At 67.7% G+C, this 57183-nt stretch carries 55 protein-coding genes (1 of these 55 cut by a window edge); 24 read left to right on the top strand and 31 right to left on the bottom strand.

Features of this window, described 5'->3' with window-relative positions:
* Window positions 1-414 precede the first annotated feature (414 nt).
* Window positions 415-717 (bottom strand): hypothetical protein, encoded by a 303-nt coding sequence (locus tag NN4_RS04505; RefSeq protein WP_246180700.1) that lies wholly within the window; start codon window positions 715-717, stop codon window positions 415-417.
* A gap of 335 nt (window positions 718-1052) precedes the next feature.
* Between NN4_RS04505 and NN4_RS04500 the strand changes: the two genes are divergently transcribed.
* Complete coding sequence (locus tag NN4_RS04500; protein ID WP_147128673.1) at window positions 1053-1373, top strand: hypothetical protein; 321 nt, start codon at window positions 1053-1055, stop codon at window positions 1371-1373.
* A gap of 18 nt (window positions 1374-1391) precedes the next feature.
* Here NN4_RS04500 and NN4_RS04495 read toward each other — a convergent pair whose 3' ends face one another.
* The 4 genes from NN4_RS04495 to NN4_RS04480 form a co-directional block, all read right to left on the bottom strand.
* Window positions 1392-2177, bottom strand: coding sequence for an RNA polymerase sigma factor SigF (locus NN4_RS04495; protein ID WP_147128672.1), 786 nt, complete (start codon window positions 2175-2177; stop codon window positions 1392-1394).
* A complete protein-coding gene (locus tag NN4_RS04490) occupies window positions 2167-2598 on the bottom strand; it encodes an ATP-binding protein (RefSeq protein ID WP_186818260.1) in 432 nt (143 codons plus the stop codon). The genes NN4_RS04495 and NN4_RS04490 overlap by 11 nt, the downstream gene beginning before the upstream one ends.
* A 173-nt stretch (window positions 2599-2771) precedes the next feature.
* Window positions 2772-3446, bottom strand: coding sequence for a PAS and ANTAR domain-containing protein (locus NN4_RS04485; RefSeq protein WP_147128791.1), 675 nt, complete (start codon window positions 3444-3446; stop codon window positions 2772-2774).
* Window positions 3447-3544: 98 nt separating this feature from the next.
* Window positions 3545-3955, bottom strand: a complete 411-nt coding sequence (locus tag NN4_RS04480; protein ID WP_147128671.1) for an STAS domain-containing protein — start codon at window positions 3953-3955, stop codon at window positions 3545-3547.
* Window positions 3956-4430: 475 nt separating this feature from the next.
* Here NN4_RS04480 and NN4_RS04475 point away from each other — a divergent pair, with 475 nt between their 5' ends.
* Together NN4_RS04475 and NN4_RS04470 are read left to right on the top strand one after the other, a co-directional pair.
* Window positions 4431-4661 carry a DUF6480 family protein gene (locus NN4_RS04475; RefSeq protein ID WP_147128670.1) on the top strand — a complete coding sequence of 77 codons (231 nt, stop codon included), beginning with the start codon at window positions 4431-4433 and terminating at the stop codon, window positions 4659-4661.
* A 156-nt stretch (window positions 4662-4817) separates the two neighbouring features.
* On the top strand, window positions 4818-6029 hold the full coding sequence (locus NN4_RS04470; protein ID WP_147128669.1) for a glycosyltransferase: 1212 nt from the start codon (window positions 4818-4820) through the stop codon (window positions 6027-6029).
* A 6-nt stretch (window positions 6030-6035) separates the two neighbouring features.
* On the opposite strand, the gene NN4_RS04465 is transcribed toward NN4_RS04470, so the two are convergent.
* Window positions 6036-6581, bottom strand: coding sequence for a DUF6328 family protein (locus NN4_RS04465; protein ID WP_147128668.1), 546 nt, complete (start codon window positions 6579-6581; stop codon window positions 6036-6038).
* A gap of 229 nt (window positions 6582-6810) precedes the next feature.
* Here NN4_RS04465 and NN4_RS04460 point away from each other — a divergent pair, with 229 nt between their 5' ends.
* From NN4_RS04460 to NN4_RS44765, 6 genes are all read left to right on the top strand, one after another.
* Window positions 6811-7848 (top strand): glycosyltransferase, encoded by a 1038-nt coding sequence (locus NN4_RS04460; RefSeq protein WP_147128667.1) that lies wholly within the window; start codon window positions 6811-6813, stop codon window positions 7846-7848.
* Window positions 7845-8819, top strand: a complete 975-nt coding sequence (locus NN4_RS04455) for a glycosyltransferase family 9 protein (RefSeq protein ID WP_147128666.1) — start codon at window positions 7845-7847, stop codon at window positions 8817-8819. Before NN4_RS04460 ends, NN4_RS04455 begins: the two co-directional genes overlap by 4 nt.
* 67 nt (window positions 8820-8886) lie before the next feature.
* Window positions 8887-9228 (top strand): hypothetical protein, encoded by a 342-nt coding sequence (locus NN4_RS04450; RefSeq protein ID WP_186818259.1) that lies wholly within the window; start codon window positions 8887-8889, stop codon window positions 9226-9228.
* Window positions 9229-9301: 73 nt separating this feature from the next.
* Complete coding sequence (locus NN4_RS04445) at window positions 9302-9760, top strand: hypothetical protein (protein WP_135231720.1); 459 nt, start codon at window positions 9302-9304, stop codon at window positions 9758-9760.
* 2 nt (window positions 9761-9762) lie between these two features.
* A complete protein-coding gene (locus tag NN4_RS04440) occupies window positions 9763-10083 on the top strand; it encodes a hypothetical protein (protein ID WP_107657608.1) in 321 nt (106 codons plus the stop codon).
* A gap of 54 nt (window positions 10084-10137) precedes the next feature.
* On the top strand, window positions 10138-10305 hold the full coding sequence (locus NN4_RS44765) for a hypothetical protein (RefSeq protein WP_186818258.1): 168 nt from the start codon (window positions 10138-10140) through the stop codon (window positions 10303-10305).
* Here NN4_RS44765 and NN4_RS04435 read toward each other — a convergent pair.
* Window positions 10292-11368: a DmpA family aminopeptidase gene (locus tag NN4_RS04435; protein ID WP_147128665.1), complete on the bottom strand. Its 1077-nt coding sequence runs from the start codon at window positions 11366-11368 to the stop codon at window positions 10292-10294. The genes NN4_RS44765 and NN4_RS04435 overlap by 14 nt on opposite strands.
* A gap of 103 nt (window positions 11369-11471) precedes the next feature.
* Between NN4_RS04435 and NN4_RS04430 the strand changes: the two genes are divergently transcribed.
* Window positions 11472-12974, top strand: a complete 1503-nt coding sequence (locus NN4_RS04430) for an FAD-dependent oxidoreductase (protein WP_147128664.1) — start codon at window positions 11472-11474, stop codon at window positions 12972-12974.
* 196 nt (window positions 12975-13170) lie between these two features.
* Here the strand turns inward: NN4_RS04430 and NN4_RS04425 are convergent, their stop codons facing one another.
* Window positions 13171-13698 (bottom strand): AAA family ATPase, encoded by a 528-nt coding sequence (locus tag NN4_RS04425; RefSeq protein ID WP_240772253.1) that lies wholly within the window; start codon window positions 13696-13698, stop codon window positions 13171-13173.
* An 84-nt stretch (window positions 13699-13782) separates the two neighbouring features.
* Between NN4_RS04425 and NN4_RS04420 the strand changes: the two genes are divergently transcribed.
* Window positions 13783-14238 carry an NUDIX domain-containing protein gene (locus NN4_RS04420; protein ID WP_147128663.1) on the top strand — a complete coding sequence of 152 codons (456 nt, stop codon included), beginning with the start codon at window positions 13783-13785 and terminating at the stop codon, window positions 14236-14238.
* A 5-nt stretch (window positions 14239-14243) separates the two neighbouring features.
* Here NN4_RS04420 and NN4_RS04415 read toward each other — a convergent pair whose 3' ends face one another.
* The 7 genes from NN4_RS04415 to NN4_RS04380 all read right to left on the bottom strand — a co-directional run bounded on the left by NN4_RS04415 (window position 14244) and on the right by NN4_RS04380 (window position 23249).
* Window positions 14244-15008: an SDR family oxidoreductase gene (locus NN4_RS04415; protein ID WP_107657613.1), complete on the bottom strand. Its 765-nt coding sequence runs from the start codon at window positions 15006-15008 to the stop codon at window positions 14244-14246.
* Window positions 15009-15132: 124 nt separating this feature from the next.
* On the bottom strand, window positions 15133-17028 hold the full coding sequence (locus tag NN4_RS04410; protein ID WP_147128662.1) for a CocE/NonD family hydrolase: 1896 nt from the start codon (window positions 17026-17028) through the stop codon (window positions 15133-15135).
* A gap of 18 nt (window positions 17029-17046) precedes the next feature.
* Window positions 17047-17910, bottom strand: a complete 864-nt coding sequence (locus NN4_RS04405; protein WP_147128661.1) for an SDR family oxidoreductase — start codon at window positions 17908-17910, stop codon at window positions 17047-17049.
* Between the two features lie 89 nt (window positions 17911-17999).
* Window positions 18000-18884 carry a double zinc ribbon and FHA domain-containing protein gene (locus tag NN4_RS45975; RefSeq protein ID WP_246180699.1) on the bottom strand — a complete coding sequence of 295 codons (885 nt, stop codon included), beginning with the start codon at window positions 18882-18884 and terminating at the stop codon, window positions 18000-18002.
* Complete coding sequence (locus NN4_RS04390; RefSeq protein WP_147128660.1) at window positions 18884-20170, bottom strand: vWA domain-containing protein; 1287 nt, start codon at window positions 20168-20170, stop codon at window positions 18884-18886. Before NN4_RS04390 ends, NN4_RS45975 begins: the two co-directional genes overlap by 1 nt.
* Window positions 20167-21213, bottom strand: a complete 1047-nt coding sequence (locus NN4_RS04385) for a PP2C family protein-serine/threonine phosphatase (RefSeq protein WP_246180698.1) — start codon at window positions 21211-21213, stop codon at window positions 20167-20169. The genes NN4_RS04390 and NN4_RS04385 overlap by 4 nt, the downstream gene beginning before the upstream one ends.
* Entirely contained in the window at window positions 21210-23249 is a 2040-nt protein-coding gene (locus tag NN4_RS04380) for a serine/threonine-protein kinase (protein ID WP_503826337.1), read from the bottom strand. The genes NN4_RS04385 and NN4_RS04380 overlap by 4 nt, the downstream gene beginning before the upstream one ends.
* On the opposite strand from NN4_RS04380, the gene NN4_RS47165 reads away from it, so the two are divergent.
* Window positions 23221-23391, top strand: coding sequence for a hypothetical protein (locus NN4_RS47165; RefSeq protein WP_503826338.1), 171 nt, complete (start codon window positions 23221-23223; stop codon window positions 23389-23391). The genes NN4_RS04380 and NN4_RS47165 overlap by 29 nt on opposite strands.
* 493 nt (window positions 23392-23884) lie before the next feature.
* Here the strand turns inward: NN4_RS47165 and NN4_RS04375 are convergent, their stop codons facing one another.
* The 6 genes from NN4_RS04375 to NN4_RS04345 all read right to left on the bottom strand — a co-directional run bounded on the left by NN4_RS04375 (window position 23885) and on the right by NN4_RS04345 (window position 31179).
* Complete coding sequence (locus NN4_RS04375) at window positions 23885-25069, bottom strand: hypothetical protein (protein WP_147128659.1); 1185 nt, start codon at window positions 25067-25069, stop codon at window positions 23885-23887.
* Window positions 25066-26037: a glutamate ABC transporter substrate-binding protein gene (locus NN4_RS04370; protein ID WP_147128658.1), complete on the bottom strand. Its 972-nt coding sequence runs from the start codon at window positions 26035-26037 to the stop codon at window positions 25066-25068. The genes NN4_RS04375 and NN4_RS04370 overlap by 4 nt, the downstream gene beginning before the upstream one ends.
* A complete protein-coding gene (locus NN4_RS04365; protein WP_246180696.1) occupies window positions 26034-27284 on the bottom strand; it encodes a GlnX family signal transduction membrane protein in 1251 nt (416 codons plus the stop codon). The genes NN4_RS04370 and NN4_RS04365 overlap by 4 nt, the downstream gene beginning before the upstream one ends.
* Before the next feature lie 103 nt (window positions 27285-27387).
* Window positions 27388-28806 (bottom strand): MFS transporter, encoded by a 1419-nt coding sequence (locus tag NN4_RS04360; RefSeq protein ID WP_147128657.1) that lies wholly within the window; start codon window positions 28804-28806, stop codon window positions 27388-27390.
* 116 nt (window positions 28807-28922) lie between these two features.
* The gene (locus NN4_RS04355) at window positions 28923-29966 is read right to left on the bottom strand and encodes an AraC family transcriptional regulator (protein ID WP_147128656.1); all 1044 of its coding nucleotides are present in this window, start codon (window positions 29964-29966) and stop codon (window positions 28923-28925) included.
* 571 nt (window positions 29967-30537) lie between these two features.
* The gene (locus NN4_RS04345) at window positions 30538-31179 is read right to left on the bottom strand and encodes a hypothetical protein (RefSeq protein WP_147128655.1); all 642 of its coding nucleotides are present in this window, start codon (window positions 31177-31179) and stop codon (window positions 30538-30540) included.
* 90 nt (window positions 31180-31269) lie between these two features.
* Between NN4_RS04345 and NN4_RS04340 the strand changes: the two genes are divergently transcribed.
* On the top strand, window positions 31270-32037 hold the full coding sequence (locus tag NN4_RS04340; protein ID WP_147128654.1) for a TetR/AcrR family transcriptional regulator: 768 nt from the start codon (window positions 31270-31272) through the stop codon (window positions 32035-32037).
* Window positions 32038-32100: 63 nt separating this feature from the next.
* On the opposite strand, the gene NN4_RS04335 is transcribed toward NN4_RS04340, so the two are convergent.
* Both NN4_RS04335 and NN4_RS04330 read right to left on the bottom strand, forming a co-directional pair.
* Window positions 32101-32748, bottom strand: a complete 648-nt coding sequence (locus tag NN4_RS04335) for a pentapeptide repeat-containing protein (protein WP_147128653.1) — start codon at window positions 32746-32748, stop codon at window positions 32101-32103.
* Between the two features lie 197 nt (window positions 32749-32945).
* A complete protein-coding gene (locus NN4_RS04330) occupies window positions 32946-33350 on the bottom strand; it encodes a nitroreductase/quinone reductase family protein (RefSeq protein WP_186818257.1) in 405 nt (134 codons plus the stop codon).
* A gap of 85 nt (window positions 33351-33435) precedes the next feature.
* Between NN4_RS04330 and NN4_RS04325 the strand changes: the two genes are divergently transcribed.
* Both NN4_RS04325 and NN4_RS04320 read left to right on the top strand, forming a co-directional pair.
* Entirely contained in the window at window positions 33436-34026 is a 591-nt protein-coding gene (locus NN4_RS04325) for a TetR/AcrR family transcriptional regulator (RefSeq protein WP_147128652.1), read from the top strand.
* Window positions 34027-34131: 105 nt separating this feature from the next.
* Entirely contained in the window at window positions 34132-35298 is a 1167-nt protein-coding gene (locus NN4_RS04320; protein WP_147128651.1) for a serine hydrolase domain-containing protein, read from the top strand.
* 293 nt (window positions 35299-35591) lie between these two features.
* Here the strand turns inward: NN4_RS04320 and NN4_RS04315 are convergent, their stop codons facing one another.
* The 4 genes from NN4_RS04315 to NN4_RS04300 all read right to left on the bottom strand — a co-directional run bounded on the left by NN4_RS04315 (window position 35592) and on the right by NN4_RS04300 (window position 42125).
* Complete coding sequence (locus NN4_RS04315) at window positions 35592-38774, bottom strand: acetyl-CoA carboxylase family protein (RefSeq protein WP_147128650.1); 3183 nt, start codon at window positions 38772-38774, stop codon at window positions 35592-35594.
* A 92-nt stretch (window positions 38775-38866) separates the two neighbouring features.
* Window positions 38867-39616: an alpha/beta fold hydrolase gene (locus NN4_RS04310; RefSeq protein WP_186818256.1), complete on the bottom strand. Its 750-nt coding sequence runs from the start codon at window positions 39614-39616 to the stop codon at window positions 38867-38869.
* A 196-nt stretch (window positions 39617-39812) separates the two neighbouring features.
* Window positions 39813-40403 (bottom strand): hypothetical protein, encoded by a 591-nt coding sequence (locus NN4_RS04305; protein ID WP_147128648.1) that lies wholly within the window; start codon window positions 40401-40403, stop codon window positions 39813-39815.
* A gap of 204 nt (window positions 40404-40607) precedes the next feature.
* The gene (locus NN4_RS04300; protein ID WP_147128647.1) at window positions 40608-42125 is read right to left on the bottom strand and encodes a flavin-containing monooxygenase; all 1518 of its coding nucleotides are present in this window, start codon (window positions 42123-42125) and stop codon (window positions 40608-40610) included.
* Between the two features lie 239 nt (window positions 42126-42364).
* Here NN4_RS04300 and NN4_RS04295 point away from each other — a divergent pair, with 239 nt between their 5' ends.
* The 7 genes from NN4_RS04295 (at window position 42365) to NN4_RS04265 (ending at window position 49747) form a co-directional block, all read left to right on the top strand.
* Entirely contained in the window at window positions 42365-43183 is an 819-nt protein-coding gene (locus NN4_RS04295) for an ABC transporter permease (protein WP_246180695.1), read from the top strand.
* Entirely contained in the window at window positions 43156-43914 is a 759-nt protein-coding gene (locus NN4_RS04290; protein ID WP_246180694.1) for an ABC transporter ATP-binding protein, read from the top strand. Before NN4_RS04295 ends, NN4_RS04290 begins: the two co-directional genes overlap by 28 nt.
* Window positions 43911-44912, top strand: a complete 1002-nt coding sequence (locus NN4_RS04285; protein ID WP_147128646.1) for an ABC transporter substrate-binding protein — start codon at window positions 43911-43913, stop codon at window positions 44910-44912. The genes NN4_RS04290 and NN4_RS04285 overlap by 4 nt, the downstream gene beginning before the upstream one ends.
* A gap of 12 nt (window positions 44913-44924) precedes the next feature.
* Window positions 44925-46070: an LLM class flavin-dependent oxidoreductase gene (locus tag NN4_RS04280; RefSeq protein WP_147128645.1), complete on the top strand. Its 1146-nt coding sequence runs from the start codon at window positions 44925-44927 to the stop codon at window positions 46068-46070.
* A gap of 257 nt (window positions 46071-46327) precedes the next feature.
* On the top strand, window positions 46328-47728 hold the full coding sequence (locus NN4_RS04275) for an APC family permease (RefSeq protein WP_147128644.1): 1401 nt from the start codon (window positions 46328-46330) through the stop codon (window positions 47726-47728).
* 324 nt (window positions 47729-48052) lie between these two features.
* Complete coding sequence (locus NN4_RS04270; protein WP_147128643.1) at window positions 48053-48463, top strand: YybH family protein; 411 nt, start codon at window positions 48053-48055, stop codon at window positions 48461-48463.
* Window positions 48464-48637: 174 nt separating this feature from the next.
* Entirely contained in the window at window positions 48638-49747 is a 1110-nt protein-coding gene (locus NN4_RS04265; RefSeq protein WP_308633299.1) for a hypothetical protein, read from the top strand.
* A gap of 807 nt (window positions 49748-50554) precedes the next feature.
* On the opposite strand, the gene NN4_RS04260 is transcribed toward NN4_RS04265, so the two are convergent.
* Complete coding sequence (locus NN4_RS04260) at window positions 50555-50890, bottom strand: hypothetical protein (protein WP_107660617.1); 336 nt, start codon at window positions 50888-50890, stop codon at window positions 50555-50557.
* 280 nt (window positions 50891-51170) lie between these two features.
* On the opposite strand from NN4_RS04260, the gene NN4_RS04255 reads away from it, so the two are divergent.
* Together NN4_RS04255 and NN4_RS04250 are read left to right on the top strand one after the other, a co-directional pair.
* A complete protein-coding gene (locus NN4_RS04255; protein ID WP_040731279.1) occupies window positions 51171-51506 on the top strand; it encodes an RNA polymerase-binding protein RbpA in 336 nt (111 codons plus the stop codon).
* Between the two features lie 1223 nt (window positions 51507-52729).
* Window positions 52730-53659 carry an alpha/beta fold hydrolase gene (locus NN4_RS04250; protein ID WP_186818255.1) on the top strand — a complete coding sequence of 310 codons (930 nt, stop codon included), beginning with the start codon at window positions 52730-52732 and terminating at the stop codon, window positions 53657-53659.
* Window positions 53660-54108: 449 nt separating this feature from the next.
* On the opposite strand, the gene NN4_RS04245 is transcribed toward NN4_RS04250, so the two are convergent.
* The 3 genes from NN4_RS04245 to NN4_RS04235 form a co-directional block, all read right to left on the bottom strand.
* The gene (locus NN4_RS04245; protein WP_107660618.1) at window positions 54109-54891 is read right to left on the bottom strand and encodes an ABC transporter permease; all 783 of its coding nucleotides are present in this window, start codon (window positions 54889-54891) and stop codon (window positions 54109-54111) included.
* 62 nt (window positions 54892-54953) lie between these two features.
* On the bottom strand, window positions 54954-55949 hold the full coding sequence (locus NN4_RS04240) for an ATP-binding cassette domain-containing protein (protein WP_147128641.1): 996 nt from the start codon (window positions 55947-55949) through the stop codon (window positions 54954-54956).
* Window positions 55950-56058: 109 nt separating this feature from the next.
* Window positions 56059-57183 carry the 3' portion of a non-ribosomal peptide synthetase gene (locus tag NN4_RS04235; RefSeq protein WP_147128640.1) on the bottom strand. It continues 12696 nt past the right edge of the window, so the window shows 1125 of its 13821 coding nt (coding positions 12697-13821); its start codon lies off the right edge, out of view; the stop codon is at window positions 56059-56061.

The raw sequence follows: 57183 nt of genomic DNA, 5'->3' as shown, positions 1-57183 counted from the left end.
CGTGACCGCGAAAGCGGCTGCGCCCGTTGTTCGCTCGCTACGCTCGCTCAAATACCTATCCTTTGCAGACACGCGGACACGCGTCGGCTGGTGCGGAAATTCGCATCCCCAGACCAACGCGACATTCCGCTGTTCGAGCCACCTTGCCGACCTTCCGAGTACCCGAACCGACCGTTCGGTAAACGTCGACTGGACGCTCGATCAGTAGCCATCGAGCCCCACCGGGGACGGTGCGACTCACGCTGCCGTGACCCCTTCGGGCCCGTTGATCAGCGTCTGACTAGTTATCCACCATGGTCGGAATCGCGCCGTTACGCAACCGTTACGTGACTCCCGACACATTCCCGCTACCAGCTATTCACCCGTATCACCGCAAGGGTGTATCAGGGGCGATATCTGCTTGTCGGCCCGAACTCAGCGATCCTCGCGAGTCGGGCGTTCCAGGCGGTTGAAATTGCTCGGTGACCCGTCCGCGCGCCGATCCTGATAGCGAAAATGTAGGTGTCGCTCATCGAAGGTGGCGAACCATTCGTCCCAATTCACCGGCCGCAGCACCGCTCCGCCGTACCCGGGGAAATCGAAGCGCAGCACCCTGAGCTGACCGTTGTCCTCACTACCCGGCATGGTGGCCGGGCGCGCACCGCGCCGCTCGGCCCACTGCCGGATGATGTCGTGATTTCTGGTGACGCGCGTGCGCTCCACATTTCCGAAGCGCATGCGATCCATCCGCTCGGGCGACTGGATTTCCTGCGAGTATTTCGGCGACCTCGAGCTCCCCGATCCGGCGTACGGAATCCGGGTGCCTAGTCGGTGTTCGTTCATAAACGAGCTCCCTGAGCCATCGGCATCGTATGTCCGGCTCCCTTTCAGGTACCCGACCTCCGCTTCGGGCAAACCGGCTGTAGCGCACTCCACTGTCGAACCGGGCACATTCGGCCCGAAAAGCACTGACCGACAGCGCGTCTGTGAGCCGAGTCACCCGCAACGAGGTGGCGATCGCGGCTGATTCAGCCGGGTGCGGCTGGGTAACGCCGAACGAAGGAGGCCTACAGATGACCAGTCCCGTATCTCCCGAACCCAGTCCGGTACCCCCGACCCCCAACCCAGATCCCGTCCCGCCGACGCCGAATCCCGATCCGGTGCCGCCCAGCCCGAACCCGAACCCCGACCCGGTCCCGCCGGTTCCCGGCCCCGATCCGGCCCCCGCGCCGCCGGACCCGGTCCCGCCGGTGCCCGGCCCCGACCCGGCACCGTCCCCGCCGGACCCCGGTCGCCCCGATCCACTCCCACCGGTCCCGGACCCCGGTTCGCCGTTCCCGCCCACCGACCCGGTGCCGCCGCCGACCGACCCGGTCCCGCCGAATCCCCTCTGAGCGGGGGTAATTCGACGATCAGTCGCGTAATGCCTGATCGCGCAACTGATTCAGTGTTTTCGACAGAATCCGCGAGACGTGCATCTGGGAAACCCCGAGCACGTCCGCGATCTGCGACTGCGTCTTGGACTCGAAGAACCGCATGATCAGCACCTGACGTTCCCGCTCGGGCAGCTCCTCGATCAGTGGCCGGACGGCGAGGTAGTCCTCCACCAAATGGTAGGAGGGCTCTTCCGCGCCAAGGCTTTCCAGCAGCGGCAACGGCGCGTTCTCGATATCGTCGCCGGCCACCGCGTCGATGGACGAGGACTGATACGCGTTGCCGGCGATCAGCGCCTGGGTGACCTCGACGATGTCGACGTCCAGCTCGTCGGCGATCTCGCGGGCGCGCGGTATCCGGCCGAGCCGCTGCGACAGCGCCTCCACGGTGGCACCGATGCTGAGCTGAATCTCCTTGGTGCGCCGCGGTACGCGCACCGCCCAGGTGTTGTCCCGGAAATGCCTGCGCACCTCGCCCATGATGGTGGGCACCGCGAAGGCCAGAAACGACGAGCCGCGGGTGACATCGAACCGGTCCGTCGCCTGCACCAAGCCGAGCCGGGCGACTTGCAGCAGATCATCGAAATTCTCTCCGCGCCCGGCGAATTTACGCGCGATGTGCTCGGCGAGCGGCAGGCAGCGGCCGATCAGTTCTTCGCGCATCGTCTCTCGACGCGGGTCCCCTTGGTCCAGTGCGGCGATCTTCTCGAACAGCGGCTCGATGTTGTCGTAGCTGTCACCGCGTGATCTCGATTCACCCGCCATCCGATGCCCCTCGTATCCAACTGAAGTCGACCACAGTGGGATACCCGGATAGGACGCCGTCGAACGGCGCTTGCGCGGCGGCGATCGAGTGGGTCAGCGTGCGCACGATGTGCCAGCCGAACCCTGCCTGCCCCACCACCGACTCCGAGGTGGCCACCGAGGCGACGTGGACGAACATTTGCCTGCTGTCATAGGTGAAGTCGCAGTCCAAGGTGGATCCGGGGACCGCGTCCAGGATCAGCGAGGTGGCGACCTCGTCGAGCGCGAGGCGGATGTCGGTGACCTCGTCGAGGGCGAAGTCGGCGATGAGGGCGACGGTCTCGGCGAGCGCGCGCAACATCGTCAACTGTTCCAGCTGCGCGGGGATTCGAACGCCGACCGTTGTTGTTTCCGTTGAGGATCGGGAAGTCGATTCCCCCATGCCCATCACCACCTTGCTCTCGCCGCCGAACCCGGTGCCGTCGGTGACCGTCCATCCGAGTTATTCCGGGCCGCCCGCACCCAGCGCCGCGACAGGCATCAAGTTCGAGGCCGCAGCGCTCCTCATCGCTTCGGTCGTACCCGCCGCGGCGCACCCGAAACGTGCGCGCAGGCTCAGTCGGCGTCGATGCGCTCGTGTGCGGTCAACAGGAGATGGTCGAATCGGGTGCGCAGGCCCGCGGTCGCGGCGGTCAGCGTGGTGAGGTCGGCGACCAAGCGCGAAGCCAGGGTGCGCAGCTTGATGTTGGTCTCCTGCGAGCGCCAGCTGAGCACCCGGAACGCCTGCTCGGAGCTGACGCCGTAGACCAGCATCACCGCGCCCTTGGCCTGTTCGATCACCGCACGGGAGGCCCACAGTTCGGGCAGCGCGTCGTCGAGAGCTTCTTGCCGATGGTGCTCGAGGGTGTCGGTCACGTCGATGTAGTAACCGGCGGTGCCCGCAACCTGGCCGTCGTCGTCGAAGAGATGGTCGGCGACGACGATGATGTGGTGGACGCCGCCCGCGGTGTCGATGATCCGGTGCCTGCTGGAGAACGGTTCGCCGTGCTCGATGGATTTGGCCAGCGCGTTGGCGACCTGGGCGCGATCGTCGGGGTGTTTATGGGTCAGCAGCAAATCGGTGGTCGGTACCACGGTCCCCGGAGAATAGCCGTGCATCGCGGCCACCTCGTCCGACCATTCCCACCGCTGATCGGCGAACCAAAAGCGAAAACTGCCGACACTCTGCGGTGTCCCCAACCCGATCACCCGGTCCAGCGCGAGCGAATCCTCGGGCTGGACCGGCCCCATTTCAGTCACAGCGCAAGTATCCGTCGTCGGCGTACGCCACGCGAACAGATCCGGCGTCGCCACGCCGGAATCGGTGCTGCTCCTGCGTCGGTCGTTCCTCACGCGTCCAGTGCGGCGCGCATCGACGAATAATGATTGAACAGCGGCCGGACGCCGGAGACCTCGAGCGACCGCTCGATCGCATGCCGACCGGCGACGATGCGGACATCGGTGCCTTCGCACGCGGCCCGCTGCCGGACCGAGCCGAGGGTGCTCGCGGCCCGGAGACTGAGGAACCTGGCTGCGCGTAGATCGATCACCACGACGTGGCAGTTCGAACGAACGGCCTGTTCGACCGTGGCGAAGAACTGGGGGCAGGCCGCCGCGTCCAATTCGCCTTCGGCGCGGACCACCACGCATTCATGGCGGCGGTCAACGCGCTGTGCCCAGGTGTGATTGTCGTGGCTCGGCCCTGAACCATTCCGGTGCACGCCCTCTGCGTGCGCATGCAGAGCGGAACTAACGGACATAACTGAACCTCCCGTATAAGGGGGGAATTCCAGTTCCACGCAACACGTCCGGTCGAGGAAAGCGATAGGGGCGAACAACTGTCGCAACTTTGCGAAAGGTCGTCGCGACGATCCCATCGACCGGATTTCGGCGGGTGTGGTGCGCCAGGCGTCGAACCGGGGTCGGCTGTAGTCTCAACCTTCCTCTAGTGTCGCACGGTCCGTTGCCGATGTCACAAATTCAGACACCACCGCAGGTCCACGGGGCACCGGCGCGATGGCCCGCAGCGGATCTCTCGGTGATCGTCTGCCCGTAATTCGTACGGGCAAACTACCCGGATTGACGGTGTGGCGAGCGGGTAGGCCCTGCATATGGAAATACTGGTGATCATCGGAATCGCGGTACTCGTCGGCGCCGTAGTCCTGTCGCGTAAATCGAAAGGCCGACGACCGAACGCCCCGGAATCGCCGGGAAACGACGGGAAGTAGGCGCGTGATGGCCGCTATGGACCCCGACCCGGCAAGCACCCCCGATCTGGAGCGCGGCGGCGGCGTACCGCCGGGCTCCACTCCGCCGGAGACCGCGCAGACCTCCGGCCTGTCCGCGCCCGAGCCGTCGACCAGCCATCATTTCCCCGGCACCGGCGTCGTCGCCATCATCGTGACGATCGTGCTGGTGGTCCTGTTCACCGCGGCGGCACTCGGCATCATCGTGTCGATGATCTGACTCAGTCGCGTATCACTCAGCGGGGTCAGGGGTTTCGTTCCCGCGCCGACGGGCATATCTGTGACATAGCCGAATTCCACACATGTCACGCGATGCCTGGTCGCGGGCACCGCGCAGCGCCGCCTTGTGCCCGTCGTGGTGAGAACGGAGCACATCGTGAAAATTGCCATGGTTTCCGAGAATGCCAGCCCACTCAGCGCAACCGCGGTGACCGGCCAGCATATTCACGTCGCGGAATTGGCGGCGGCCTACGCGCGGCGCGGACACGAGGTCACCGTCTATACCCGCCGCGATGATCCGAATCTGTTGCCGGAGTTGGTCACCGACGCAGGTTACCGCGTCGTATACGTGAACGCCGGCCCGGCCGAACCGCTGCCCAGAGACCAAAGTCTGCCGCACCTCGGCGATTTCGGCACTTTCCTCCAGCGGCAGTGGGGTCTGGACACCCCCGACATCGTGCACGCCCACTTCTGGATGTCCGGCCTCGCCGCGGAATTGGCTGCACGCGCGCACGGGATTCCGGTGGTGGTCACCTTCCACGCACTCGGTACCGTGCGGCGCCGCCATCAGGGTCTGGCCGACACCAGCCCGCGCTCGCGCATCCGCTTCGAGCGCCTGATCGCCGGGCGCGCAGCCCATATCGTGGCGACCTGCTCCGACGAGGTGATGGAGCTGACCAGGATGGGCATCCCGCGGTTCCGTATCTCGGTCGTGCCGAGCGGCGTGGATCTGTCCGCCTTCACCCCGGAGGGCCCGGTCGCCGAACGCGGGCAACGCCACCGCATGCACCGCGTGCTGTCGGTCGGACGGCTGGTGCCGCGCAAGGGATTCGACGTCGCGATCAAGGCGCTCCAGGAGCTGCCGGACACCGAGCTGGTGATCGCGGGCGGACCGGTCGGTGACGACGTCGAGGACGACAGCGAGGGCAGGCGACTGCGCAGACTGGCGATGGAATACGGTGTGCAGGACCGGCTTCGGATGCTCGGCCAGCTCCGCCGCAGCGAGCTGCCCCGCTGGTATCGGTCCGCCGATGTGGTGCTGAGCACCCCGTGGTACGAACCGTTCGGCATGGTGGCGCTGGAGGCGATGGCCTGCCGGAAACCGGTGGTGGCCACCGCTGTCGGCGGTCAGCTCGACACCGTCGTGGACGGGGTGACCGGCAGGCTCGTCGCGCCGCCGGATCCGCTCACCGTGGCCAGGGCGGTCCGCCAGCTGCTCGAAGACAGGACCCTGCGCGACACCTGGGGTGCGGCCGGATACCAGCGCGCCGCGAGTCGCTATGCCTGGGATCAGGTCGCCCTCGAAACGCTGACCGCCTACCACCGGGCAGCGCCCGCGCACGCCGGAGAAGTCGTCTCGGCCCGCTGAATGCCGTCAGCCCGCTTCGTCGTCGGGCCTGCTGGTCCTGCGCCAGCACAAAGGCGCGATCAACCACGCCACCAGGAACAGCGCCGCGACGACCACGCCCGCGACCACCCCGTCGGCCGTCCCGGTGACCATGGTGACCACCAGCACCGTCGCCCCGATCAGCGCGACGCCGAGCAGCCCGACGCCTGCCATGGCGCAGCGATGCGCCGCGGCGACCACGTTGCCGAGCCGGTGGCGCCGGAACAGGATTCGGTGCCAGGAAACCGGCGCGACCAGGAACACCGTCGCCCCGATCGCGGCAAGCAAGGTCATCAGGTAGAGCACTCGAAGTCCATGCGACAACGTCGCGAACGCGGGCTGGAACGGCACGATCAACAGGGCCGAGATCAGGAACTGGACACCGGTTTGCACCACCCGCAGTTCCTGGATCAGATTGCTCCAATTGCGGTCCAGTCGTTCGATTTCGGTCTCGCCACGGACGGTGCGATTCCAGTCGGAGTCACTGCTCGGCACGGACGGCCCGCGCTTACTCGACTCTCCGGTAGCGTCCATCACCGGTCATCTCCTACTCACCCCGTCCCAGTTGTCCACGGGCTGTTTCCGCAGGTATGGGGGTACCCGGTCTGCCGAGGGTTAACCAGCCGGCCGTCAGGTACCACGCAACACGCCAGACCGAGCGAAAGCCGCAGGGCTCTTGGAAAACGCAATCCTGCCGTCAACTTCGTCGGCAGTCGATGGAGAGCGTGCGTTTCGGAAACCCGGACGCGGGCACCCGAGCCATATGGAAGCTCCGACGACTGAAACGAACGGGGCGGCCGAACCGCTGAACGTTCTTGTCTGGCATGTGCACGGCCCCTGGCTGAACTCGTTTGTCCAGGGCAAGCATCGGTACCTGGTGCCGTATGACGGCCGCGACGGCGCGCCGGGAAGCGAATGGGCGCGCGGGCTGTGCGGTCGCCCCTGGCCCAGCGCCCGCGAGATCGCACCGGCCGATCTCGCCGGCGAGAACATCGATGTCGTTGTTCTGCAACGCCCCAGGGAACTCGACCTGGTCTCGGAATGGCTGGGCAGATCACCCGGCGCCGACCTGCCCGCGGTCTACGTCGAGCACGAAACTCCGCGCGAGCATGCGGCGCTCACCCGGCATCCGCTGGCCGACCGCACCGATATACCGCTGGTCCACGTCACCCCCTTCAACCGGCTGATGTGGGACAACGGCCGGTGTCCCACCATCGTCATCCCGCACGGCGTGCGCGACCCCGGCCTGCTGTACACAGGTGAATTACCCAGGGCCGCAACGATTATTAACGACCCGATCTCGCGCTGGCGGATCACCGGCACCGACCTGCTCGCCCCGCTCTCGCTGGCCGCGCCGATCGACGTGTTCGGCACCGGCACCGAAGACCTGCCCAACGCACTGCAGGTACCAGCCGAACGAGTGTGCGGCGCAGGCGATTTCACCCAGGACCGGTTACACTCCGAGCTGGCGCGCCGCCGGGTGTTCGTGCATACGCCGCGCTGGACCTCGCTGGGCTTGTCGGTGATCGAGGCGATGTACCTCGGGATGCCGATCGTCGCGCTCGGCACGACCGAGGCCTCCGCGTCGATCCCCGCCGACGCGGGCGTTGTCTCCACCGAGCCGGACATCCTGGCCGAGGCGATCAGGCAATTCCTGCACGAGCCGGTGTTCGCCGAGCTGACCGGTAAGGCCGCACGGCATTGGGCGCAGGCCAATTTCGGTATCGACCAGTTCCTCGACCGCTGGGACGCGGTGCTCGCCGAGCGCACCGCCGCGCACCCGACGTTGCGGACGCGATGACCGGCCACGTCCTGGTGGCGCGGCTGGACAGCGCCGGTGATGTCCTGCTCGCCGGCCCCGCCGTGCGCGCGGTTGCCCGGGTCGCCGACACCGTGACCTTTCTCGCGGGCCCGCGCGGCAGCTCGGCCGCGGCGCTGCTGCCCGGCATCGATCGGGTCCTCCAGTTCGAGGCACCATGGCTCGACGCCGATCCCCCGCCGCTGACCCACGCGTCCGTGCGCGCTCTGATCGAATGCCTGCGCATGCTCGCGCCGGACGAAGCGATCATCAGTACCTCCCAGCATCAGTCGCCGCTACCGCTCGCCCTGATCCTGCGGATGGCGGGCGTGCCGCGGATCAGCGCGATCACCACCGACGAGGCCGGGTCGCTGCTCGACGTCCGGCATCGGGTGAAAGACGATATGCCGGAACAGATTCGGGCCCTGTCGCTGGCCGTCGCCGCAGGCTATCCACCCGTCGGCCATCGGCTGCGGGTCCGCGACGATCTGCCCGAGGTCGACGAATTGACCGGTGGCCCAGGCTATGTCGTGCTACATCCCGGTGCCACCGAACCCTCCCGCCGGATGTCGGCGACGCGCAGCAGGCAGGTGGCCGCGGCGCTGGTCGACGCGGGGCATCGCGTGGTGGTGACCGGCAGCGCGGCCGAGCGGGCGCTCACCGATGCCGTCGCCGACGGTCATGCGCGTGATCTCGGCGGTGCCACGGATCTGGCAGGTCTGGCCGCCGTGCTGCGCGATGCCGACGCGGTGGTCGCCCCGAACACCGGCGCCGCCCCGCTGGCCGCAGCCGTGGCCACGCCGGTCGTTTCCCTTTTTGCGCCGGTTGTCCCGGCGCGGCGCTGGGCGCCCTACGGCGTGCCCACCGTGGTGCTCGGCGATCAGTCCACGCCGTGCGGCAGGCACGGCCTCGACGCCATTCCGGACTTCGCGATCGTCTCCGCGACCGAGCAGGTGCTTCGCGCCGCCGATTGAGCCCCGCTCGTCCGGGTATGCGTTCGAATGCCCCCTCTGACGGTGGTTGGACCAGAAAGGACCCCCTATGCTTCCCGGACCGGACGAAACGACCACGGGTCACGGCGGTGCCGAGCACCACGGACGTCCCGACGACAATTTCCCGGATTACACCCGTACCTCGCGCGCCCACGTCGGTGAATCCATCGAGGACGCGCGCAATTGGCCGGGCATCATCCTGGTGGCGATCGGGCTGGTCGGCCTCGGGCTGACGCTGACCGCCGCGGGCTACGGCTTCGAGGGCTGGGCCATCATCGGCGCCATCGCCACCGTGGCGTGCATGGTGGCCGGCGTGCTCGTCATCGTGCTCGAGCACCGCCGCCTCAAGAATCGTGCGGGCATGGGCCTCACCGACCAGGCCGGCCATTGATTGGTCATATCGCACCCGGGTATTGCGCATCGTGACGCCGCCGACCGCGGCGACCTTCGTCTGAGGAGAAAACATGACCCGACATCGCCACCGGCCGATGCTGCGCGCACTGCTGCTCTCCGGTGCGCTCGCCGCGGCCCCACTGCTTGCCGCATGTTCGGACGACAACAAGGATCCGGCGGCCCCCGCCACCCCCGACAACACGGTCATGCTGACCATGCCGTCGACGACGGCGCAGGTGCCCGATCCCGACGATCAAGTGTCCGACGCGGCGGCAAAACAGCTCTGCGACATGATGCGACCCGATATCGACAAGTGGCGCACCGAAGGCGCGGCGCTGGGCCGGGTGGCCTTCAACGGCACCGTGCACAACTGGGCGGCCCGCAACGGCGGCCTCAACGACACCGTCCTCAAGGACCGTGGCGTCATCGACAAGATCACCACCCAGCACTGCCCCGACGTGCGCCAGCAGGCGCTCGAGGTACTCGATACGTCTGATCTCGCGGGCGCGCTCGCCGGATTCGGAGGCTGATGATGAGCAGAACCACCACCTCGCTCTGCGTGTTCGCGCTGGCCACGGCCTTCTTCGTGGGTGGCTGCGGTGACGAGCCGGAGAAACTCGTCAACAAGGGCGGCGATACGCCGTGCAACGAGTTCACCGCGCAGGATCCGGACAAGCAGCGGATCACCGTCACCAAGTTCCTCGAGCAGGAACGCGGCGGTGAGGCGCCGTCCACCCAGGACCAGACCGTCGACGCGTCCATCGCGGCGATCAAGTTGATGTGCACGGCTCAGGCGAATCCGGATACCCCGATCAAGAAGGCCGACCTGACCGGCATTCTGGTCCCGAAGTAAGCCCGCAGGCACGAACGAGGCGAGGACATGACATCGCGTCATCATAGAAACGTTGTGGAACTGCTTGTTCTGCAACACAATCGGATGCGCGAGCTACTAGAGGAGATGCAGTCCACGGCGGGCCCGGAGCGCAGGGAGTCCTTCGAGGAGTTCGTCCGCTGGCTCGCGGTGCACGAGGCCACCGAGGCCGAGTTGATGCAGGACACCGCTATGTCGTGGTGAGCAACTTCAGCACCGTGTCCACCGGCAGCGCCGGCGAACGATGGCCGTCCCGGCCGACCATCGTCTCGCCGGCGAACAGCACGTTCACCACGGCCTCCTCGACCACCTGGACGATCGCGTCGTAGAAGGGGTTGAGCTGACCCCACGGAATGAATGTCAGCTGTTCGTAAGGGCTTTCGCCGTTGGGGAAGACGCTGGTGAGCGCGCCCTCGTTGGCGGTGGAGAAGGTCAGGAAGATGTCGCCGGAGAAGTGCGAGCCGGTGGTGCCGGTGCGCGCGAGGCCGAGCGGCACCCGGCGCGACATCGCGGTCAGCTGGCCCGGCAGCAGCGGCGCGTCGGTCGCGACGACGACGATGACGGAGCCGGAACTCGCCGGGGCCGCCCACTCCCCCAGCGGATCGTCCTCGGCCAGCACCTCCCCGAGTGGCACGCCGCGGATCGTAAGTTCCTTACGGGCACCGAAATTCGCTTGGACGAAGGCGCCGACGGTGTAGGTGTCCTTGCCGTACCCGACGCGGCGCGACGCGGTGCCGCTGCCGCCCTTGAAGCCGTAACAGTTCATGCCGGTGCCGCCGCCGACGCTGCCCTCGGCGATCGGCCCGCCCGAGGCGGTCTCGATGGCCGCCATCGCGTCGGCCGACGTGACGTGCGCGCCGTTGATGTCATTGAGGTAGCCGTCCCAGGTTTCGGCGACCACCGGCAGCGACCAGTCGTCGGGTAGCTCCGGAAACGCCTCGACCAGCCAGTCGATGATCCCCCGGTGACAGGTGCCGACAGCGTGGGTGTTGGTGATCAGAATGGGCAGCGCCAGCGAACCCGTCTCGGTGAGCCAGACGGTGCCGGTCATCTCGCCGTTGCCGTTGAGCGAATACCAGCCCGCGGCGCACGGCGTGAATACCCGCTCGCGGCCGCGCGGCAGGATCGCCGTGACGCCGGTGCGCACGTCCTCGCCGCGGATAAGGGTGCTGTAACCGACCTCGACGCCGGGCACGTCGGTGATAGCGTTCAATTCCCCAGTGGCTCCAGGGAATTGCAGCCCGAACTCCCGCGCACGCACATTCATGGGATGATCGTAAAGAAAGAAACCGACCGCCGCGCGGTTATCTAGCCAGTTTTCAGACATCGAGCTCGGGTTTGCCCGGTCGCGGACCGGTTATGCCGGAACTATGACGCCACTATGGTTGAACGACGCCGAAGTACCAGCGCGGTTGCGATTGACGCCGGGATCACGCTTCGACACCGTCGTGATCGGCGGCGGTCTCACCGGACTGGTGACCGCGCTGCTGCTCGCCGAGAGTGGTGTCCAAGTGGCGGTCGTCGAGGCCAAGCGGGTCGGCGCGGGCACCACCGGCGCCACCACCGGCAAGATCAGCCTGTTGCAGGGCACCAGGGCACAGCAGATCCGGAAGCGCCATTCCGCAAGCACGCTGCGTGACTATGTGACGGCGAATCGTGAAGGGCAGCAATGGTTGTTGCGGTTCTGTGCCGAGCACGGCGTCGCCGTACAACATCAGGCGGCACTCACCTATGCGCAGTCCGAAGACGAAATCGGCAAGGTGCGTGCGGAATTCGACGCGACCCGGGCGGCGGGCTTACCCACCGAGCTCGTCGACGAGCTCGACGTCCCCTTCCCGAACCACGGTGCGGTGCGGCTGGCCGACCAGGCCCAGGCCGACCCCATGGCCGTCCTCGCCGCGCTCGCGGCCCAGGTCGAGTCGCATGCGGCGCCGATCTACGAGTCGACCACGGTGCGCGGCGTGCACAGTGGCGACAACGGCGAGCTCACCGTGGAGACCGAACACGGTGACCTGGGCGCACGCACCGTCGTCTTGGCAACGGGCACACCGATACTCGATCGCGGCGGGTTCTTCGCCAGGCTCACCGCGCAGCGTTCCTACCTGGCCGCGTTCCGGCTGACCGAGCCGATCCCGCGCGACATGTACATCAGCGCGGGGCAACCCACCCGCTCGATGCGGTACGCACCGACGCCGGACGGGGACGTGCTGCTGGTCGGCGGCAACGGTCATCCCGTCGGACGCACGAAGTCCGAGCGCGCGAAGGTCGACGATCTGCTCAGCTGGACGCGGACCTGGTTCCCCACCGCGCAACCCATGCAGGAGTGGTCGGCCCAGGATTACTCGCCGGTCGGCGAACTGCCCTATGTCGGACCGCTGCTGCCGGGCCGGGAGAACATCCTCCTGGGCACCGGATACGCGAAATGGGGCCTCACCAACGGCGTCGCCGCCGCCTTGGCGCTGGCTGGTCGGATCACCGGCAAGTCAACGCACTGGGCGGATGCGCTCGCCAGCTGGCGGCCGAACGAACTCAAGGCGTTGCCGTCCGCCGCCCTCGCGAACGGTGCTGTCGCGCAACAACTCACGACCGGCTGGCTGCGCGTGACCACCCACTCGTCCGATCAGGTTCCGGCGGAGGGTTGCGGCACCGTCGAACGACACGGCCTGCGCCCCACCGCCACCTGCACGGTCGACGGCACCACCACCGAGCTGTCCGCCGTCTGCCCGCACCTCTACGGGATCGTCCGCTGGAACGACGCCGAGCGCTCCTGGGACTGCCCGCTGCACGGTTCCCGCTTCGCCCCCGACGGCACCCTGCTGGAAGGACCCGCCACCAAGCCGCTCACCCCGCTGAGCCCGCCACGGCCATCGTGAAACCTGACCGGACATAGCAAATTCTTGCCTATCGGGCACACTACGCGGCCCGATCCGCCCTGCGACGGTTAGCGTGGGAGACGTGGTCACGCTGACACGGTCGGCTCAGGGCGCTGCGGCAGATCCACCAGCTGAATCCCGTTGACCGATCGCCCAGTGGCACAGCACCACTGAACGGCGGGGAGGCCCGCGCGGGTTACTGCGGCAGCGGTTCCGCGCGGGTCAAAATCTGGTCGACGGTCTGCTCGACGGTGAGATCGGAAGTGTCCAGCCACAATCCGATGCGCGGGGTGGTCTGCCGCAAGGCCGCGTCCAGGTCGGCCACGCTGAACGTGCCATACGCTTGCTTGCCCCGCGCGGCTTCACGGGCGGCGACGGCATACGGCCGCGGCGCGAGCACCACCACATACAACGGACGCGTCTCGATCTGATCGATGGTGTACTGCAACAACTCTCCGAGCACGGTGTCCTGCAACACCGCGGTGAAGCCGGCCTCCGCGTAGGCGTCGGCGGCATTCGCCGCGAGCCGATGCCGCAGACAGAGCTGCCGCAGCGCCTCCTGCGAGGGCTCCCTGCTCATTTCGTCCCGGCCGCCGACGATGAACCTTCGAAAAGTGTCACCTCGTACATGCGCCGACCGCGGCAGTCGCTCGGCTAACGCCTGCGCCACAGTCGACTTCCCCGCCGCCTGAATGCCAGTAATGAGGAAGACCGAAGGTGTCATGCTGATCATAATTGCACTGGATGCAAGTGAGTATCGGGTGAGATGGCGGATAGTACGCTTGCCCGAACTCGACCAGGAGGCCAGTTGACGATCTTCCGCAGTGTCATCGGAGTGCAGTTGTTGCTGACCAAGGGTGAACGGGTGCTGCTCGCGCGGCGGCGGAACACCGAGTTCGGCGACGGGGAATGGAACGCTCCCGGCGGGCGACTGGATGCCGGGGAGGATGTGCTCACTGCGGTCATTCGGGAGGCCGAGGAGGAGATCGGGGTGCAGGTGGAGCGCGAGCACGTCCGGATGGTCGCCTCGATGCACATCCAGTCCCCGCCCGGTCAAGCCCTGATCGTGTTCATCTTTCAGGCCGATACCTGGTCCGGCGAACCCTGGAACCGCGAACCCGAGCGCTGTTCGGAGCTGCGCTGGTTCGACATCGACGACATCCCGGACGACACTATTCTCAGCACCCGCGCCGGGCTGGACATGTTCCGCAACAACGAACACTTCGGCCTGTACGGCTGGCCCGAACACGCCACTCTGCGGTAGGGCGGTCAGAGCAGGGTGCCGCCGGAGGCGTCGATGTAGGAGCCGGTGATCCAACGGGCGTCCTCGGAGGCGACGAAGGCCACCACGTCGGCGATGTCGGATACCTCGCCGACCCGGTTGAAGGCCGACCAGGCGGACATTTCGGCGACGGTGTCCGGGTCGTCGAAGACCGGATCACCATTGTTGGTGACGCCCGGGGCGACCGTGTTGATGGTGATGCCGCGGGGCGCGATGTGCAGGGCCAGTTGCAAGGTGATCTGCTCCATGGCGCCTTTGCTCATCGCGTAGCAGATCTGCGACGGCAGCGAGGTCCTGGTCATACCGGAGGAGATGTTGATGATCCGGCCACCGGAGGTCATCGAGCTCAGTGCGCGCAAGGTGAGATAGAACGGCGCCTTGGTGTTGACCGCGATGTGCCGATCGAACATCTCCGGCGTGACGTCCTCGGGCATCGTGCCGGTGAAGCCGGCGTGCGCCGCGTTGTTCACCAGGATGTCCAGCCGCACGGTGCCGGTCCGGGTGAGCAGTTCCGGTTCCAGCTGCGCGAACAACTCCGAGATCGCCTCCGGCGCGCCGAGTTCGGCGCGCACCAGAAAAGCGTGGCCGCCCGCCGCCTCGATCAGCCGGACGGTCTCCTTGCCCGCCCCCTCGTTGGTCGAGTAGTGCACCGCGACCAGCGCGCCGTCCCGCGCGAGCCGGCAGGCGATGCCGCGTCCGATACCACGGCTGGAACCGGTGACCAGGGCCACTTTGCCCTGCAACTTGCCCATGACTTCCCCTCCGCTACTACGGTTTGTAGTACATAGTAGCGAAGTACGCCAACGGGACAATCCCGGCGAACCGTGCCGAATGCCACAGGCGAAAGTTGTTGCGGGGAGACCGATCGTCTGTGTGTCAGTCGGCAGGTGCCGCGCGGAAGATGAGGTAGCTCGGCTGCTCGGGGTCGAGCACGATGGCTTGGCCGGTGATCGTGCGCCGTAGCCACGGCGGGATCAGGTGCCGAAGAAAGCTGCTGCGGCTCACCGCGACCCGTAGTCGATGGCCCGCCCGCACCAGCGCTTCGGTCGGGTTGATCTCGATATCGACGACGAACGGCACGCCGGGCGTCAACGGCAGCACAGACTCGGCGGTGAGGGTATGCAGCGGGAACAACAGCTCGCCGTCGACGTACTCACTGCCTGCGGCATCGATCGCTCGCAGACTGGACAGCAACGCGCCACGGGTCAGCGGTACCGACGCGCCATCCGGCTCGACGTCGCACACGGTTATCGACCAAAAGGCGTCCGCCCCTTCCGCTTCCACGCTCAGATGCAGGTTCATCGGGCCGGACAAGACGGTGTCCGCGGTGAACGGCGCACTGGTGAACGTGACGGCGCCCGCCTCGGCGTGCCGGTCGTCGGTGCCGAACCTGCGTCCGAACAACAGTGTCACGCCCATGCTCATGACACCGGTGTTGTTGGACGCCATCCGAATTCGCCCGATGGGCAACGGTAGTCGGGATCCGAGCTCGGTGGGCGCCGAGGACAGGCCCGCGTCGGTACCGGCATGCGCTGCCGCACCGGTGATCTCGGCGTTCAAATAGAGCCGTTGCCGCGTGGCCGCGGGATCCGGGAACACCGGGTGCCGCAACCAACGACCGTCGCCCTGCCTGCGCACCGTGACCGGGCCGTAGCGGTCGATGCCGTTGTCGATGTCCTTGACCCACCGGTCGAACCAGGCGCATTGCAGCTCGTCGATCGCCTGCGGACTGTCGGGCGCACCCAGCCCCGAACCGACGGTGAGATGGTAGGAGTCGTCGACCACGACCTGTTTTGCCCCGCCGGACAACGGGATTCGATCGAACATCCGAAAGTTCGAGCGGTTGTAGACGTCGTGCCAACCGCCGTGGATCCAGGTCGGTGCCGTGATGTCCTCGAAGCGCGCCAGCTTGCCCGCCCACATCGGATTGAGGAAGCTGTCGGGATGTCGCTCGGTGAGCCCGATTTCGATCGCGTGCCGCACCCAACCGGCCGGGTCGGCGATCCGGTCACGCAGAACCTGACCAGTCATCCCGGCCCGCAGCAGACCCGGCACCGACGGTAGCCATTTCGAGCCGGTGACGGCGAGGATCCACAGCAGCATCCCCGGCGTCGGCACGCCACCGGTCAGGCCGAGCTCGCGCATCGGATCCTCCCCCGCCTCGATGGCGAACACGGCGCGCAGGCCCTCCGGTCGCAGACCCGCGGTGATCAATGCGGCGATGGCGCCATACGAAATACCGGTCACCGCGAATTCGCCGTTGCACCAGGGCTGTTCGCGCACCCACGCGATCGCTTCCAGATAGTCCTGCTGTTCCCGCGGCTGGAAGAAATCCCAGCTTCCCGTCGAGGTGCCGGTGCCACGCACATCGATCATCAGCCCGACATAGCCGCGGCGGACCGCCGTTCGGTTGATCACGAACGGTTCCAGGATGCCGCCCGCGGGCGTGTGCAGTACGTCGCGGGCAGTGAACCGCCGGCGATCCGAGGAACCCACCCGCCGGCCGACAGCGCGCAACGTGTCGTTCCAGCGCATGCCGTGCCGGTTGAGCATCTTGTTGTAGGGGGTGAAGTTGATGATGGCGGGCAGCGGCCCTCTGGCGGGCCCGGCGCCGTCGCCGGGACGCAGGATATCGGCCGTCAGGATGGCCCCGTCCGACATCGGAATGGGAACGGTGGTGGCGCCGAACAACTTCGGATACCGGACGGGCCCGATATCGAATCGATGATTCGGCGGCACCGACGCCGCGGTGGTGGACAACGGCTCGGCCATGCTGGGGTCCTCTCGGCGTCAGCGCACGATGGTCTTCGTGGCCGGTTGATCGATATAACGACCCATCGCCCAGTTCAGCCCGCGCATCGCGAGGTTGTAGGAGGGCGGGAAATACCGCTGCGCCCAGTGCCCGAGGCGAATGTCGTTCGAGGTGTAGACCAGGTAGGTGTTGCGCTCGACCCCGCGCACGATCGAGCGCGCCGCGGCCTCGGGCGTCACCGCGTGCCGCAGGAACAGGCCCATCGCCCGCTGCACCGCCTCGCCGGTCCGGTCCACGCCCGCGATATCCACGCGGTCGGCCATCGGTGTCGCCATCGCCCCGGGACAAACCAGGCTCACCCCGATGCCGTGCTGACGCAGATCGAACCGCAGCACCTCCGAGACGCCGCGCAACCCGAATTTGCCCGCACTGTACGGCGCGTGCCATGGCAGCCCGAACAAGCCGGCGGCCGAGGACACGTTCACCAGGTGGCCGCCGCGGCCCGCCGCGATCATCGGCGGTAGGAACTCCTCGATGATGTGGATCGGGCCCATGAGATCGATATCGATGGTCCGTCGCCACTGCGTGTGGGTCAGCCGGTCCACGGTCCCCCAGGTCGCGATCCCCGCCACGTTCATGACGATGTCGACGTCGGCCACCTCGTCGTGCACCCTGGCCGCGAGGGCAACTACCTCGTCGTGCACGCTGACATCGGCGGTGGCCGCGAGGTGCACCGTCGCACCCTCCGCACGCGCCAGCGTCGCGGTTTGTTGCAGTCCTTCGGCATCGATGTCGGTCAGGATCAGCGAGGCACCCTTGGCCGCGACGGCGAGGGCGGTGCTGCGGCCCAGACCGCTTGCCGCCCCGGTGATCAGGCAGCTCTTGCCGCCGAACTTCGTCATAACTCACGACGATAGGCGCAAATGAACAACGTTGTCTACAAATCCGCCCATGCTGTCCCAGACGCAAAGAGGCTGCCGGTCAAGGGGGTTCAGACCTGCTCACGAGTGAACACGATGGTGGTCCAGCCGCCCAGATGAATACGGTCGCCACTGCGCAACGCCACCGGCACCTTCGCGGGAATGAGGTCGTCACTGCCGTTCACGCTGGTGCCGTTGGTAGAACCGAGATCGGTGACGGTGAGCGCGTCACCGTCGATGTGGATGACCGCGTGCGTCCGGGAGACACCCACATCGGCGGGTGCGATACCGAGGTCGATATCGGGAGTGAGCCCCTGCGAGACGCTGCGCTTACCGACCGAGATGTCATTGCCGCGCAGAATGATTCGGCGTTCCGGATAGAACGGCGGAAAACCGACCTGGTCGGCATCCGGGCCCTTGCGCGCGATCACCCGATCGTAGAACTCACGGTCCGCCGAAATGGTCGCCACCCAGGTGACGGTCGAGCCGGCAGGTGCACCTTCCGGCACAACCCTCCCGGTATCCGGCGCGACCGATTCGGCCTGAGCCGCCGACTCCTGTGCGGCCGCCGACTCCGGCTGCACTCCCGACTCCGGCCGGAACATCGGATCGGGCCGAACTGCCGACTCGGGCTGGGCCGCCAGCTCAGGCTGGACGGCCGAAGCCGGCTGGAGCGCCGCCTCTGGCCGACCTACCGACTCCGGCCCAACCGCCGACTCACGCCGGAACTCTGGATCGCGCGGCAACGCCGACTCCGGCTGGACTACCGGAGCGGGCAGGGCCGAATCATGCCCGCACACTTCACAGAACCGCCCGGCGCTCGGCGCCCCGCATGACGGGCACAACGCGATCGGCTCCACTGCGGCAGTCGGCGCGGCCGCTCCCATCGGCGCGCCACACACGTCGCAGTAGTCCGGCGCGACCGACTGGTGGCCGTCGGGACAGCTGGCAATCACTACCCCTCCTTCCGTACCCTGGCCGTCTTCGTCGAGCGCGCGTCCAGCGCCATCTCGTCGGCGGCCTCGACGCTGGCCCGCAATCGTACGGTCCCGCTGCGCTCGTCGACCTCGACCACACCGCGCAACAGCTTCGCCGTGCTCTCGTTGCCCGACTCCGCCGCGAGCTGGACCGCGCGCCGCAGTTTGGCCGTGGCGGTATCGGCGTCGCCGCTCTTGCGCGCGGCCAACCCCTCCTGCACCACCTGCGCCAACTCGGCCTGTCCGGTGTAATGCGCGACCCGCCTGCTGATTCGGGTCGACAGCTCGGTGTCGGTGGTCCACACCGCCTTCACCAGGCCCTGCCCGAGCACCTCGTCGCCGTTGACCACGCTGACCCGTGCGGCGAGCTTTTCCCGGCCGGGCGCGGCGGGCGCCACCTCGACCTGCACGTGGTAGTCGCGATCTTCTGCGCCCCACGCGCCGAGCGGGTATTCCCCCACCTGCGCCGCGGTGTCCACCCGCCGCGCGGTGAGGTCCTGGATGGCCGGGGCGACCTGCTTGACGAACCGCACCTTCGCGCCGACCGGGGTCCAGATCCGCAGTGTCAGTTCAGGAATCGCTTTTGCCATTGAGCCTTGCATCATCGCGGCGAAGTCCTCGGCGAGCTTGGCCGGATCGGCGACGATGTCTACGGTGCCGTGCAGCGCGGCGGCGATGGCGCGCAATTCGTCTACCCGCCAATCGGTTCCGACGCCGCGGCAGTCGCAGGTGAACACGCCTTCGGACTGCTTGATCTCCGCGGCGAGCGCCGCCGGTTCCTCGTGCTCGTTCTTGCCGTCGGTGAGCAGGATGGCGTGCACCATGGCCCCGGGATGCTTTTTGGCCAGCTGCCGGGTCAGCCCGAGCCAGGTGCCCATCGCGGTGCCGCCGCCGGGCTCGAGCTTGTCCAGCGCGCGCCGCGCCGCCGCCCTGGACTCCCGATTCGCGGGTATGGACGGCACTTCGGTGGGGTAGATCAGCCGCGCCATCGCGGTGCCCTCGACGATCGCGAACCTGGTGCCGTCGGCCATCACATCGAGCGCGGCGAGGGCGGCCTGGCGGGCACCGGGGAATTTGCGGCCGGTGGCCATCGAGCCGGAGCAGTCGAGGATGAGAACCTCCAGCCGTTCCTGCGGCGCGGCGGCCACCACCAGCTCGGCCGCGGTCTCCACGGTCACCACGGCGTCGACCGTGCCGACACCGTCGGCCAGGTACTCGTTCTGATCGACGGCTACCGAAATGCCATTGCCTGCAACGGAACTCACTGTACTTCTCCTGGCTTCACGGACCACGGAACGGGGACGATCGCGACGGTGATGTTGTCGCTGCCGCCGCAGCGCAGCGCGAACTCGACCAGTTCGCGCGCGGCGACGGCCGGGGCGGTCGCGGTGGCCACCTCCGCCAGCGCGGTCGCGTCGGAGAGGTAGTTCCAGAGGCCGTCGCTGCACAGCAGCAGCACACCCGGTCCGGTGGTGCGCAAGGTCTGGATGCAGTTGTCGGCCCACGGTTTCGGCGGGCTGTCCGCGCCGAGCCAGCGGATCAGGGTGTGCGCCCGCGGATCGTTCATCGCGGCCCGCTCGTCCAGCGCACCCGCGTCGACCAGCGCCTGGGCCCACGAGTCGTCCACGGTCAACCGCTGCGACGGCGGATTGTCCGGGCCTTCGGGTGCGTCGGCGTGCAGCCAATAGGCCCGGCTGTCACCGACATTCGCGACCGTGATCTCGGTGCCCGTGGCATCGGTCCGCACGATGGCCGACACATACGTGCACGACGGTGCGTGCCTGTCGGTCGTCGCGATATCGCGTACCGCCTGGGCGGCCGCCGCGAGTCCCGCCATCGCCGCGTCGGTCGCGGACAGTCCGTCCAGCAGCGCCGTGCGACCGGCATCGACACCTGCCCTGGCCGCCGCGCCCGAGGCGACCTGGGGATCCTCGGAGGTCGACACCCCGTCGGCGACCGTGATCACCACCGCGTTCGGCATGCCATCGGTGCCGTTCAGTACGGCCGCCGCGACGGCATCCTCGTTGCGCGCGTGGGCGATGCCGCGATCGGTGACCACCGCGACGGCGCCGAGGTCCGCGTCGAAGCGGTCCGGCATGCCGCACAATTGGCCGCAGCCCGCGCAGTAACCGTCGGCGTCGTAGTCCACGCCGCCGCAGCCCGTGCACGCGGTCGGCGCACCGGGCTCGTGGTTCGGCAGCGCGACACGCGTGCCGCCCAGCTCCTGTCCGCAGTTCTCGCAGAAGCGATCCTGCCGCTGCACCTCGGCGGTGCACCCCGGGCAGCGCACTCCCACCTCGGCGCTCACAGCTTGGTCCTCGGCCGCACGGTGTTCGCCTGCTCTACCAACGCGAATCGCTCCCACATGTCGTCGGTTTCCCGAGCCAAGTCCCGATAACAACGCTCCAATCCGGTGCGCACACCGCCTTGATCCAGCTCGGCGCCGAGCAACGGATCGGGTCGATCCGGCACGCGGCCGGCGCGCAACCAGTCCAGTGCGGCGTTCAGCACGCGCAAACGCACTTGCGCGGCACGGCGTTTGGAGTCCAGCCGCAACCGGGCCACCCGATCGCCCGCGTCGCGCAGGATCGGCTCGGTCAGCTCGGCAGACGACCTTCCGTTCAGGATCGTCTCCACCGCAGCGATTCTGGCCTCGGTGAACAGCGCCGAACCCGCGTCGACCTGATCCAGCACGGTGACCGCGCCATCGCGATCACCGGCCGCCGCGCGCAACCTGGCCAGACCGAATACCGCGCTGAGGTAGGTGCGATCGGTGCGCCACACGGTGTCGTAACACCGGGCCGCCCTGCGCTTTTCCTGCGCGGCATCGAAACCATTGGCATCGGGGGCCTGCTGACCGGCCAGCTCCGCGACCGCCGCCAGTGCTAGTTTCGGCGCGGCTTCACCGGGCAGCGCCGCGTACACCGCGTCGAACTCGGCCGTCGCCGCCGCGAAATCACCGGCGAGCAATTGACTTTCGCCGCGATACCAGGCAAGTCGCCAGTCCCCGGGCAGCGTCGCGGCCGCCTCCGCCAGCCGCCGGTCGGCCTCGGCGGTGTCGCCCACCTCCAGCGCGGCTCGGATGAGCCGCAACGGAATCTCGGTCGACGCGGCACTGCCGGTGACGACCGAGCGCAGTCCGGCCTCGAACGCGTGCTCCAGCTCCGCCAGGGTGGCGCCGGTCGTGGTGGCGAGCAGCGCGGCCGCACTGTCGGTCGGGTCGACCAGCGGAACAGGCAGTGCCGCAACAATATTCGCCGCACCGACCGGAGCGTTGACACCGAAGACGCCACGCGGCGGTCCGAAGTAGGTCGACATGCCGGGACGCGGCACCCCGTCATCGAGGGACAGGACCTCGCGCAGCACCCCCGTCAGCTGATCGGTCACCTCTTCCATCGAGGCGAACCGCGCGTCGGGGTCGTCATCGGTGGCGCGCAGCAGGAATCGGTGCAACGAATCGTAGGTAGCCAGCAGCGGTTCGGTGTCCGGGCCGGGCAGCGCGCCGAAATGACCGCCCTGCTGCGGCACGTTCAGCAGCAGCACGGCCAGCGTGCGCCCGACCGTATAGACCTCGGTGGCGACGGTCGGCCCGGTCTCGGCGATTTCGGGCGCCTGGTAGCCGATCGTGCCGTAGATGGGGCTGTCCTGATCGTCCATGGCGATCACGGCGCCGAGGTCGATGAGCTTGAGCTGCTCGTCGGTCTGCATCACGTTGTCCGGCTTGAAATCACAGTAGGCGAGGCCGAGCGAGTGCAGATAGCCGAGCGCGGGCAGCATCTCCAGCACGTAGGCGATCGCCTGGGCCGGCGGTAGGAAGCCCCCGGCGGTGTCGCGGTGGCGGCGCAGGATCTGCTTGAGCGAGGTGCCGCCGACGTACTCCATCACGATGTAGCCGACCGGCACCTTGTCCGACCCGGCGTGCTCGACGAAGTTGTGGATCTTGACGATGCTCGGATGTTCCACCTCGGCAAGGAAGCGCTTCTCCGCCATCGCGGCCAGCAGCGCGTCCGTGTCGCCCGCGTTGAGCAGGCCCTTCAGCACCACCCAGCGGTCGCTGACGTTGCGGTCGATCGCCAGATAGATCCAGCCGAGCCCGCCGTGCGCCAGACATCCCGCGACCTCGTACTGCCCGGCGACCAGATCACCCTTGACGAGCTTGGGGTCGAAGGAGAATCGGGTGCCGCAGTGGGCACAGAATCCCGCCGTGCGGCCAGGTTTCCCGTCGCGTCCCCGGCCGACCGGCTTCTCGCATTTGCCGCAGAACCGCTTGTTCTCCGGCACTTTCGGGTCGGCCATGATCGCGGTGGTCGGGTCGATGCGCGGCACGCGAGGCACCTCGACCATGCCCGCGCCCAGCCGCCCACGGCGACTCGACTTCGACGACGAGCGGCCGGTGCGCACCGAGCGCGAACTGCTCCGGCTGCTACGCGCACTCCCGGACACCACCTCGACCGTCGCGGGCGCGGTGCCACACACCTCGCAGTAACCGTCGACAATCGTTCCGCCACAACCAGGTTCGGGGCACCCCCGGTGCGCAGCGGCCGCCGTAGTCACCTCGGCGGGCGACGATGCCGCCTCGACCGTGGGCGCCCCGGCAGACGGCGGTGCCGCCTCAACAGTGGTCGCCTCCGCCGAAGCCGTCCCGCATACCTCGCAGTAGCCGTCGACAATCGTTCCGCCACAACCGGGTTCGGGGCACCGCCGGTCTCTCGCGGCCGCTGTCGTCACCTCCGCCGCCGACGATTCGGACCGTACCGTCGTCGCCTCCGCCGGGGCCGTGCCACACATCTCGCAGTAGCCGTCGACAATCGTTCCGCCACAACCAGGTTCGGTACACCGCCGACCTTTCGCGGCAGCCGTCGCCACCTCCCCTGGCGACGATCCCGACCGTACGGTCGTCGCCTCCGCCGGGGCGGTCCCGCACACGGCGCAGTAGCCGTCCTCGATCGTGCCCGAACAGCCGGGCTCCGTGCAGATACTCATGTTCCCCTCCCCGATTTCTCCGCGATGAGTTGCTGATAGTCGGCGACGGCGCGGGTAGCCGCCGCCAGGTCGCACGGGGTGCGGGCGAGCAGCCCGGCCGCGATCTGCTGGGAGGCGAGCAGATCACGGTCCTCACCGACGCCTAGGCGGGCCGCCTTGGCCTGATAGGCGGCCAGCCTGCCGCGCAGTTCGCCGCGCCGGTCAAGCAGCCCCTGGGCCAGATTCTCCGCGGTGGCTGCGCTCTCGCTCGCGCTATCGATGCGGCGACCGAGTGCCAAAAGAGCGGCCGCCGCACCGGTCTGGGCCGCGAGGGCATCCAGTTGCGCGCGCAGCAGGCCGACATTGTCGGTGGGCACCGGCAGCGGACCCGACACGATGGTGCGCTCGACCTTCGCTTTCGCCGCGGCGGCCCGCTCGCACGTGGCCTGCAAGGCGTCCAGTTTTGTGCGCGCAGCCGCGATCGCGCCGGGCCAGTTCGCCACCATCGCACCGAGTTCGGCGAGCACCGCCGCCTCCCGGCGCATGGCCGCAGCGAGTCCGGCGACGCGGGCGTCGATTTCGGCGGTGGTCAGGGCGAGCGGATCGGTGGCCGAGCGGCTCAGCAGATCGGCGATGCCGTCGGCGATGGCACGCAGTTCCGGCGTCACCGCTCCGGCCTGGTCCAAACTCTTCTGTAGCGGCGCGAGGCCCGACATGACGCGGGTGTTCACCTTGTCCACCGCGTCGAGGAACTCGGCAATCACCGGGAAGGTCGCCCGCATGCGTTCGAGCGTATCGGCGAGGCCGACGAACAACACGTGTTCGCTCGGACCGGTCAGCGAGCGTTCGGCCAGCGGGATCGGCGTCCGCGACACCTCGTAGGGGCGTCCGTGCAGCAGCTCGGTCAGCTCCGCGCGCCGACCGTCGTCCAGCTTGGCGCGGGTACCGCGCACCGCGCGTGCCGAATCCAGGATGGCGCGCATCCGGCCGAAGTCCTCCCACATCAGCGCGAGGGCGTCGCGGACCGGCAGCCAGCGCGCCTCGGTCGCCCCGGACGGCGGGTAGCGCCGCATCAGGGTGAGTCCCGGATGCTTGTCGAGCTCCAGCAGGGTGGCCACGATCGCGTCGACTTCTGTTGCGCGCCGGGCTAATTCACGATCGATCTCGGGCACGGTGAGTAGCGGCATGATGGTCTGACTCATCCCACATACCGTGGCTCGGGCGGCTCCTGGACCTGGCCGAGGGAACCCAGCCGCGCCGCGGAGATCCGCTGCCACGTGCCGTCGGTCCGCATCCGGTCGAGCACGCCGTTGACGAAGCGGACCAGCTCGTCGCTGCCCTTGGGCACGCCGACGGCGTAGGCGCCGTTGCCGATCGGCGTGCCGACCACCGCGAGGTTACGGTCCTGGGCGACCAGGCCGAACAGGATCGGGTCGTCACCGCTGATCGCGTCCACCTGGCCTTGTTGCAGCGCGACGAGGCAGTCGGTCCAGTTCGTCACGCCGATGACGGTCGGCCGCTTCGCCAGCGTGAACAGCGGAGCGGGCGCGGTGGTGCCGCGGGCCACGCAGACGCGCTTGCCACCGAGGTCGTCACCGGACTTGATGCCGGAGTCCCGCGGCGCCAGGATGCGTTGCGCCGCACGGTAATAGACGGCCGAGAAGTCGACCTCCTTGCGGCGCTCGCAGGTCGCCGAGAAGGTACGCACGATCATGTCGACCTGCTTGTCGCGCAGCGCGGGGATGCGTTCGGCCGCCGTCACCGAGCGCAGCTCGATCTTGGTCGGGTCGCCGAACAGCGCGCGGGCGATCTCGCGCGCGATGTCGATGTCGAAGCCCTCGAGTTCGCCGGTACCCGGATTACGGAAGCCGAACAGGTAAGTGTTCTGGTCGACGCCGACCCGCAGCCGCTGGTTCGCCACGATCTCTGCCATCGCCGAACCAGCGGGCATCGCACCGGGTCTCGGCAGCGGGCCGGGCCGCAGGGTCGCCTCCGTGTCGCAGCCGCCGTCACCCTCGGCCTGCGGTGGGGCGGTGATCTCCGCGGCGCCGGCGGGTAGCGGATCCACCGCGTCGAGCGTGCTCGGCGCGGGCAGCTCGCCCGATCCGCAGCCGGTCATCAGCACGCTCGCCCCGACCAGTAGCGCGGCGAGCAACAAGCGTGTCCTCACAGGAACTCCTTCAACCGCGGCCACACCCCGGCCACCACGGCGGCCGCGGCCAGCACCAGCAACGCGAGTGTGCCGAGCGGACTGAGGATCAGCGCGGTGCCCGCGGTCCGCAGCCCGTCGCGCAGGTCGCGGCGGGCCTGCGTCAGGTTGTCGTTGAGCGAACGGTCCAGCGCGGCGAATTGGGTGGCCGACGAAGCGGGGCCGGTACCGATCGCCTGCTCGAGCGCCGCCGGGTAGTTCGCCGCCTGGTACGCGGCGATCTGCGCGCGGTGCCCGGCGGTCCACTTGGTGAGCTCTTGCGCGGCAACGGACTCCGGGCCGACGACGGCGCCGATCCGGTCGCGCAGCTCGGTGGCGTATTTGTTGTAGTTCTCTTCACCCGCCGCGATGTCGCCGCGGGTGATCAGTTGCAGCGTTTCCTCGGTGCGCGCCTGCTGGGCCGAGATGCGCGCCTTCGCCAGGGTTTCGAAGCGGTCCTGCGCGCCGGTGTCCATGGCGTCGGCCGCCACGCTCGTCGCCACCACCGCCCACAGCAGCGCCAGTGCCGCCGCACCCGCCGCGGCCAGCACGCCGAGGTTGGCCATCCGGTTGGTGCGCTGCAACAGGATCCACGACCCCACCACGCAGGTGAGCAGCACCAGCGCGATCAGCACGATGCTCACCCCCGGCAGCGCGGCGATGGCCTTCTGATCCTCGTGCACCGCGGCGAACCGGCTGGCGGTGAGCCGTTCGGCGTTGGGCAGCAGGGACTTCTGCATCACCTCCGAGGCCGCGCGCAGATAGGACGAGCCCACCGGAAAACCTTGCCGGTTGTTCGCTCGCGCCGTCTCGACCAGGCCGGTGTAGGCGGGCAGGTCGGCGGCGATGCGGGCCACGATCTGCCTGGTCTCCTCGTCGGAAACTCCCGCGGTGGCCTCCGACAGCGCGGCGGCGGCGTCGGCGAGCGACTGCTGATACTGCTTGCGCAGCGCGGGTCCCTCGACGCCGGGGGCCAGAAAGGCGGTGGCCGCCGAAGCGTCGGCGGCCGACAGCGCCACGTACAGCCGCTGGGCGGCGAACGCGAGCGGCTCGGTGCGTTCGAGCGCGACGTCGCGGCGCTCGCTCTTACCGCTCAGCTGGCTCGCGGACGCGAAACCGGCGAGCAGGCACAGCACGACGGAAACGACGACAACAACCGCGACCACCCCCGGCGTCGTTCCGGCGAAGCGTCGCAACCACAGGGTCCCGTTGCGGATGCGAGGTCCCACACCGTCCTCCTTACATCTCCCCGGCCGGTGTATCCGATCGCGATAGTACGGGAGCAGGATTCGGTGTGCCGACCGATTGCCCAGGTAGTGGACAATCGGAGTTTCAGAAGCGCGCGCGAACCGCCTTGGGCGCGGTACTGATTCGGGCGGCCACCAGCGCGGCGGCGCACAGACCGGTGATGGTGAGCCAGCCGAGATGGGCGGGCGGCTGGAAGGCCGCGGCCGAGGTCAGGGCCCCGGGATGGCTGGCGATCAGCGAACCGATGACGGCGACGCCGAGCGACTGGCCGATCTGGCGGGAGGTGCTCGCCAAGCTGGCCGCGACGCCGGCCTGTGCGGGTGGCAGCCCTGCCACGGCAGTCGCCGTGATGGGCGTGTAGATCAGGCCGATGCCCGCGCCGAACATCGCGTAACCGATGAGCAGCAACAGGTTTGCGCTGCCGTCGAAGGTCAGCGTCAGCACCGCCGCGGCGGCGGTCGCCACCACCGCGCCCGTGCTCAGCGCGCTGCGGGCGCCGCGGCTCGCCACGATCCGGCCGGACATCGGTCCGAAGACGAACATGGCGGCCGCCATCGGCACCAGCGCCAGCCCGGCCATCAGGGGCGAGTCGTGCCGAATCTCCTGGAGGTAGAACGTATTCAGGAACAGGAAGCCACCCATCGCGGCGAACGCGAGGATCGCGATCACGAACGCGCCGGTGAACGGGACCGAACGGAACACCCGCAGATCGATCAGCGGGTGCGGGTGGCGCGGCGCGTACCGCAGCAGCGCGGCGAGGCACACCGCCGAGCCCGCGAAGCTGCCCAGCGTCTCCGGCGCGAGCCAACCCCGGTGTGGCCCTTCGATAATCGCGAACACCAGCAGCCCGAGCACGCCTATCACCAGCAGCTGCCCCACCGGATCGAGCGCGCGCGGCCGCTCCGACTTCGACTGCGGGACCACCAGGAAGGTGAGCGCCAGCGCCGTCACCGCGATCGGCACGTTGATCCAGAACACCGCTTCCCAGCCGATCGTCTCGACCAGTAAGCCGCCGATGACCGGGCCGGCCGCCATGCCGATCCCGATCGATCCGCTCCAGATCCCGATCGCCCGCACCCGCTGTCCCGGCTCGGTGAACACGGCCGAAATGATCGCCATCGCTACCGGAGTCAGCATCGACCCGCCGACCGCCTGCATTACCCGGAAGGCGACGAGCCAGCCGATCGAGGGCGCGAGACTACACAACAGCGAACTCATAGCGAATATCGCGAGGCCGATTTGGAAGATGGTCCGTCGGCCGATCCGGTCGGCGAGCGAGCCGGACAGCGTCAGCAGGCACGCCAAGGTCAACGTGTAGGCGGCGACCACCCACTGCGCACCCGCCACCGAACCGTCCAGCCCGCGACCGATCGCGGGTAGCGCGACGTTGACCGCGGTGGTGTCCACATTCGCCATCACGACGGCGGTGCAGCAGACGGCCAATACCGTGGCCTGGCGGATCGTCTTCGGGACACTCGGCGCAACGGGAGCGCTGATCGACATGCCAGCATACTTGCAGCATCCAGCGCTTCTGCCGTGGCCAACACACCGGGCGAGCTCAGTTGTTCCACTTGGAACTCTGTGCGGACCTTGTGGACGGAGGCTCGGCGGGAGTTCGCCTACCGGGCGCCGACCGGGACAGGCGCACGCGTCGGTGCCGGTGACCGGCCGCCGTGCAGCCGGAACTCTTGTGGCGGACACCCTTTCCAGCGCCGGAACGCGCGGATGAAGGACGCGGCTTCCGCATAGCCGAGGCGGGCGGCGACCTGCTCGGTGGTCAGATCGGTGTGGCCGAGCAGTTGTTCCGACAGCAACTGCCGGACCTCGTCGAGCAATGCGCGGAACGAGGTCTGCTCCTCGTTGAGCCGGCGCGACAGGGTGCGCGGGCTCATGAACAATTCGTTGGCGACCGCGATCTGATCCGGAATATCGCCAGGGTTGCGGACCAGCAGCTCGCGCACGGTGCCCGCGACTCCGGTTCGGGTGTGATGTCGCTCCAGCAGGTCACGGCAGAATTGCGCACAGGTGTTGCGCGCCCGCTCGCCGGTGGCCGGCACGGCCTGGTCGAGCGCGCGGCCGTCGAACGACATCGCGTTGGTGTCCGCGCCGAAAATAGGGGCCACGGCGAAGATCTCGCGATACCTACTGTTGTCCGTCGGCGCGCGATGCCGGAATTCGACTCGTGTCGGCGCAATTTCGGTGCGGCCCGCGGCGCTGCCGATTGTCTTGATACCGGCCAGGATTCGTTCGGCCAGGAAAGCACGCACATCCGGAGTGCTTTCGGAATCATCGAAGCGCAGGCGGAGCGAGCCCGCCGTTTCCTCGACGGTGAGCCTGCCGGAAACCGAGGCCCGGTCGAGGTAGCGGGCCGCCACGTCGATCGCGTCGCGCAACGTCCGGCTGCTGAGCAGCGCCAGGCCCCACGGGCTGTACGACGGAATATCGGCCCGCCCACCGGCTTCGGCTCCCAGCCCCGGCTCGGCGCCGCAACGGGCGAGCAGCGTGCGCACCGCGAGCAGTTCCTGCTGCGCCGTACACTCGGTATCCGCAGGCGACAGCCGCGCCCCGGACAGACAGTCCGCACCGGACATTCCGCGTTCCTCCGCGAGCCCGATCAGCACCCGAACACCGTCGGTGCTGCGGCGAAAATCCCGGTCGAACATGTACTCGCATTCCTCATCGAATTCGCCATACCCCGACGACTCGGCGAAATCTATCAATGCCGAGCCGCTCCGATGGGCAAAACGACAAACTGATCGAGGTGCGGGGCGAGCTTTGATGGCCTAGGTGTCAAGCTGTGGCAATGGCTACATCGGTGAGCCGTCGATGGCCGATTAGGACCGGGCTCAATGCGGCAGGTCCGTGCGTTCGCCTGCTGTGCGGGTCGCGGTATGAGCGGGACGGTGCCGGACCGTAGGTGCCGATCAACTCCCTGATGGCCCTCCGCACGTGTTCGATGAGCTCGAACCCATGCTGACGTAATATGTTGTGCCGCTGCGTGTCTCGGTTGGCCGTGCGCCTGGCCACCGGGGCGTGCCGACATCGCCTCCGCCGTCGGACAAGAGATCTCGGTAGACCTGACATGTGGACATCCATGATCTTCAAGCACGCGCCGTTGAAGTGCACGACCTCTACGACGACTTGAACCTGGCCGAACGAGGCCGGACCTGGACTCGGCAAGACTTCGCTCGGTTTCGTAGGCGACGCTGTCGATTCGAAACGAGCGGTGGACGTTCAGGTGGTCCGGATGGCCGGGGCGCGCAGGAGTGCGACGCTCACCGCTAGCAGCCAGAGGATGGTCAGGCCGCCGGTGGTGGCCGTGGTGCCCCAGCCGTTGGCGGCGTAGAAGTCCGCGGGGTTGTTGCCGAAGTACATCGAGGGCACGAAGGCGAGGTGGGTCGCGGCCAAACCGAAGGCCGACCATACCGTCCAGCGTGGGAGCAGAGCGGTGCCTGCGATGGCAGTACCGAAGGCGATCAGGAACAAGGCGATCAGCAGCTTCGACAGCGAACCGTAGAGGAGGTAGGTGCCGGTGACGGCGATGGTGGGGTCGATGGGGTCGGGTGCGGCGATGGCGGCGCCGACCTCGAGGCAGGTGGAGATCGAGGTGACCGTGAGCCACATCAGTCCGGCGACCGCGCTCAGCGAGCCGAGCCAGGCGTAGACCGGGCCGTGCGCCTTCAGCAGGTGCGGGAGACCGACCATGAACACGACGAGCAGCGCGCCGCCGATGAGGCCGAACATGCTGCGGGTGAAGATGTTCCAGTCCGGTGGCGGGCCGCCGTAGACGAAATAGAGTGGCAGTTCGACCAGCGTCAGGAGTGTGGCGATCAGGCCCGCCGTGCCGGTGGTTCGGTGGATAACGGTGGTGTTCATGGAGCCCTCTTCCTTTATTAATATATCTCTTATACTATAAGGCGCATGCTAATGTTCCCGCCGTTCGGGCACAAGCGCTGAGGAGGCACCATGGTCGACGACATCCCACCGGACGAGCTGGTCCGCCTGTGGCGGCTGCCCACCGGGCCGAAACTCGGGCGACCGGCCGGACTCGATGTCGATCAGGTCGTGCGCACCGCGGTGGAACTGGCGGACCGGGACGGGTTGTCGGGTGCGACGCTGCCGAAGATCGCCGAAAGGCTTGGGGTCACACCGATGTCGCTCTATCGGCATATCGGGTCGAAGGAGGAGCTGTTCGTCCTGATGGCCGACGCCGCAAACGGTTTTCCCCCGGAGTTCCCTGCGCCGCACGATGATTGGCGGCCCGCCCTGCATGAGTGGGCGGTTGCCCTGTGGTCGGTGCACCGGCGACGACCGTGGCTCACTCAGCTGCCGATCTCGGGGCCACCGAGCGGGCCCGGCGCCATCGGCTGGATGGACGCGGGTTTACGCGCGTTGCGGCCCACCGGGCTCGACGCCGGAACAAAGGTCGGGGTAGTGATGGTGGTCAGCGGGTACGTGCGGCAAGCCGATCTGCTGGCGCAGCAGCTCGAACAAGGCAGGCGCACAACAGGTCTCGATGAGACGCAGGTCAACCGCAACTATGGGCGACACATGGCGCGACTGGTCGATTCGGAGCGGTTCCCGGACGCGGCCGAGCTCTTCGGCTCCGGATTGTTCGAATCGGCACCGCCGCCGTCGACACCGGACCCGAGTCAGGATGATTTCGAGTTCGGGCTCGGGGTGGTGCTGGACGGTGTGGCCGCGACGGTTGCCCGTGCCGAGGCGGGCGCGTAAGGCGTACTCGCACAACGTGTTCCGCCTGACCGTCGGGCGGCATCCCGGCTCGCCAGGACCGTCCTAGGAGTCCCGGACCAGGAGCCCCAAGTGGCGGGCGAACGCTGGGGCCAGCTCCATCAATTGGCCGTTGTCGATGGTTGCGCCGCGGAGTGAGTCCAGGCCGTCGGTGATGTCGAGAGCGCGGGCGCCGCGCAGGTCGACCTTGGTCAGCTTGACTCGATTCATCACAATGCTTTCCAGGGTGGATCCGGAGAAGGTGACGTTGGTGAGCGCGGCGTCACCGAAATCGCAGTCCCGAAGGACACATTCGACGAACGACACATCGCGCAATTTCGCGGTGCGGAAATTGACCGAGTCGAATTTGCAACCCTCGAAACGCACTCGGCGCAGGCTCGAACCCGCCAGATCCACACCGGACATGGCGCCCGCGAGCACTTCGCCGTCCAGCCAACCGGTGTCGGCGAGCTCGGTGCCGACCCAGCGCACATTGCGCAGCCACACGTCCGCGAACCTGGTGTGCCGCATGCTGCCCCGGGTGAACGCCACCGACGTGAAGACCGACTCGCTGAAGCGGGCGTTCTGCACCTCGACATCGTCGAACTCGCCGCCGTCCAGATGCACGCAGTCGTAGTCCCCTTCCGGCTCGAGATCGCCCTGCCATACCGCGAGATGGCGCGCGTAGGGCAGGTCTTCGAGCTTGTGCGGCATGCGGTTCCTCCGGTGCGGTTGGTGGTGCGACCACGGTCGAGTATTCCGTCCGGCACCGACAGGTTCGGCCCCGGCCCGAGCCGGCCGACCGGCCACCGTGACGGCAGGTTTTATCTGCCACCTGCAGGTTCTATCTGTCACCGGATCTGCAATGTCGATATTTGCGGCGGGCCAAACCTGTCGTCATCCAGCAAGGTTCAGTCGTCGAGATCGACGCGGATGGTGAGTAGGTCGGTACCGAGCATGCGGACATTCCAGCTGTTGAATCGCGGGAGTCGGCGCAGGCGGGCCTCGGCGTCGTCGTCGGGCAACAGGTGTGCGGTGCCCGCGTACCAGCATGAACGGATCTGCAGGCGCACACGGGCATTCGCCTCGATATTGCGGACGAAGGCTGAGGCCAGGCCATGGTCGCTGACCATCCAGAACGAACCACCAATGCAGCGACCGCCGACCGGGGTGCGGCGCGTTAAGCCGGTGCGGCGACCGGTGGTCTCCAGAAGCGCCTGACCGGGCAGGTGGCCCACCACGCGACGCATCAGGGGATTAGCGATGTGCCGGTGATACCAGGTCACCCGGCGCTGCTTGGTACTTGTCGAAGCCATGGATCGCGACCGCCTTTTATAGGTACCAGCAGTCTCGACAATTCTTATGGGTACCGTCAGTTCCGTCAAGCGGTAGGCTGCATCGGTGACACTGCCGCGCCCGCACACCGGACGCCGCCGCAACGACGCCGCCCGCCGGGCGATTCTCGACGCGGCGGTCGACCTGCTCTCCCGCTCGAGTGGTACCGCAGTGACCACCGCGGAAATCGCGTTGGCGGCCGGTGTCAGCAAGCAGACGATCTACCGCTGGTGGCCCTCCAAAGGTGCGGTGTTACTGGAAGCCATGGCCGAGTGGGCTCGCAGCAGTGCACCAGACCCCGATACAGGCAACCTGCGTGCAGATCTGGCCCGGTTTATCACCGCGACCTTCACCAACGCGGCCACTCCAGCGGCGGCCGCCCTGTTGCGCGCCGTGGTCGCCGAAGCCCAAACGGACCCAGAGACAACAGAACTGCTCGCCGATTTCGCTCGCGACCGCCGCGCCATCCTGCGCGCCATCCTCGATCGAGCGCACGCTCGACGCGAGCTGACCGCGGACACCGACCTGGAAATACTCGTCGACCAGATATACGGCGTGCTGTGGTATCGGCTCACGGTGGCTCGCACCCCATTGGATGCCGGAGTCGCTGCACGCCTGCTCGACTCGTTGCGCATCGGTGACAGTTGCCACCTTTAATAGGTGACAACCATCCTTTGCAGCCGTGGACGAACACCAATATCGGCGGACGTTCCGGTGACGACTGAAATCTATCGTCACAGCCACCGTGACATGCTGGGCTGCATGCGCATCGACGGAACTGTTGCTCCCGGATACACAGCGGTTCGGGACGCATTCGCGGCGAACTTCGCTGATCAGGGCGAGGTCGGGGCGGCCGTGTGCGTGTATCGGGACGGAAAACCGGTGGTCGATCTGTGGGGTGGGCTGGCCGACCCTGACACCGGCCGACTGTGGGAGCGCGACACTCTGCAACTGGTCTACTCGGCCACCAAAGGTGTGGTCGCGGCCGCAGCCCATCTGCTGGTCCAGCGCGGTCAGCTCGACTTGGACGCACCGGTGGCTCGGTACTGGCCGGAGTTCGCGGCGGCGGGCAAGGGTGCGATTCCGGTGCGCTGGTTGCTGACGCATCAGGCGGGTCTCGCCGCGATCGACAAGTCGGTGCCGCTCGCCGACGCGCTGGTGTGGACACCGATGGTGGACGCGCTGGCCGCGCAAGCGCCGAACTGGGTGCCAGGCACCGACCACGGGTACCACGGCCGGACCTACGGATGGCTCGTCGGTGAGGTGATCCGGCGCATTACCGGGCGCACCGTCGGGCAGTTCCTGGCCGAGGACATCGCGGCAGCCTTCGATATCGATTTCTTCATCGGATTGCCTGCCGCCGAACAACATCGGGTCAGCCGGTTGGTGTTCGCGCCGAAACCGGATCTGACGGCACTGCCCGACGAGCTGGTGCCGGAACAGTTCCGGCCGATGGTCGCGGCAATGCGCGACCCGGAATCGTTGGCGAACCGGGCTTTTCAGATCACCGACCCGCCCGACATCGACTTCAACTCCCCCGCCGTGCACGCCGCGGAGATTCCCGCGAGCAACGGCATCGGCACCGCGCGCGGGCTGGCGCGTCTGTACGCCGCGCTGGTAGGCGAGGTCGACGGGCACCGGCTGCTGACCGCGGACACCCTCGACGACGCCATCCGCGAGCAGACCCGTGGCATCGATCGGGTGATCATGCTGCCGGACCGCTACGCCAGCGGATTCATGCTCCCGATCGCCGATCTCACCCTGGGCGGACCGAATTCGTTCGGCCACCCCGGCCGCGGCGGATCCCTCGGCTACGCCGACCCCGAACGCACCCTCTCCTTCGCCTACGTCACCAACCACATCGTCGAAGGTGCCCTCGACCTACGCGCCCGCAACCTCGTCGATGCCCTCGAAACCGCCCTCACCTAACCCACCACTCCCGGCTCCTACACCCGGGCTACAACCCACCGCCGCACCACTTCTCGGGATCCGCACTCGCTCTCGGGCCTCCTAAGCGGCGCGGATCCCGAGAGCCAGTGCGGCTATCGACCAAGCCACCCGCCGACATGAACCCAACCCACTCGCCGACTTGACGCACGGTGCATCTTCTTCACGGAGGCCGCAGCATGCGTCAAGAGGGGGCTGCCTACGTCAAGTCACCGCATCGGTGGAGGCTGCCGGGATCGCTGCGGAAAGTGGGTGGCGGCTTCGTTGCGGGTGGGCTAGTGCAGGGTGCGGATCCAGCGGCGGGTGTCGGCTGGGTCGATTACGTCGTCCAGTTCGAGGACGGTGGCGGCGGTCAGGGCTTTGCCGCTGGCGTAGGCGAGGCCGACCAGGTTGTCGAAGGCTTCCTGGCGTTTGATCGGGTCTTCGATGGCGGCGAGCTCTTTGGCGAAGCCGAGGCGGACCGCGCCTTCCAGGCCCATGCCACCGATTTCCCCGGTGGGCCAAGCGACGACGAAGTGGGGTGCGCGGAAGGAGCCTGCGGCCATGGCTTGGGCGCCGAGGCCGTAGCCCTTACGCAGGACGACGGTGCCCCACGGGACCGACAAGGCCGCCGCGTCGATGAAGAGGCGGCTGAATTTGGTGACGGTGGCGTCTTTTTCGGCTTCGGGGCCGACCATGAAACCCGGTGTGTCGCAGAGGGAGACGATCGGTAGGTCGTTGGCGTCGCACAGGCGCAGGAAGCTGCTGAGTTTGTCGGCGGCGGGTGCGTCGATGGCACCGCCGAGGTGATGGCAGTTGTTGGCGATCACGCCGTAGGGGCGACCCTCGACGCGGATCAGGGCGGTGACGATGCCGACGGCCCAGTCGCGGCGCAGCTCGAGGATGGAGTCGAGGTCGGCGATGGCTTCGATGGCCGCCCGGATGTCGAAGGCGTGTAATCGGTTCTCGGGGACCACGTGGCGGGACAGGCGCGGGTCCGGGGCGGTCCAATCATCGACCGGCCCTTGGAAGTACGCCAAGTATCGCTGGGCGACGCGGACAGCTTCGGCTTCGTCGGCGGCGACGATGTGCACGACGCCGTTGCGGCGCTGAACCTCGATCGGGCCGATGTCCTCGGGCGCGTAGACGCCGAGTCCGCCGCCTTCGATCATGGCCGGGCCGCCCATGCCGATGTTCGCATCGGGGGTGGCGATCACCACGTCGCACATGCCGAGCAGAGCGGCGTTGCCCGCGAAGCAGCGGCCGGACACAATGCCCAGCAACGGGACTCGGCCGGACAGGGCACCCATCGCACGGAAGGTGGTGACGTCGAGGCCCGAGATGCCGCCGTAATCGGTGTCGCCGGGGCGGCCGCCACCGCCCTCGGTGCAGAAGACCACCGGAAGGTGTTGCGCGCGGGCCAGTTCGAGCATGCGGTCGGTCTTGGCGTGGTTGCGCATGCCCTGGGTGCCCGCCAGCACGGTGTAGTCGTAGGACATGACGACCACCCGGGTGCGGTCGGCGCCGAACCGGTCGGCGTTGATGGTCGCGACGCCGCCGATGAGGCCGTCGGCCGGGGTATTTGCGATCAAATCTTCCGGGCTGCGGCGCAGGCGTTGCGCGGCGACCGCCAGTGCGCCGTACTCGACGAAGCTGTCCTGGTCGACGAGGTCGGTGATGTTCTCGCGGGCAGTGCGTCGGCCGAGCCGGTGGCGTTTGGCGACCGCGTCGGGGCGGGACTCGTCGCGGGTGATGCGGTGGCGGTCGCGCACCTCGGCCAGGTCCGGGCGGATCGCGTCGAGGTCGACCGCCGCGATGTCGGCAACAGACCCGTCGTGGTCGGCTTCGGTCCAGACCAGCAGGGGCGCATGGGGATCCACGGTCGTACCCGGTTCGGCGATGTGCCGTCGGATGCGCAGCGGTTGTTCGGCGCGCAGCACGTGCTGCATCTTCATCGCTTCCAGCACGACGACCTCGGCGCCCGCCGCGACGACGGTGCCCGGTTCGACCAAGCTGACCACGGTGCCGCCCATCGGTGAGCGCAAGGCCTGTTCGTCGTCTTGCAGGACGACAGAGTCCGGGACGACCGAAACGACGCCGGCTTCGACATGTACCGCGGGTGTGTAACCGATTGCCCGAGCGGAGAGTTCGTTCAGATTATCTTCGAACCATGCTGTCGATACGGTGACTCCGTGGGCGAGGTCGTCCAACGCCGCTCGCAGCAGCGCCACATTCGTATCGACACCGACAACCACGGTTTCGGCCAGCGCATCCGAACAGCGGCGCAGCGCAGCGGAATACGACGGACCACGCGCGATCACCTTCGCCAGCAACGAATCGAACTGTGCCCCTTGCCGCATACCCGCATACGCGGCAGTATCGACCCGAACACCCACCCCGGTCGGCGCAGCGAACTGTGCCACAGTGCCCGTGCTCGGCAGCACATCACCACCCGCAGTGACGATTTCGGCATTCACCCGCGCCTGCACGGCGTACCCACGCGGACCACCAACGGGCACCGCGAGATCATCGAGACTGTACCCCTGCGCCAGATCCAGTTGCAGCGCCACGAGATCCACCCCCATCACCTCCTCGGTGACCGTGTGCTCCACTTGCAGTCGCGGATTCACCTCGAGGAACCACGCATCCGCCCCACGCACCAGGAACTCGACGGTGATCACCCCGCGACACCCCACCGATTCGGCCAACCGCACCGCGTCACCGTGCAGCCGTTCCCGCAGCGCCGCAGCAAGTTTCGGCGCAGGCGCCACCTCGATCAACTTCTGCTGCCGCCGCTGCACGCTGCAATCCCGATCCCCGACCGCCACCGCGCGTACCCCGTCCGCCACCACCTGCACCTCGATATGCCGCGCATCGGCCACCAACGCTTCCCCATATACCGCGTCGTCCCCGAACCCCGCCAACGCCTCCGCCCGACACCGCTCATACGCCTCCCCCAACGCCCCCGAATCCCGCACCACCCGCATCCCACGCCCACCACCCCCAGCAGCCGCCTTCACCATCACCCCTTCCGGATGCGCGACCAACAACTCCGCGATCTCCGCCACCCCCGCCCCCGCCGAGGTCGCCGCCAACACCCGCACACCAGCCCGCTCCGCCGCCGCCCGCGCCGCAACCTTGTCCCCGAACGTCCGCAACACCTCCGCCCCCGGCCCCACGAAAACCAGCCCCACCGCCGCACAGGCAGCAGCCAACTCCGCACTCTCACTCAGAAACCCATACCCCGGATGCACCAACGCCCCAACCCCACCCATCTGGGCCGCCGCCACCACAGCCTGCACATCGAGGTACGCCCCAGCACCCTCCCCCGGCAGCCGCACCACCTCATCCGCCAACCGAACAGGCAGCGCATCCCGCTCCTCAGCAGTACACACCGCCACGGTCGCATACCCCCGCTCCCGAGCAGCCCGCAAAACCCGAACCGCCACCTCCCCCCGATTAACCACCACCACGCGCATCCCGACAGTCTCCCCCAACCCCACCCCAGCACCGACCGGGACATACCCGAGGTGATTCGCCCAGCGCCACGCCGGGCGCAACACCTGTCGATTCAGCCGATGAACCCGTCGAGAGCTTCGGCGACAGCTGCTGGCGCGAAATGGTGGAGGCCGTGACCGACGCCGGGGAGGCTACGGACGGTTCCGCCCGTCGATCGAACGAGCGCGCTGTCCTCCTCGGAAGTCATGGCCATCACCGCCGGATCACCGCGCAGCAACAACGCAGGTCCGGGCGTGGCGGCGAGCCAGCTCTCCGCGTGAACCAAGCATTCGTAGACCGTTTCGCGGTCATCGAGGAGCGCGCCGAGGAACTCCGGGTCGTGGCGCCGCAGCGACGCCGCCATCCCGAGCAGATAGGGATGATCCCGGCCGAGCGCGTCGGCGAAGGTCCCGTCGCCGTAGGCTTCCCCGCCGAGCAACTCCACCAATTCCGCCTCCGGACGGCCGCACCATTCCCGCCATCGCCGCAGCCGCTCGACGCTGTGATCGAGGATCCGATACATCCGCTCGGGACTGAGCGGGGTATCCCCAAGGACGAGTCCGGCGAACACCCGCGGCACCGCACCGGCCGCAGCGAGTACGGCTTGACCGCCGTACGAATGCCCGTACCACCAAGCCGGGGTCGGGATCTCGCGCTCCGCCCACTCCGCAAGAGTCGCGCCGACGATGTCTAGGCCGTATCTCCCCGGCGTCCACGATGATTCGCCATGGCCGGGCAAATCCACCGCCCACCACCGAATCCGACCCGGCAGCGCCGACAGCAGCTCCGCGCACAACCGTGACGAGCCTGAGCCGCCATGCACGACGATCAACGGTAGGTCCCCGGTCCCTCCACTCCGCACATTTATCACCCGCCCAGTCTTCAGCACCGGAGCGAGACGTGTCCGAGTGTGTGCCAACGTCCGACCGTGCCCCGCTGGCCCGTTCCGGAATCACCGAATCCAGTTGCGACGCTGGAGATGCCGGCGATAACTGTCCGTCGGCGACCGGTCCTAACGATTACTCCTGAGCCGGACGGACTTCGCTTGCCTTGCGGTACTTCCCGTGCCGCCCTTCGCCGATAAGCCACGTCACCGGCATCCCCGGCGTGATCCGTTGGTCGTCGCCCTCGTACTGCCAGCGCGAGAACCACACGTCGTCACCGGACTGGCTGGCGATAAGACCGTCGTAGCTGTGCGGCAGCCACCATCGAATCACCCCGTCGAGGCTCGGATCGGGCTCCTTCGCCGCCTTGACCTGCCCGTACGGCACCGAGCCGCCCGGCCCCTGCCACCCGCTCGAGGTCGGGAGCAACGGCTGGTCGCCACCCGCACCGTCGGCGGGCCAGATCTTTCCGCTGCGGGTCAGGACATCGTCGTGGATGCGTTGTGCGAGTTCACACGCCACACCCCTGGGGGTCGACTCACTCGGCGTACAGCCGACCAGGACGTTCAAAGCCGGAATGGTCAACTCGATCCACCATCCCGGTGGGGAAGGTTGCCGACGGAGGTGCTCAGGGATCGTTTCGTCGATGTGCACCTCGAAGCCCAGAGCCGCCTCGATATCAGCCGCCAGCAAGTCGGCGCCGCGCCTCGATGTTTCCTGATCCATGTGGCTATCCTCGGCGACCCGCCACTTGATGATCGGACGTCTGGGCGCTTCAGTGCTGGAACATATTTACCGAACGCTCGGAAGTCTGGCTTGGGTCCACTGTGCCGCGCGCACAACGACATCCGAACACCGGAGAGGTCCCCGGTCGCCAGCGCCGTTGATCAGCGTGGGCCGCTACCGCATCGCCGGAAGCTCGACCGAAGCTCAGGCGGTGCGGGTCGCTTCCAGCGGGCGTCCCTCAGACGCATCCCCAGCGGAGCTCGCGCCGCGGGCGAAGGTGAGGACACCGTCTTCGATCGGCCCCTTACGGAGCATCTTGCGATCGCGGAAGTAGTTGTTGATGACCTGCCACGGACCGCGGACACCCTGGCGCGGCATAACCGCGTCACCGCGCTGGATGTAGCCGGAGGTCAGCGCGCCACCCATGACCGAGTCGGGCGAGCGGTCGCCTTCTTCGGCCACCGCGACCATCCGCGTGTAACCGTGCGCCTTCATGTGGTTGAGAACCCGGCAGAAGTACTCGGCGGCGAGGTCGGCCTTCAGCGTCCAGGACGCGTTGGTGTACCCGAGGACCATGAGTGCGTTGGGCACCCCGTCGAGCAGCGCGCCCTTGTAGACGACGCGGTCGCGGGTCACCACGGGTTCGCCGTCCACCTCGAGGGTGGTGCCGCCGAGCATCTGCACGCGCAGGCCGGTCGCGCTGATCACGATGTCGGCGGGCAGTTCCTCACCGGAGGCGAGCCGGATTCCGGTCTCGGTGAAGGTCTCGATGCGGTCGGTGACGATGGACGCCTTACCGCTGCGCAGCACCTTGAACAGGTCACCGCTGGGCACGACGCACAGCCGCTGGTCCCACGGGTTGTAGGACGGCGTGAAGTGCCGCATGTCGATGTTCGGACCGAGCTGCAAACGCACCGCGGCGAGCAGCAGCCTGCGGGACGCGGCGGGATTGGTGCGAGACAGCTGGAAACTGGCGCGCTGCAAGGCGATATTGCGCGCCCGGCCGGCCCGGTAGGCGATCTTGGCGGGCACGCGGGCCAGTTTCATGCCGACGGCGACGGGGTCGTCGGCGGGCAGCGCGGTGATGTAGGTGGGCGACCGCTGCAACATGGTGACGTGCTCCGCGTCGCCGCTCATCGCGGGCACGAGCGTGATCGCGGTGGCACCGCTGCCGATGACGACGACGCGCTTGCCGCGGTAGTCGAGGTCCTCGGGCCAGTGCTGCGGGTGCACGATCTGCCCGCCGAAGTCCGCCTCGCCGGGGAATTCGGGGCGGTAACCGTTGTCGTAGTCGTAGTAGCCGGTACAACCGACCAGGAAGTTGCTGGTGAAGGTCTCGACGTCGCCGGTCTGCTCGTTCAGCGCCTCGACCGTCCAGATGCCTGCCTCGCTGGACCAGCGGGCGGTGGTTACCTTGCGCCCGAAGTGGATGTGCTCCTTGACGCCGTATTCGACGGCGGTGTCCTCGACGTACTGGCGGATGTGCGGCCCGTCGGCGAGCACCTTGGTGCCGATCCACGGGCGGAAGCCGTAGCCGAAGGTGAACATGTCCGAGTCGGACCGGATGCCCGGGTACCGGAACAGGTCCCAGGTGCCGCCGATGGCGGTGCGGCGCTCCAGGATGGCGTAGCTGCGTCCGGTCTGCTCACGGGTGAGGTGGCAGGCCATCCCGATGCCGGAGAGGCCCGCGCCGATGATCAGTACGTCGACATGCCGCGTCATTGAGGATCTCGTTTCGTCTGGTCACGCCTCGATCACCTTCGACCGAGAGCTCCTTGTCGAGGTTACGTGTTATTTCAGGTTACGTCTAGTAGCGGTTGCTGGGAGCACGCTGACGAGGGCGGCCCAATTAAAACCGGGTTGGTTTCAACCGGTGACTCCGACCCGCCGCGCGCACAGCATGGATAACTGCGGCGCGCTCAGCGGCGATCCGCGTCCCCGTCCCCTACCCGAGGTGTCGCGTGTCATCAATTGTCTTGGAGCCGACACCGATTCGGGTTCGGTCGGCGGCTCGACGGCGGCCGCGCAAGACGTGGCTGCGGGTCGTCAGCCCGTTGGTTCTCGTAGTCGCATGGCAGGTTGCCAGCGCCACCGGCGTGCTGCCGGAACGACTGCTCGCCTCGCCGGCCACCATCGCGGAAACCACCTGGGAACTGCTGCGGGACGGCACGTTGCAGGAAGCGATCACGGTATCGCTCGGCCGCGCGGCGACCGGATTCGTGATCGGAGCCGTGCTGGGGATCGGTCTGGCCGTGCTGGCCGGTTTGAGCACGGTCGGCGAGTACGTGGTCGATCCGCCGATGCAGATGCTGCGCACGGTGCCGTTCTACGGGCTGATCCCGCTGCTGATCCTGTGGTTCGGCATCGGTGAGCTGCCGAAGGTGGTGCTGGTCGCGTTCGGCGCGGCAATCCCGTTGTACCTCAACACCTTCGCCGGCATCCGCGGCGTGGACGGCAAACTGGCCGAGCTGGCCGAGGTGCAGCAGCTCGGCCGACTCGCGCTGCTCGGGCACATCGTGCTGCCGGGGGCACTGCCGCAGACCCTCGTCGGATTGCGCCAGTCGCTGGGCATCGCGTGGCTGGCGTTGATCGTCGCCGAGCAGGTCAATGCCGATGCGGGACTTGGTTTTCTGATCAATGACGCCCGCGAATTCCTGCGCACCGACGTCATCGTCGTCGGCCTGTTGGTGTACTGCGTGCTCGGCCTGCTGACCGACGCGTTCGTCCGACTGATCGAGAGGAAGGCGCTGGCATGGCGACGCGGGTTCTTGGGGCAGTGATCACCGCCGAGCCGGTGGTGTCGGATCCGCCGGTGGCCCGGGTGCGTGGGCTCGTGCGCGATTTCGACGGCCGCCGCGTGCTCGACGGTCTCGATCTCGACATCGCCCCAGGCGAATTCGTCGCATTGCTCGGCCGCAGCGGCTCGGGAAAGTCCACGCTGCTGCGTGCGTTGGCTGGTCTCGATCGAGGCGTTCAGGGCGAGCTGACCACACACGGCACCATTGCCGTCGCCTTCCAGGAACCACGCCTGGTGCCGTGGAAACGGGTGCTGGCCAACGTATTTCTCGGTTTGCGGCACAACGACCCCAAGTCTGCGGCCCGGGCCGCGCTGGCCGAGGTCGGCCTGGCCGAGCGCGCTGACGCCTGGCCGCTGACGCTGTCCGGCGGTGAGGCGCAACGTGCCAGCCTGGCCCGTGCCCTGGTCCGGGAGCCGGATCTGCTGCTGCTCGACGAACCCTTCAGCGCCCTCGACGCGTTGACCCGCATCACCATTCACCGCTTGGTCATCGACCTGTGGCAGCGCCGCCGTCCCGGGGTCCTGCTGGTCACCCACGACGTGGACGAGGCGCTGCGCCTGGCCGACCGGGTGCTGGTGCTCGGCGACGGCCGCATCGCCCACGAGTCCCGCATCGAGCTGCCGCGTCCGCGCCGCAGCGATCATCCGCTCCTGCTCTCCCTGCGCGAAACCCTGCTCGCCCAACTCGGCGTCGCACCGGAAGGAACCGAATGAAAGCCAGAAGGCTGCTGCTCGCAACGACTCTCGCACTGGTCGTCACGGTCGGCACGGCCTGCGGGTCCGACAAGTCCGACGACGCGGCGGTGCGCCCGGACGGTTCGGTGGACCTGTCCCAGGTGACGGTACGCGCGGGCGATCAGAAGGGCACCGGGTTGCAAGCCCTGCTCACTGCGGCAGGCGAGGTGGAGACGCCCTACAAGATCACCTGGTCGCAGTACCAGGCAGGACCGCCGATGCTGGAGGCGATCAACTCCGGCGCGGTCGATATCGGCGGCGTCGGCAACGCTCCGCCGATCTTCGCCGCAGCGGCCAAATCAGCGATCAAGATTGTCAGCGCGTACCAGGCAGGCAAGGACGGTCAGGGCATCGTGGTGCCCAAGGATTCGCCCTTGCGCAGCCCGGAAGAATTGCGCGGCAAGAAGATTGCCGTCACCAAGGGCAGCTCGGCGCATGCCCACCTGCTCGCGGTGCTGAGCAAGGCAGGCGTCAAATGGGACCAGATCGAGCCGCAATACCTACAGCCGCCGGACGCACTGGCCGCGCTGACCACCGGCCGGGTGGACGCGTGGGCCATCTGGGATCCGTACACCGCGCAGGCCGAGCAGCAGGCCAACGCGCGAATACTGGTGAGCGGCAACGGTTATGTGACCGGTGACGCCTTCTACATCGCCGGTGACAAAGCACTGGGCAGCAAGGCGACCGCCGCCGCGCTGCGTGACCTGCTCGCCCGCATCGCCCGGGCGCACGCTTGGGTCAACACGCACCCCGAGCAGTGGGCGAAGACCTACGCCGAACTCACCGGCCTGCCCTACGACGTCGCGCTCACTGTCGTGAAACGTGGCCCGTACCAAGACCATCCGCTCGACGCCGGCGCCATCGCCGCCGAGCAAGGCGTGGCCGACGCGTTCGCCGACGCCGGGCTGATCCCGCGCAAGGTGAACATCGCCGACTACACCGACACCCGCTTCAACGACCTGTTCCCCGCTTCCTGAGGAGTTGGCTCCATGACTTTGTCGTTCCATTGGTTCCTGCCCACCTACGGCGATTCGCGCGGCCTGGTCGCCGGCGGGCACGGCACCTTCATGTCCGGCGACCGCCCCGCGACGCTGCGCTACCTGAACCAGATCGGGGCCGCCGCCGAGGACAACGGCTTCGAGGCCGTTCTCACTCCGACCGGCGCTTGGTGCGAGGACGCCTGGCTCACCACGGCGATGATGGTGGACACCACCGAGACGCTGAAGTTCCTGGTCGCGCTGCGCCCCGGCCTGGTCAGCCCGACGCTGGCCGCGCAGATGGCGGGCACCTTCCAGCGGCATTCGCAGGGCAGGCTGCTGTTGAACGTAGTGACCGGCGGCGAGTCGCACGAGCAGCAGGCCTATGGCGACTTCCTGGACAAGGAACAGCGCTACACCCGCACCGGCGAGTTTCTGCACGTGGTGCGCGAGCTGTGGCGCACGCACGAGCCGATCACCTTCGAGGGCGAGCACATTCACGTCCGCGACGCGTTGCTGAGCAACCGGCCCGATCCCATTCCGCCTGTCTTCTTCGGTGGTTCCTCCGCGCCGGCCGGTCCGGTCGCGGCCCGCTACGCCGACACCTACCTCACCTGGGGTGAACCGCTGCTCGCGGTGAGCAGGAAGCTGGAGTGGATCCGGCGCCTGGCCGTCGATCAGGGGCGCATCCTCGACTACGGTCTGCGCATCCACGTGATCAGCCGCGACACCTCGGAAGAGGCGTGGGCCGAGGCAGATCGGCTGCTGCAAGGCATCGATCCGGCCGATATCGAGCGGGTGCAGGCGAGCCTGGCGCGCAGCGAGTCGGAGGGGCAGCGGCGCATGTCCGAGTTGCACGGGGGTGCCACCGATCGGCTGGAGATCGCACCCAACCTGTGGGCCGGTGTCGGGCTGGTGCGTGGTGGGGCGGGCACGGCGCTGGTCGGCTCGCACGCCGAGGTTGCCGAGCGGCTGGTCGAGTACTCGAAGCTGGGGATCAGCCACTTCATCCTGTCCGGGTATCCGCATCTGGAGGAGGCGTACTGGTTCGGTGAAGGGGTGCTGCCAATTCTCGAGCGCAAGGGGTTGTGGACGCACCCGTATCGACCGGCCGCCGCGCCGGTAGCGACGCCTTTCGCAGCGTCATCCAGCAGCTGACTCGTCCCCGCTGATTTCCCGCCCACGTTTCGTGGGCGCGCGGTGTCAGTCGGGCGATCCAGTCGCTCGCCTGACGCCGCACAGCCGCTGATTTCCACGCACCCGGTTTCGCATGCGATTGGGTGCGCGGGGAATCAGTCAGGGTGCGTTTGTGCAGGTAGCAGACCCCCAGTTGACGGCGGCGCACGCACTCCTACGAGAATGGTCTGTCGGTTCGGCGCTCAGGCGGGACCTCTGGACGAGTTCGTAAGGGAGTCATGACCACCCCAGCCGCTCAGCGATCGCGCCGCCGTTTGCCCGACACCGCGATGTCCGATGGAGCGCCCACGCTGGCGCGCAGGCTCGGCCGCATCGACCTCACGGCGATGGGTGTCGGCACCATTGTCGGCGCGGGCATCTTCGTGATCACCGGTGTGGCCGCCGCGGAAAAAGCCGGGCCGTCGATCGTGCTGTCGTTCGTGCTGGCCGGAACCGTGTGTGTGCTGGTCGCGCTCTGCTATAGCGAGCTGGCGGCGATGGTGCCGGTGTCCGGCAGTGCCTACACCTACACCTATGCCACGCTCGGTGAGGGGCCCGCGTTCCTGGTCGGCTGGAATCTGTTGCTGGAGTTCGTGATCGCCGGGGCCGCGGTGGCGATCGGCTGGTCCGGGACCACGGTGTCGGCGCTGGATTCGTTGTTCGGCATCACCATTCCGAAGGCCATCGCGGCGGGGCCGACCGAGGGCGGGATCGTGAACCTGCCCGCGATGCTCATCATCGGGGCGATCGTCGCGGTGCTGGTCGGCGAGGTGTCGCTGACCGCGCGGATCACCAAGGTGCTGGTCGGCGTGACGATCGGCGTGCTGGTGCTGGTGGTCGCGGTCGGCGCCCCGCACATCGACGTGCAGAACTGGACGCCGTTCGCGCCGTTCGGCGTCAGCGGCATCATCGGGGGTGCGGCGATCGCGTTCTTCGCTTTCCTCGGCTTCGATGTCGTCGCCGCCTCGGCGGAGGAGGCGCGCAACCCGCGCCGAGACATTCCGTTCGCCATCATCGGCACGGTGCTCATCGCGACCGTGCTCTACGCCCTGGTCAGCGCCGTGCTCACCGGTATGGCGCCGTTCGCGACGCTGAACAACGGGGCGCCGATCGCTACCGCGTTCGACGGGTTGAAGATCGGCTGGATCGGCAATGTCATCGTGATCGCCTCGATCATCGCGTTGACCAAGGGTCTGCTGATGATCGTGTACGCGCAGGTGCGGCTGGGTTTCGCGATGTGCCGAGATCGGTTGCTGCCCTTCGGGTTGGCGCAGACCGGCAAGCGGTCCACGCCCGTGCGGCTGACGCTGCTGCTCGGCACGGTGTGCGCGGCGATCGCCGGGCTGCTGCCCATCGACATTGTGGTGGAGCTGGTGAACATCGGGGCGCTGTCCGCGTTCGCGGTGGTGTGCATCGGGGTGCTGGTGTTGCGGAAGGCAGAGCCCGAGCGGGAGCGGCCGTTCCGCACCCCGTTCGTGCCGGTGGTTCCGGTGCTGGCGCTCGTCGGGTGCGTGTTGCTGGCGACCACGCTGGACGGGTTGACCTGGGTGCGGTTCGCGGTGTGGGTGCTGGTCGGCGTCGCGGTTTACCTCGGATACGGGCGCAAACGCTCGACACTCGCCCCGGTGGCTGTCCGCTAGGCGGGTGTCGTAGTCCGGACGGATGCGTCCGGGGCTGGATCATCGACATGATCGCGCCGAGCACGACCATGCCTGCCACCTCGAAGACCGCCGCGTCCAGATTGTCGGCGGTCGGATCCGCCCCGTCGCGACGATGACGCGTCTAGGCGGCGATTCGGCACCCGGATGGGACTTCGACACCGGCCCTAGCAGCGGAAACCGGCCTGTAGAGGTCGGGATATCTCACATAAGACACGGAATCCATTGCGCCCCATGCGTCTTTTCCGGCAGGCTCACTGCATGCCGAACGTACTGGTGAGGCGCCGTATGAAGGGACGATGAACGATGTCGGACGACGAGAAGACGATCCGGGTTCTGATCGAGCGGTGGGCTGCCGCCGTGCACGCGGGCGACCTGGCCGCCGTTCTCGCCGATCACGCCCCCGACATCGTCATGTTCGATGTGCCGCCGCCGGACGAAGGTCTGCGCGGCATCGACGCGTACCAGGCGGCCTGGCCTGGTTTCTTCGAGTGGCAGGCGCAGGGGGCGACGTTCGAGATCGTCTCGCTAGACGTCACAGCAGGCGCTGACGTCGCGTTCGCCCATGCCCTGCTGCTGTGCGGGACGGCCGAGGACTTCGCCAAAGACCCGGGCCGACGGCTCCGCCTCACCCTCGGCCTGCGCAAGGAAAACGAGCGGTGGATTGTGGCGCACGAACACCACTCGTTCCCCGACGCCAGCCTGCCCGCCATCTGAGTTTTGCGCGGCCGGGCGGAGAGGCGTCCGGCCGCGGACTCGACTTGCCACAGGACAGCGGCACGCTCATCCCACGGCACCGGGGGTTGTCACCCATCTCAGTACCCCGGTACTAGGCGCGAATAATGCTGCGGCGGGACGTCTTCCGAGGGTGTCGCTTCCTACCTTCGATGCATGCCCACATCACATTCCGCCGCGCTCGCCGACCGGTCGGCGCAGGTGCGGCATCGCCACCGCGCCGGTTCCGTTGCCCGGCTGCATCGGCCGCTGACCTGGATGGCGCTGGTCATGACCGCGCTGACCGTCATCTCGCTGGTGGGATTGCTCGTCGACGATCGGATGCTGCTCGGCGAGTCGGTGTGGTTGAAGCCGTTGAAGTTCGGTTTCGCCTTCGCCCTATACGGTCTCACGCTGGCGTGGTTACTGTCGTTGCCGCACAAGGGAAGTCGCGCGACCTGGTGGCTGGGCACGACGTTCGCGGTGGCCGGCGTCCTCGATGTCGGCTTCATCGCCGTGCAGGCGGCGCGCGGAACGTTCAGTCATTTCAACAACTTCGACACCGATCCCGTCAACGAGATCGGTCAGCGCATCTTCATGTCCGGCGTGCCGGGGCTCTTCCTCGCGAACCTGGTCATCGTGGTGATCCTGTCGTGGCAGCGCCTGGTGGACCGGCCGACCGCCCGCGCGATCCACTTCGGGCTGGCCCTCGCCGTCGCAGGCATGGCCATGGGCTATCTGATGGGATACACCGGTAAGCAACTGGTGCATGACACCGACGGCAAAGTGATCGAACTGATCTCCGGCCACACCGTCATCGACCCCGCCGGCCGCGACCTCTCCCCCCGCGACGCCGCACCAGGCATGCCGATCACCAACTGGAGCACCATCGGCGGCGACCTCCGCGTCCCACATTTCGTCGGCCTACACGGCATCCAGATCCTGCTACTCACCGTCATCGTGCTCGCCTGGCTGGCCCCCCGCTACCCCTGGCTGCGCAGCGAACGCACCAGAGCAGCAGTGGTCAGCGTGCTCGCCCTCGGCTACACCGGCCTACTCGCCATCGTGTTCACCCAGGCAATGCGCGCCCAGTCCCTCATCCACCCAGACGCCACCACCCTGGCTTCCTTCGCCGGACTTACGGCGGGTGTGGCGCTACTCCTCGGCGCCGTCTACTGGCGAGCGCGCACGCATCCCGAGTCAGACGATCCCACCGCGGACCTCGAAACCACGCCCCTCCCCCTCACCCCGCCGCTGGCAACCCACAACCCCCGCGCTCGGGTCTAACCGACCGGCGGTTCGACCTAAAGCCGAGCCATCCCACTTGACGAAAGTTCCGTGCTCTTGACGCATGCTGCAACAGCAGTCAAGAGCACGGAACTTACGTCAAGTCAGCGATGCGGGTCCGGTCGACGTGGGCGTCGCGTTGCGGGCGGGCCCAGCCCGCCGCAGGTCAGCGCAGGCGTTCGGCGTTGCGCGTCAACACAGGCGCCCACCATTGCAGGTCAGCACCGCGCTGTCCGCAGCCGAGCAGCACTGCCCTTCGGCGACGGCGCCCAACGCACGCGTTCAGCGCCGCCCCGTTCGAACTGACGCTCGCTGTCGATAATCGGCGTGCGCCGTCACCAGTCAATTGCAGGCGCTCGCCGTCGCAGGTCAGCACGGGCAATTCGGCGGATCGGACAGCACTGCCCTAAACGGCGCCGGTCAACGTCGCTCGTTCGAACAGGCGCTCGCTGTCAACGGTCGGCACGCAACGCGGCCAGTCCACCGACGGCGCTCGCCGTCGCAGGTCAGCGCGAGATTTTGGCGGCCGGCCAGCACTGCACTTGGCAGCGCAGCGCCGCTCAACGCAACCGTTCAGCGTCGCCCCCGCTCGAACAGGCGCTCGCTGTCAACGGTTGACGCGCGCCGTCACCAATCAATCAGGCGCTCGCCGGCGCAGTCAGCACGGGCTTTCCGTGGCCGACCAGCACCGCCTTTCGGTCACGCCGGTCAACGCAGCGCTCGCCGTTGCAGGTCAGCACCGGCTTTCGGCGGGCAGCCAGCATTACCTTCGTCGGCAGGTCAGCGCAGGCGTTCGGCGTCGGCGGGTCAGCGCAACCGCTCGGCGTCGCGGGTTAGTTCGAGGAGGGTTTTGCCTAGGGTTGCCAGTTCTTCGGGGCTGGCGTTCTCTTCGATGGCGATGGCGACGTCTTCGGCGGCGCAGCGGGCGGCGAACCAGCGGTCGGCCAGATCGGCGGCCTCTTGGGCGCTCAGGACGACGGAATCGTCGGGGATCCCGGTGCCCTTGAGGCTGTTGCGGTGTTCGTAGGCACGTTGACGACAGGACTGACGGCAGTACCGGCGGCGACGCCCGGCCTCCGACTCCACGATCTCTCGCCCACACCACAGGCAGGACAGTTGGCGAGAGTGACGACGATCAGAGATGGAACACACCCCCTAGCGGCAAGTCAGGCAGGACAACAAGCGGCTCGACATGACGCAGAACCTTAATGCTTCGACCGCCCTCAGCCGCTCAACGACCCCCTTGAACCGCCGGATGGCGGGCGTGGCGAGGTCGGCACGCCGATGGCACTACAATGGAACGGTTCCGTGGCCCGTCGGGAACTATCGGCGCAGGCCCGTTCGTTGCACATAAGGTCCAGCGAGCACCAGACGCTCGTACGGTCGCAGCAACAAGACTCGAGCACACAGGGAGAGGCACACCATGGCAGATCGCGTACTCCGGGGCAGTCGGCTCGGAGCGGTGAGCTACGAGACCGATCGCGACCACGACCTGGCTCCGCGTCGGATCGCCCGATACCGCACCGACAACGGTGAAGAATTCGACGTCCCGTTCGCCGACGACGCCGAAATCCCCCCGACGTGGCTGTGCCGCAACGGTCAGGAAGGCATGCTGATCGAAGGCACCACCGTCGAGACCAAGAAGGTCAAGCCGCCGCGCACCCACTGGGACATGCTGCTGGAACGGCGTAGTAAGGAAGAGCTGGAGGAGCTGCTGAAGGAGCGCCTCGATCTTCTGAAGACTCGTCGCCGGGTTTAGTTTCCGCCGGGTCGCCTGCGGGGCGGAAGGTTTTCGCTCTCAGGTCGGGAGGTTGGTTAACCGAAGGGCCTTGCAGGCCAGGAGGTTCCAACGCCAGCCGGGAAGGTTGATAGACCCAGCAGGCCCTTGCGGGCCAGCAGGTTCCAACGCCCGGCCGGAAGGTTGGTAAACCCAAGATCTTGCGGGCCAGCAGGTTCCAACGCCCGGCCGGAAGGTTGATAGACCCAATGCCTTGCGGGCCGGAAGGATTCACCACCAGGCCAGGACGTAGGTGAACCGAAATGGCCGCCTACCGCCCGGAAAACCCGCTGCCGGGCCATAAGGTTGGTAACTGAAAGGCCACCTACAGGTCGAAGGTTCTACCGCCAGGCCGGAAGGTTGGTTGACCGAAAGGCCTTGTAGGCCGAAAGATTCGGTAAACGAAGAGGCCGCCTACATCGAAAGATGTAGGCGGCCTTTCGCATACCCCCTCCCTGGCGCTCCGTTCCTGATCAACCGAACTCAGTGGCACCAGAGCGCGCGGCTCGCCGCCGCTATGTCCCGCTGGGTGAGCAGCTGGGTGCCGAGTGGGACGTCACGGTGGACTTACTCGCGTTTTCCGACCCCTATGTCCCGCTGGGTGATCGGCCCGGCCTCGAGTGGGACGTTATGGCGTGCTGACTCGCGCTTCCCGCCCTCATGTCCCGTCGACCACGAAAGCGGGCCGCTGCCAGCGAAATCCGCAGCCTCTCTCTGGATCCGCACCCACTTGGGACCCCCGTAGTCGGTGCGGATCCCGAGAGCTAGTGCGGATCTTGCTGGCAACCACCGCGCCCCGCCAGCGCTGGGCGATTCCGTAGACCGTGCGCACCTCTCACAGACCGTCTACCACTTGCGAACGGTGTGCATGCTCTGAATACCCTCCCCCACCAACACTCTCACCCCACCAGGACCGCCCGAAACGCAACCACAACCAGATGACCACGCTGGAACCAGCCACGACGCACCTGACCGCGGAGGTAAGCCGGGTACGGCACCCGACGCGCCCAGCACTACTCACGGGAAAACCTGGCTAGGTCTTCAGCTCAATGGACCGCTCACCTGGGGAGACTTTGTCAGCACCTATCGGGTAGGCGCACCTTCGCTGAAGGCACTGGGCTGACAAGGATTCGATCAGGAGCGGGCGGGGTACTTGGTCCTTCAGCATGACGGAAAACTGGATAAACAAATTTGGGGGGGCGCAGATGACGCAGAGCGTCGAGGTCAGTCCGGAAGCACAGCGGTTTGCCGAGGAGACCTGGAAATCGGGAATCAAGCAGATGGTGGTGACGGTGGACGCCGCCGAAGCCACGGTGGAGTTGACGCGGAAGTATCCGATGCCGAAGGAACCGCCTGCGGATTTCCTGGCGAAGTTCGCGGTCGAAACGGAGCTCGCCACCGATCCGCATGGCAACGAGTGGGTGATTTACACGGCGACGGAGCGGGATCGGGCGCCCGAGCGGACCGTTGTGTACACCCACGGCGGCGGTTTCGTGCTGCGGATGTCCGAGGCCAGCTGGGACCTGTGCGCGGAGCTGATCACCGAAACCGCTGCCCGCCTGATCATTCCGCTGTACCCGTTGGCGCCCGAGGGCACCGGCGAGGTCGTGCCGGACATGCTCGCCGACCTCGTGGCGAAGGTGATCGCCGACGAAGGTCCCGGGCAGGTGAGTCTGGTCGGGAACTCCGTCGGCGGGACCATCACGCTGGCGGCGGCGCAGATCCTGCGCGATCGGGGTGTGCCGAATCCGCATGTGACCGTGCTGATCGTGCCGGTGCTCGACAACCGATACCAGGAGCCGGAAATGGCCGAGCTCGATGAGCTCGACCCGTTCCTCAGCCCGGCGGGTTGCCGCTACTTCGGCAGCCTGTACTGCGGCGACCTGCCGGCGACCGATCCTCGGGTGAGCCCGATCCTCGGCAACAACGACCACCTCGGCCGCCTGCTCGTCCTCAGCGGCACCTACGACATCCTGAACTGCCAAGCCCGCAACTACGCGGCCATGGCGCCCACCTTCACCGGCACCCGCCTCGACTACCACGAGGCACCGCAGATGATTCATATCTGGGCGACCAGCCCGACACCCGAGGGCGCGGCGGCGCGGGAGACGATCTACCGGGCGATCCGGACCTAACGGCTGGCCGCCTGCAGACTCATCGGCCAGCCGCCCTCCGGACTCAGCGGCCAGCCACCTCCGGCCCTAGCCGCCGACCACGTTCGGGCTCAGCGGCCGACCCACCTCCCGACCTAGCAGCCTGGCCACCTCCAGGCTCAGCGGCCAGCCACCTTCCGATCCAAGCAGCCTGGCCCCTCTGGGTCGTAGCCGCCGACCAACTTCGGACTCAGCGGCCGGCCACCTCCCGGCTCAAGCGGCCGGCCACCTTCCGGGCTCAAGCGGCCGACCCACCTCCCGACCTAGCAGCCTGGCCACCTCCAGGCTCAGCGGCCGACCACCTTCCGATCCAAGCAGCCTGGCCACCTCCGGCCCCAGCGGCCCGGCCACCTCCGGTCCTAGCCACCGACCACTCCAGACTCAGCCGCCAGCCACCCTCCGGACTCAGCCGCCAGCCGTCCTCCAGAGACTTAGCGGCTAGCCACCTTCCGGTAGCGGAGCAATGCCAGCGGGACCGCTACCGCGAGGATGGCAACAGAACAGCCGATCGCGTAACCGACGCAATGATCCGCGGCCCAGCCGGTTGCGGGGGCGAAGGTGGGGGGTGCGTCGTTGTCGAAGAGTTTGCGGCCTGCGGCTGAGACCGCGGTGATCGGGTTCCATTCCGCGATCGTGCGCAGCGGGCCGGGGAGGGTCTCGGCGGAGATGAAGGCCGAGGAGATGAAAGACAGGGGGAACAGCCAGATCAGGCCTGCGCTCTGCGCTACTTCGACGGTGGGTGACAGCAGACCGGTGAGTGCGCCGACCCAGGACATGGCGAAGGCGAACAGCAGAATCACGCCGAAAGCCAGTGCGGCGTCGGCGATTCCGCCGTTGATCCGCCAACCGACCACGTAACCGCACCCGACCATCACCGCGACGCTGAGCACATTGACGACCAGGTCGGACAGCGTGCGACCCATCAGCACGGCCAGCCGCGACATCGGCAGCGTCCGCATCCGATCGATGATGCCCTTCTGCAAGTCACCCGCCAGCCCGACGGTGGTGAACGCCGCATTGAAAGCGACTGTCTGCGTGAAGATTCCAGCGAGCAGGAACTCGCGGTACTGACTGCCGCCCAGCGATGCCCCGAAGATATAGGCGAACAGGAACACGAACATCAGCGGCTGGATCGTCGCGGTCACCAGCAACGTCGGCACCCGCAGGATGGTCAGCAGATTGCGGTAGGCGACGATCGCGCTGTCCCGGAAGATCCGCAGCCGCGGCCCCGAATCGAGCTGCACCGCTGGCATTTTCGGGGTATCGACCACCGCAGTCACGACAGAATCTCCTCTTGTACGTCATCGGTTTCTGGCTGGCGGTCGGCCCCGTCGCGGGCCGGCGTGCCGGTGAGAGAAAGGAATACGTCGTCCAGACTGGGGCGGTGCACGTTGGCGTCCACCACGCACACGCCCGCATCGTCGAGCCTGCGCAGCGCCTCGACCATGGTGCGCGAGCCGTCGCCGACCACGATCGACGCCTCGTCGGTGCCCGCCTCGTGACTGGGCTCGCCGATGCCGACCTGCGCGAGCACGGTCAAGGCGGGCTTGACGTCCTGTCCTGCGGCGAGGGTGACGGTGAGCCGGTCGCCGCCGATGGACATCTTCAACTCGTCCGCAGAGCCGCGAGCGATGACCCGTCCGCGATCGATGACGGTGATCCGGTCCGCGAGCAGATCGGCCTCTTCCAGGTACTGGGTGGTGAGCAACACGGTGGTGCCGTCGTCGACGAGATCGCCGATGACGCGCCACATGTCGAGCCTGCCGCGTGGATCGAGTCCGGTGGTCGGTTCGTCGAGCACCACCACCGCGGGCCGCGCGACGAGCGCACCAGCCAGGTCGAGTCGCCGCGCCATACCACCGGAGTAGGTGCCTGCCCGGCGGTGCGCGGCGTGGTCCAACCCGAACGCGCTCAACAGTTCCTCGGCCCGGCTGGTGGCCGCACTGTGCGACATGCCGTAGAGCCGCGCGACCATGCGCAGGTTCTCGTACCCGGACAGGTTCGCGTCGACCGCGGCGTACTGGCCGGACAACCCGATCCGCCGCCGTGCCGCACCCGGATTCCGCAGCACGTCCACCCCGGCCACCCGCACCGACCCGTTGTCCGGGCGCAGCAGCGTGGTGACGATGCGGACCGTGGTCGTCTTACCCGCGCCGTTCGGCCCGAGCAGACCCATCACGGTGCCCGCCGGAATCTGCAGGTCGATATTGTCCAGCACCCGGATCTTGCCGTAGCTCTTGACCAGACCGAGCACTTCGACTGCCAGACTCACGACTCCACCTCGCTAGCACTCGGCTCCGCCGTGCGCCTGGACGCACCGGGTCCTCGGCTCACTCGCCGCCCCTCGCTCACGACTCCCCCCACCATCCAGTCCGGTCTACTCACCTTTGCTTCTCCTTCTTTCGGATCCCGATGGCAGGTTTCTCGGATCGTGAGCCGTTCTTGCCCCGCTTCGCGTCCCCGTTGACCGGATGCAACCCGTTGGCGGACGGGTGCTCGGGCTCGCCGTCCAGCCGGCGCCGCAGCACCGGGCCGATCGCGGCGAGCGATTCGGGTGCGGTCATCGCCGAATGCCTGCACGGGAGTTCGTGATCGTGGACGTCGCCGGTAACGAACGGCTGCCAAGCGAGAGCGCGGCGCTCCGGGTCGGCCCGGTTGATCTCGTCCGCGGCGGCGGAGAAGAACAGCAGGTCGCCGTCGAAGACGCGGGGCCGGAAGCTGTGCGCGAGCAGAGTGCCGTTGGTGTAACCCGCGTAGAGCCGTTCGAGATGCTCGACGGTGAGCGCCGCGAACGGTCCCGGCCGCGTACGCAGCAGCTCCGCCGCGTCGCGCAGGTTCATTGCCGGATCGATCGGTGTGTCGAGCTGATCGCTGCCGAACTCCTCGATGATCTCGGCCACGCTCGGGATCGCGTGTTCGAGCCAGGCGTCGGAGAGCCGGTAGCTGTCCATCATCGACAGCAGCGCGACCTGGTCACCGGACTCCTGCAACCGCACCGCCACTTCGTGCGCGATGAGGCCGCCGAGCGACCAGCCGAGCAGGTGGTAGGGCCCGGTCGGCTGGATCGACTTGATATGTGCCACATACTGTCCCGCGGCCTCGGCGATCGAGGCGAACCCGTCCTCGCCCGCGACGTGCGGCGCCTGCAACCCGTACACCGGACGGTCCGGCCCGAGGTGCGCGAGCAGCCCCGAGTAGCACCAGGACAGCCCGATCGCGGGGTGGATGCAGAACAGCGGTGCCGCAGTGCCGGTCGGCCGGATCGGCAACACCGGCCCCAGTGCCGCCGCGATACCCGCACCCGAACCGTCGAGACGCGCGGCGATCGCCGCCGGAGTCGCCTCGCCGAACATCAACTGCACCGGCAGATCCAGGCCGTTCGCCCGCACCTGCGCAACAACTTTGGTGGCCAGCAGCGAGTTGCCGCCGAGCTCGAAGAATCCGTCGTCGGCGCCCACCACTTCCAAACCGAGCACCGCCGCGAACGCCGCACACAGCGCGACCTC

Origin of the sequence: Nocardia ninae NBRC 108245 (assembly GCF_007990755.1) — a bacterium.
GTDB classification, from domain to species: domain Bacteria; phylum Actinomycetota; class Actinomycetes; order Mycobacteriales; family Mycobacteriaceae; genus Nocardia; species Nocardia ninae.
Note: the sequence above shows the minus strand (reverse complement) of the source record. Positions and strands in the feature narration are given on the sequence as shown.

Bases quoted from the DNA above. Each gene is read 5' to 3' on its own strand.
- NN4_RS04430 (WP_147128664.1), top strand. From the start codon at position 11,472: ATGACGCCACTATGGTTGAACGACGCCGAAGTACCAGCGCGGTTGCGA.
- NN4_RS04330 (WP_186818257.1), bottom strand. From the start codon at position 33,350: ATGGCTTCGACAAGTACCAAGCAGCGCCGGGTGACCTGGTATCACCGG.
- NN4_RS04485 (WP_147128791.1), bottom strand. From the start codon at position 3,446: ATGGGGCCGGTCCAGCCCGAGGATTCGCTCGCGCTGGACCGGGTGATC.
- NN4_RS04480 (WP_147128671.1), bottom strand. From the start codon at position 3,955: ATGTCCGTTAGTTCCGCTCTGCATGCGCACGCAGAGGGCGTGCACCGG.
- NN4_RS04275 (WP_147128644.1), top strand. From the start codon at position 46,328: ATGACCACCCCAGCCGCTCAGCGATCGCGCCGCCGTTTGCCCGACACC.
- NN4_RS04380 (WP_503826337.1), bottom strand. From the start codon at position 23,249: ATGGTCGAGGTGCCTCGCGTGCCGCGCATCGACCCGACCACCGCGATC.
- NN4_RS04305 (WP_147128648.1), bottom strand. From the start codon at position 40,403: ATGGATCAGGAAACATCGAGGCGCGGCGCCGACTTGCTGGCGGCTGAT.
- NN4_RS04345 (WP_147128655.1), bottom strand. From the start codon at position 31,179: ATGAACACCACCGTTATCCACCGAACCACCGGCACGGCGGGCCTGATC.
- NN4_RS04465 (WP_147128668.1), bottom strand. From the start codon at position 6,581: ATGGACGCTACCGGAGAGTCGAGTAAGCGCGGGCCGTCCGTGCCGAGC.
- NN4_RS04450 (WP_186818259.1), top strand. From the start codon at position 8,887: ATGCTTCCCGGACCGGACGAAACGACCACGGGTCACGGCGGTGCCGAG.
- NN4_RS04355 (WP_147128656.1), bottom strand. From the start codon at position 29,966: ATGTTCGACCGGGATTTTCGCCGCAGCACCGACGGTGTTCGGGTGCTG.
- NN4_RS04250 (WP_186818255.1), top strand. From the start codon at position 52,730: ATGACGCAGAGCGTCGAGGTCAGTCCGGAAGCACAGCGGTTTGCCGAG.
- NN4_RS04440 (WP_107657608.1), top strand. From the start codon at position 9,763: ATGAGCAGAACCACCACCTCGCTCTGCGTGTTCGCGCTGGCCACGGCC.
- NN4_RS04445 (WP_135231720.1), top strand. From the start codon at position 9,302: ATGACCCGACATCGCCACCGGCCGATGCTGCGCGCACTGCTGCTCTCC.
- NN4_RS47165 (WP_503826338.1), top strand. From the start codon at position 23,221: ATGCGCGGCACGCGAGGCACCTCGACCATGCCCGCGCCCAGCCGCCCA.
- NN4_RS04425 (WP_240772253.1), bottom strand. From the start codon at position 13,698: ATGACACCTTCGGTCTTCCTCATTACTGGCATTCAGGCGGCGGGGAAG.
- NN4_RS04320 (WP_147128651.1), top strand. From the start codon at position 34,132: ATGCGCATCGACGGAACTGTTGCTCCCGGATACACAGCGGTTCGGGAC.
- NN4_RS04460 (WP_147128667.1), top strand. From the start codon at position 6,811: ATGGAAGCTCCGACGACTGAAACGAACGGGGCGGCCGAACCGCTGAAC.
- NN4_RS04495 (WP_147128672.1), bottom strand. From the start codon at position 2,177: ATGGCGGGTGAATCGAGATCACGCGGTGACAGCTACGACAACATCGAG.
- NN4_RS04285 (WP_147128646.1), top strand. From the start codon at position 43,911: ATGAAAGCCAGAAGGCTGCTGCTCGCAACGACTCTCGCACTGGTCGTC.
- NN4_RS04375 (WP_147128659.1), bottom strand. From the start codon at position 25,069: ATGAGTCAGACCATCATGCCGCTACTCACCGTGCCCGAGATCGATCGT.
- NN4_RS04340 (WP_147128654.1), top strand. From the start codon at position 31,270: ATGGTCGACGACATCCCACCGGACGAGCTGGTCCGCCTGTGGCGGCTG.
- NN4_RS04280 (WP_147128645.1), top strand. From the start codon at position 44,925: ATGACTTTGTCGTTCCATTGGTTCCTGCCCACCTACGGCGATTCGCGC.
- NN4_RS04490 (WP_186818260.1), bottom strand. From the start codon at position 2,598: ATGGGGGAATCGACTTCCCGATCCTCAACGGAAACAACAACGGTCGGC.
- NN4_RS04335 (WP_147128653.1), bottom strand. From the start codon at position 32,748: ATGCCGCACAAGCTCGAAGACCTGCCCTACGCGCGCCATCTCGCGGTA.
- NN4_RS04265 (WP_308633299.1), top strand. From the start codon at position 48,638: ATGCCCACATCACATTCCGCCGCGCTCGCCGACCGGTCGGCGCAGGTG.
- NN4_RS04455 (WP_147128666.1), top strand. From the start codon at position 7,845: ATGACCGGCCACGTCCTGGTGGCGCGGCTGGACAGCGCCGGTGATGTC.
- NN4_RS04270 (WP_147128643.1), top strand. From the start codon at position 48,053: ATGTCGGACGACGAGAAGACGATCCGGGTTCTGATCGAGCGGTGGGCT.
- NN4_RS04410 (WP_147128662.1), bottom strand. From the start codon at position 17,028: ATGGCCGAGCCGTTGTCCACCACCGCGGCGTCGGTGCCGCCGAATCAT.
- NN4_RS04290 (WP_246180694.1), top strand. From the start codon at position 43,156: ATGGCGACGCGGGTTCTTGGGGCAGTGATCACCGCCGAGCCGGTGGTG.
- NN4_RS04255 (WP_040731279.1), top strand. From the start codon at position 51,171: ATGGCAGATCGCGTACTCCGGGGCAGTCGGCTCGGAGCGGTGAGCTAC.
- NN4_RS04415 (WP_107657613.1), bottom strand. From the start codon at position 15,008: ATGGGCAAGTTGCAGGGCAAAGTGGCCCTGGTCACCGGTTCCAGCCGT.
- NN4_RS04435 (WP_147128665.1), bottom strand. From the start codon at position 11,368: ATGAATGTGCGTGCGCGGGAGTTCGGGCTGCAATTCCCTGGAGCCACT.
- NN4_RS04475 (WP_147128670.1), top strand. From the start codon at position 4,431: ATGGCCGCTATGGACCCCGACCCGGCAAGCACCCCCGATCTGGAGCGC.
- NN4_RS04315 (WP_147128650.1), bottom strand. From the start codon at position 38,774: ATGCGCGTGGTGGTGGTTAATCGGGGGGAGGTGGCGGTTCGGGTTTTG.
- NN4_RS04360 (WP_147128657.1), bottom strand. From the start codon at position 28,806: ATGTCGATCAGCGCTCCCGTTGCGCCGAGTGTCCCGAAGACGATCCGC.
- NN4_RS04300 (WP_147128647.1), bottom strand. From the start codon at position 42,125: ATGACGCGGCATGTCGACGTACTGATCATCGGCGCGGGCCTCTCCGGC.
- NN4_RS04500 (WP_147128673.1), top strand. From the start codon at position 1,053: ATGACCAGTCCCGTATCTCCCGAACCCAGTCCGGTACCCCCGACCCCC.
- NN4_RS04505 (WP_246180700.1), bottom strand. From the start codon at position 717: ATGCGCTTCGGAAATGTGGAGCGCACGCGCGTCACCAGAAATCACGAC.
- NN4_RS04405 (WP_147128661.1), bottom strand. From the start codon at position 17,910: ATGACGAAGTTCGGCGGCAAGAGCTGCCTGATCACCGGGGCGGCAAGC.